Raw genomic sequence first — 57671 nt, 5'->3', positions numbered from 1 at the left:
GCATTCGGAGTTTAATTGCATTCAGTACCCCTAGGTGGGGCCATCATACATTTAGTGCTCTACCTCCAACTTGCTAACCTCGACGCTAGCCCTAAAGCTATATCGGGGAGAACCAGCTATCTCCAGGTTCGATTGGAATTTCACCCCTAGCCACAAGTCATCCGCGGTCTTTTCAACGAACGTCGGTTCGGTCCTCCATTAAGTTTTACCTCAACTTCAACCTGCTCATAGCTAGATCACCTGGTTTCGGGTCTATGACAACATACTAAACGCCCTATTAATGCTCGCTTTCACTACGGCTCCGTATCTTATACTTAACCTTGCATGCTATCATAACTCGCCGGCTCATTCTACAAAAGGCACGCCGTCACCCATTAACGGGCTCCGACTTCTTGTAGGCATATGGTTTCAGGTACTATTTCACTCCCCTCCCGGGGTGCTTTTCACCTTTCCCTCACGGTACTGGTTCACTATCGGTGAATAGGTAGTATTTAGCCTTACGCGGTGGTCCGCGTTGATTCCGACAAGATTTCACGTGTCTCGCCGTACTCAGGATTCCATTTCGAGTCTTGTTCATTTCATATACGGGGCTATCACCCTCTGTGGCATAGTTTCCCAACCATTTCTACTATAAACAAGTTTTGTAACTCTACTCATATGGTCCTACAACCCCAGATAAATCTGGTTTGGGCTGTTCCCCGTTCGCTCGCCGCTACTAAGAGAATCGCATTCGCTTTCTTTTCCTCTAGGTACTGAGATGTTTCAATTCCCTAGGTATACCTTCACTATAACTATGTATTCATTATAGGATGATGAGAGATTAATCTCACCGGGTTCCCCCATTCGGACATGTCCGGATCAAAGCTTACTTCCAGCTCCCCGAACCTTATCGCAGGTAGTCACGTCCTTCATCGTCTCCTATTCCCAAGGCATTCACCATACGCCCTTTGTAACTTCAAAGTTTTATTAATTTAATTATTTGACCTGATTTTAAATCAGTTTTGAGAATCATTTACAAATATAACTGTGAAATTTTAGTTATTTTTTTAAAATAACAGAAATTTTGAATTATTGTTATTTTAATCTTATGATTAAAATAACTAGATGTCTATTATCCAGTTTTCAAAGAACAATTTCAATAACATTTTTCGTGTTATTGTCAGAGAAACTAATCCCCGAAAACTAAACATAACGGTCATTAAAACTAATTAGATTACTATAAAGTAATAACTCCATAGAAAGGAGGTGATCCATCCGCACGTTCTCGTACGGATACCTTGTTACGACTTCACCCTAATCATCAATCCTACCTTGGGCGGCTTCCTCCTTGCGGTTAGAATACCGACTTCTGGTATTATCAACTCTCATGGTGTGACGGGCGGTGTGTACAAGACCCGAGAACGTATTCACCGCGACATTGCTGATTCGCGATTACTAGCGATTCCGGCTTCATGAGGGCGAGTTGCAGCCCTCAATCCGAACTGAGACCGGCTTTTTCAGATTAGCTCCCTCTTGCGAGATCGCAACTGTTTGTACCGGCCATTGTAGCACGTGTGTAGCCCAAGACATAAGGGGCATGATGATTTGACGTCATCCCCACCTTCCTCTAGCTTACACTAGCAGTCCCGTTAGAGTATCTCAACTTAATGGAGTAACTAACGGCAAGGGTTGCGCTCGTTACTGGACTTAACCAAACACCTCACGGCACGAGCTGACGACAACCATGCACCACCTGTCTCAATGTTAACCTCCACTGTATTTCTACAGCTTTGCACTGGATGTCAAGCCTTGGTAAGGTTCTTCGCGTTGCTTCGAATTAAACCACATGCTCCACCGCTTGTGCGGGTCCCCGTCAATTCCTTTGAGTTTCACTCTTGCGAGCATACTACTCAGGCGGAGTACTTAATGCGTTAGCTGCAGCACCGAACTTAGTCCGACACTTAGTACTCATCGTTTACGGCGTAGACTACTAGGGTATCTAATCCTATTTGCTCCCTACGCTTTCGTGCCTAAACGTCAGTGATAGGCCAGTCGACCGCCTTCGCCACTGGTGTTCCTCCATATATCTACGCATTTCACCACTACACATGGAATTCCATCGACCTCTCCTACACTCTAGCTTAACAGTTTTCAAGGCGAACTGGAGTTAAGCTCCATGATTTGACCCCAAACTTGTTAAACCGTCTGCGCACGCTTTACGCCCAATAAATCCGGATAACGCTTGCCACCTATGTATTACCGCGGCTGCTGGCACATAGTTAGCCGTGGCTTTCTGGTAAGGTACCGTCAAATAAGTATCATTTCCTATACTTACTGTTCTTCCCTTACAACAGACCTTTACAATCCGAAGACCGTCTTCAGTCACGCGGCATTGCTCCATCAGGCTTTCGCCCATTGTGAAAAATTCCCTACTGCTGCCTCCCGTAGGAGTTCGGGCCGTGTCTCAGTCCCGATGTGGCCGTTCAACCTCTCAGTTCGGCTACGTATCACTGTCTTGGTAGGCCATTACCCCACCAACTAACTAATACGCCGCACCCTCATCCATTAGTGGTCCAAACGGACCTTTTAACATTCTCTGATGCCAGAAAATGTCGTATGCGGTATTAGCAGTCGTTTCCAACTGTTATCCCCCGCTAATGGGTAGATTAGATACGTGTTACTCACCCGTTCGCCACTGGGTGCAAGCACCCCGTTCGACTTGCATGTATTAGGCATGCCGCCAGCGTTCATCCTGAGCCAGGATCAAACTCTCATTAAAAAATATTGTTTTTGTTCCTAGCTTTAATGACGGATATTCATTAATTAAATGATTATCTTTGTTGTTATGTTTAGTTTTCAAAGATCGTTTTTGTGTCAACAAAACACCTTTCAAATAATACAAAAATTAGTGATTATTGTCAATAACTTTTGACTTTTTTTGTAATAATTTTTTCGATATTGTGCGGAAATATTCATTTTTCATTAATAATAGGTATTACTAACTGACACCTTTATAAGTATATAAAATCCATATTTTTTTGCAAGCGTTTTTACTAAAAATATTAATATTTTTTTCATAAAAAATAACTATTTAATAATAGTTATTTTAATCTTATTTTTTCCGAAAGATGTCTTTAATTTTGTCGAAAACTCTTGATATTTATAAAATATACCTAAAATTAGGTATATTTTTAATATATAGAGGTAAATAAATGATGAAAAAAATAATTACAGAATTAATAAATAGCTTAACAGATGATCAATTTTTAGAATTTTATGAAAAAATAAAACAACAAGCAGACTTAATTAAAAAACAAAAACGTTTAAATGAAATTGATCAAAAATTTAGAGATAAAGGCATTATATGTCCTAATTGCAAATCTTTTCATTGTGTTAAAAATGGTCATAATTCCGAAGGAAAACAAAAATATTTATGTAAAAAATGTCGTGCTAGTTTTGATGCATTTCGTCATCATTTTACTTATTGAAGTCATTTAAATTATGAACAGTGAAATTTATTAATTCAAATTTCATTGTTAGGACAATCTAGTAAAATAATTTCTCGTTTTATTAAAACAACCCCAAAAACCGCTTGATATAATCGACAAAAATTAATGCAATCAAAACAATTAGAAAATACACAGTTAAAATTTAAAAAATTAAATGGTCAAATCCAAATGGATGAAACATTTATTAAAGAAATTCATAAAGGCAATTTTAAAGATAAATTTGATAAACGAAAAACTCATCTCGATCCATTTTCAACTGATACCAAATGCTGTATTCAAATGGCAGTTGATAGCAATAATAATATTTTTGTTCAATCCACCAATACCAAAAGATTACAAAAACAATGGATTATTGAAAATATGAATAAGCAACTAATTAAAGAAAAATCAATAATTATTTCTGATATGCAACCACTATATTTATTAGTAGCAAAACAAACAAATTCTACTCTATATTCCACCAAAACTAGTACAAACCCTGATACTAGTTATCAAAAGTTAAATAAGATTAGTAAATTACAATCCAGTCTTAAAGAAGCCTTAATTCATTATCATGGTTTGGGTTTCACTAATATTCAAAATTATTTAAAGCTCTGAAAATGAAAATACCAACACAAAGGTTTAACACCAAACCAACAATCAACGGTATTATATTTTAACGTTTAAAAAATTTAAAGCAAAATCATAATCTTACACAAAATTAGTTTTCAAATTGTCATATTGATGATTTTTTTTATTTCATCAAGAGTTTTCGACAAAATTAAAGAGGTAAAGTGTGAAAAAATATGAAAGATTAGATATTAATGAAAGAGTAAATTTGGAAAAATTAAAAAACAATGAATTATTTAAAAAGAAAAATGGAACAATTAATATTCGAAAAATTGCTAAGCAAATGAATAGAGATTATAGAACTATTTGGCAAGAATTAAATATGTTTGATAATATTGGTGATTATAATGCTGCAAAAGCACAAAAAATACATGATAAAAACAAAAAACAATGTCGTAAATATTCAATGTTAAATTCACAAGAATTAAGTCATTTTTCTAATGAATATAATAATTTTGGTCGTTCGCCACAAAATATTATTATGTCGTATGAATTACAATATAATGTAAAATTTAGTGTATGTTTTAAAACAATGTATAAATATATTAGATTAGGTTATTTTAATTTATCAAAAAATAATTTGTATTTTAAAAATAAAAAGCGAAAAACTAAAAATGGTGAAAAAAATGATAATCGTGGTGTATTGCTTAATATTAGAGATTATAAGCAATTTTTAAATGATTATGGAGATGATTTAAGTTTTAGTGGAATTTGAGAAATGGATACCCTTGATTGTGGTAATTTTCATTTGTTAGTTTTAGTAAATCGGAAATCTAAAATAGTTTTTTATGATATTTTATTTACTAAAAAAGCAAGTATTGTGTTAATGGTTTTAATGAAAATGATTAGACAAATTGGTATTAATAAATTTAGTTGTATTTTAACAGATAGAGGAAAAGAATTTTATAAATGAAAACTAATAGAAAAATATTTAAAAATAAGAGTTTATTTTTGTGACCCTGGAAAACCAAAACAAAAAGCATTAGTTGAAAGGATAAATAGAGATATAAGGCGTTGGTTTTTACGAAATGAGCCTATAATTAATATTCGCAGTAGATTAAAATCTGTTTTAGATATATTAAATACTACAATAAGACCTTGTTTAGGGGATTTTACATCAAAACAATATTTTAAAAAAATATTTGTTCATTAATTAGTTAATGTATATAATAAAAATAATAAAATCTATTAATTATTTTTGTGTTTAACAAATTTTTTTCAGCATTTTAATAATATAATTAGATTTTAGCTTTAATTTTGTCGAAAACTCTTGATGAAATAAAAAAAATCATCAATATGACAATTTGAAAACTAATTTTGTGTAAGATTATGATTTTGCTTTAAATTTTTTAAACGTTAAAATATAATACCGTTGATTGTTGGTTTGGTGTTAAACCTTTGTGTTGGTATTTTCATTTTCAGAGCTTTAAATAATTTTGAATATTAGTGAAACCCAAACCATGATAATGAATTAAGGCTTCTTTAAGACTGGATTGTAATTTACTAATCTTATTTAACTTTTGATAACTAGTATCAGGGTTTGTACTAGTTTTGGTGGAATATAGAGTAGAATTTGTTTGTTTTGCTACTAATAAATATAGTGGTTGCATATCAGAAATAATTATTGATTTTTCTTTAATTAGTTGCTTATTCATATTTTCAATAATCCATTGTTTTTGTAATCTTTTGGTATTGGTGGATTGAACAAAAATATTATTATTGCTATCAACTGCCATTTGAATACAGCATTTGGTATCAGTTGAAAATGGATCGAGATGAGTTTTTCGTTTATCAAATTTATCTTTAAAATTGCCTTTATGAATTTCTTTAATAAATGTTTCATCCATTTGGATTTGACCATTTAATTTTTTAAATTTTAACTGTGTATTTTCTAATTGTTTTGATTGCATTAATTTTTGTCGATTATATCAAGCGGTTTTTGGGGTTGTTTTAATAAAACGAGAAATTATTTTACTAGATTGTCCTAACAATGAAATTTGAATTAATAAATTTCACTGTTCATAATTTAAATGACTTCAATAAGTAAAATGATGACGAAATGCATCAAAACTAGCACGACATTTTTTACATAAATATTTTTGTTTTCCTTCGGAATTATGACCATTTTTAACACAATGAAAAGATTTGCAATTAGGACATATAATGCCTTTATCTCTAAATTTTTGATCAATTTCATTTAAACGTTTTTGTTTTTTAATTAAGTCTGCTTGTTGTTTTATTTTTTCATAAAATTCTAAAAATTGATCATCTGTTAAGCTATTTATTAATTCTGTAATTATTTTTTTCATCATTTATTTACCTCTATATATTAAAAATATACCTAATTTTAGGTATATTTTATAAATATCAAGAGTTTTCGACAAAATTAAAGGATTTTAGTAAAGGAGAAAAAATATATGTATGATAAAAATAACAAAATTATTGTAAAAATAACAAATATTACTCCCTATGGTGCTTTTTGTCGAGCAGAAAAGGCTGATGGTTTAATCCATATTAGTGAAGTTTCAGATTATTTTGTTAAAGATATTAAATATTTTTTTGATATTGGTGATGAAATTGAAGTTGAGGTGCTTGATTTTAATATAGTTAAAAAACATCTTAAATTAAGTTATAAAAATTGTCACCCTGAATTATTAAAAAATGATGATAAAGAAATTCAGGAAATAAAAACAGCATTCCAAAACTTAAATAAAAGACAAAATAAAACAGACAATATTGAAAATATTAGTAAAACAAACGAAAATAAATAAATTAATAAAAATATAAAAAAGTAAAAAATAGTTTTATTACTACTTTTTACTTTTTTACTTTAATTTTGTCGAAAACTCTTGATGAAATAAAAAAAATCATCAATATGACAATTTGAAAACTAATTTTGTGTAAGATTATGATTTTGCTTTAAATTTTTTAAACGTTAAAATATAATACCGTTGATTGTTGGTTTGGTGTTAAACCTTTGTGTTGGTATTTTCATTTTCAGAGCTTTAAATAATTTTGAATATTAGTGAAACCCAAACCATGATAATGAATTAAGGCTTCTTTAAGACTGGATTGTAATTTACTAATCTTATTTAACTTTTGATAACTAGTATCAGGGTTTGTACTAGTTTTGGTGGAATATAGAGTAGAATTTGTTTGTTTTGCTACTAATAAATATAGTGGTTGCATATCAGAAATAATTATTGATTTTTCTTTAATTAGTTGCTTATTCATATTTTCAATAATCCATTGTTTTTGTAATCTTTTGGTATTGGTGGATTGAACAAAAATATTATTATTGCTATCAACTGCCATTTGAATACAGCATTTGGTATCAGTTGAAAATGGATCGAGATGAGTTTTTCGTTTATCAAATTTATCTTTAAAATTGCCTTTATGAATTTCTTTAATAAATGTTTCATCCATTTGGATTTGACCATTTAATTTTTTAAATTTTAACTGTGTATTTTCTAATTGTTTTGATTGCATTAATTTTTGTCGATTATATCAAGCGGTTTTTGGGGTTGTTTTAATAAAACGAGAAATTATTTTACTAGATTGTCCTAACAATGAAATTTGAATTAATAAATTTCACTGTTCATAATTTAAATGACTTCAATAAGTAAAATGATGACGAAATGCATCAAAACTAGCACGACATTTTTTACATAAATATTTTTGTTTTCCTTCGGAATTATGACCATTTTTAACACAATGAAAAGATTTGCAATTAGGACATATAATGCCTTTATCTCTAAATTTTTGATCAATTTCATTTAAACGTTTTTGTTTTTTAATTAAGTCTGCTTGTTGTTTTATTTTTTCATAAAATTCTAAAAATTGATCATCTGTTAAGCTATTTATTAATTCTGTAATTATTTTTTTCATCATTTATTTACCTCCATATATTAAAAATATACCTAATTTTAGGTATATTTTATAAATATCAAGAGTTTTCGACAAAATTAAAGCTTTTTTATTGTATTTCATGATTAATATGTTAATATAATTATAACTTTTTATGATTTAGTTTTACAGTATACAGGGCGTTGAATCTTTAGTAAAAATTTCATTAGTTTTCGTTCTGCTTCTTTTTTATCATAAATAATTTCATAAGTTCCTTCTACTTGCCCAACCAACATCACTTGATTCATTTTTTGATCATCCTTTCTAAAAACACCAATATAACTCAATACTAAAAGAATTATAAGAAAATTTTTTTAAAAACAAGAAAAAAATTCACAAAGTGCATTGTTAATCTTGTTCTAAGAAATCTGCTCCTTTTTGAATTTCAACTTTTGATAATCCAGGATAATCTAACTGGCGCATTACTTCATAGCCAACAATCCCAACCGTATTCGCAATATTTAAACTACGAACATGTTCAGACATTGGAATCCGAAAAGTTCGGTTTAAATTTGCCTTTAAAATTGTGGTTGGAATGCCCGTTGACTCACGACCAAATAAAATAAAAAGATTTTCATCTTTCGTAAAATCAAAAGCACTATGTGGTTGTTTTGCATAACGAGTTGCACAATATAAATTTACAGTTGGATTTAATTGTAAAAAATGGTTTCAATCGTTATATAACTCATAGTCAGCATACTCAATATAATTTGCACTACTACGAGCAATAAAACGTTCATCAAAAATAAACCCAAGTGGTTCAATTAAATGAAGTTTTGCATTAATTGCTACACAAGTTCGCATAATAGCGCCAACATTTTGAGCAATTTCTGGTTCATATAAAACAATGTTAATTTTTTTAGTTGTTTTCATCTTACTCTCCTAATCATCATTTTTTAAAAGCATGAAATGCTTTTGCCCGATGAGAATATTTGTTTTTTTCCATTAAAGTTAATTCAGCATAAGTACGATTGAGTTCTGGTAATAAAAAAATTGTATCATAACCAAAGGCATTCTCTCCGACTGTCTCAGTAGTAATAACTCCTGTTGTAACACCCCGGAAGGACATTGTTATTTTTTTAATTGGATCAATATAACATAACACACAAACCGCTTGCGCATCACGGTGCTCTAATAATTTACATTTCTCAATTAATAAATCATTAATAATTTTATTGTCAGTAATTGGATGTGCTCATCGTCGCGTATTAACCCCCGGAAAATGATCCAACCCAATAATTTCTAAACCTGAATCATCAGCCAAGACTGGTTTATTAATCATTTGACTTAAAAAATCCGCCTTGCAAAAAGCATTTTCTTCAAAGGTAGTTCCCGTTTCTGGAATATCAGGAATCGGATTTTCTAAATCTAATAATGATTTAACTGTTATGTTAACATCGTGAAACATCGCCTTAAATTCTCGAACTTTGTTTTTATTACTAGTTGCAATTCAAATCTCTGTCATTCCTTATTTCCTCGCTTTTCTTAATTATATCTATTGTATAATAAAATTAAGAAATCACAGAATGGAAGTTAGATAAATGATGAAATACAACATTAAAACAAAACTAAATTTAGGAATAACTAATCAAAATTACCAAACCGTTGATAATCTTTTTATTCGCTATAGTGACCCTTTTACCAATTTATTTATTGACCATCAAAATGAAATTTTTGTTTTAGAAAAAATTAAAAATACTAAATTAACCCTTCCAATTGTTGATTATGGTTATGATAATGACCATTTCTTCCTCGTAACACCATACTATCAAACATTACAACCAGTTAGTGCGATAAAACTTACAAAGGAAGTCCTTAAAGATATTGCAGCAATAATTAAACAATTATGACAAATTAAACTTACCGCAAATGATCAAATTAAGACTTTTCAACCACAACAATTTTTAGAAACTTTTAAAACTGCTTTGAAAAAGCCATTAGTAGCCTTACAACCATATGAAGCTAAGCTTGATTATATTAAATTGCAAACAAATAATCTTGTTTTATGCCACAATGATTTAAATGGTGGAAATTTAGTTGTTGTTGAAAAAAAACTTTATTTAATTGATTTTGAATATGCAATGCAAAATAATAAGTTTTTTGATATTGCTTCTTTTGCTTCAGAAACGTTAACAACAAAAGCAGAACAAACATATTGGTTTAGTCTTTTCAACCTAACAGTACAACAGCAGCAAAAAGTTAACGCTTGAATGTATTATCAAAACATTGTTTGAATTGCTTGAGCTAACTATATGTATGAACAAACAAACAATAATATTTTCTTAGAAATTATTAATTTAAAATTACTTAATTTGCAAAATAATGATTAGGGATCAAGTGTTGATGATGGTGGATTTTGCTCGTCATCCGCTGTCGTTGTTTCTTGTTCGTTAGCTTCGAGTTCTTGAAAATTAGTTTTTTTCATTTGTAAATAACCACGTAAATTACGCATTCATACGGCCATAAAAGTACCAAAAAAAACAGCAAGTAATAAAAACACTAGGGCAACTAAACAACGATATAAAATTTTATCTCACCCTCATCAATAACCAGTTAAATAAATGCCATATAAAGTTCAAGATAAAGTAATTGTATAAGTAAACTGATCATCTTGATGAAACTTTAACCAAAAACCAGCACAAGTTAATAAAAAGACTCCTAAAATCATTGCTAATCCAAAACCAATTCCAGCACCAACATCATAATGATAAGCAAAACTTAAATCTGGGGAAGTTAACAAAAACAACAACAAAAATGGCCCTGCTGCTTCAATGATCAAAAATAAAAAACTTTTTCAAAAAACAGTTCGTGAAGCATGAAACGCTAAATCATTTTGTACTTCTACGGGTAAATGTTCTCAATTATTATCAGTAACGTCTTTTTTGTTATCCTTTTTAATTACTTTCATATTAATTAATTACTCCTCTTAAGATGCTTGTATTCCTATTTTAACATAAAAAAATTGTTAAACTAACAACTTATAGTAATGGAGCGGGTGAAGGGAATCGAACCCTCACAGTCAGCTTGGAAGGCTGAAGTTCTACCATTAAACTACACCCGCATTTTTAATTTTTATAACTTATAACAATAATATATATACCACTGTCTTAATTTGATGTCAATTGTTTTTAAATAAAATGGTACCCGAGACCGGACTTGAACCGGTACAGTTGTAAAACCGACGGATTTTAAGTCCGTTGCGTCTACCTATTCCGCCACTCGGGCATATATATCTAATAAATGGTCTCCTGTAAAGGACTTGAACCTTTGACCCACTGGTTAAAAGCCAGATGCTCTACCTACTGAGCTAACAGGAGACTTAAATGGCAGGGCTAGCTGGGATTGAACCAGCGCATGAAGGAGTCAAAGTCCTTTGCCTTACCACTTGGCTATAGCCCTGTGTCTCAATAAAAATGGTGGAGGGGGAGGGATTCGAACCCCCGAACCCGAAGGAGCTGAGTTACAGTCAGATGTGTTTGGCCACTTCACTACCCCTCCAAGAATGGTGCTGGCTAGAAGAATCGAACTCCCAACCTACTGATTACAAGTCAGTTGCTCTACCAGTTGAGCTAAGCCAGCACAAACATTAAATGGTTGGGTGTAACGAAATTAAACCGCTGATCGCTCACTTGTAAGGTAGGTACTTTCCAGTCTAATAACACCCGATTACACAATTAGTTATTGTGTTAAAACCTTTATAATTTTATATAAAACAATAATTTTTGTCAATTAAAATAATTATTAATTAATTATTTCACCCTATCAATTAAATTTTTTAAAAAACAACAAAACTGTATTAAAAAAGAAATAAAAAATAAAATTTTAAAATGTAGTATATAGATATTATTGAGGGGTCAATAATAATTATTGTTATACTATAAATGGTTATAAAATAAAAACCAACCATTTTCAATGCTATTTATTTAAACATCCCAGTTTCAAATATTAAAAGGTTTTTGTTTTATTGCTAAAATAAGCAGAAAATTAATATCATAAGTTGCAATATGGTGGTTATCACTTTTAAGATTAATAAAAGCTTCAAATATGAGGCTCATCCTTTTTAAAAAATAACAGTAACTAAAACTATTATAAAAAATCAAAAAATGTTTCTTAAAATGACATTACAATAATTAACATAATTAATTCCAAAATATTACAAATTCCTCAAGACCTACCATTCCAACCACCTAACTACTTATTTGTAAAGTAAGGAATGGTTATAAAAGATAGAATGTATTTCATAAATACATTCTTTTTCTTTATTATTCATAAATTTAAATTTAATTGACGGGAATGTTTTTTATTTTAACGAAAAATGGATTTTATTAATTAATAAAATCCATTTTTTAAAGTTCAACTAATATTGACGTTGTGCACGATCTTCGGTTTTATATTGTGGAATATTAATCATATACCCATCTTCACGACGTCACAATCCTTTAATTACTTTTGTTATTAAGTAAACCATAAAGATTGTTCCAATTAAGGTTGACGTAAAGTTTAAGATGTTGGCAAAAATTGATAAACCATCTTGTCCTTTTTGAAACAGACGGCCAAATGCTTCAATTAGTTTTAGTAATGCGGTAATAATTTGAATTATTAACATCATTGTTACGATAACAGTATAAACGGTTGACACAAAGCGTAATCATTTTCCAAAAGAAGTTTCTGCCATCATATTTGCAATAGCACGACTATTGTAGAATCCAGGAACCAAAATTAAGCTTATGACACTAACGGCAGCTAATACCCCCATCATAATCGCAAAATTTCGTTGTGAGTCGCCTACTCAAACTTTAGTTGTTGCTTTGTTATAAAAAATCATAATAGCAGCAATACTAACAAGACCCGATACTAATCAGGCAGTTCCTAAATAGCGGACAATTACAACACGAGCATTTTTTGTTGCTTTAACATCAGTATCTGGTAGTCATGTTAAGGCAAACGGTGCCAAAAACCCACCAAGTGATAATGATAAAACCGCTAAACTTCATTTATTGGCACATAATTTGGCATCATTACTGCCGATTGCATAACGGATTAACCCAATATTACAGATAATTGTTGTAAATAAAGAGAAAATTACGACTAGTAAAATTACTACTTTATAACTTGCTAAATCTGCATATGAATTCATTAACCAACTATTGGCTGTGTTGATATCGCCATTAAAAGTACCATTGTTATATTGGCCTAATAAATAAAAATAAGCCCCTGCTGCAATGGTAATTCCAACAATCCCAACAATACTTGACAATACAATTCAAAAACGAGTAAATCCAAAATTTCTTGTCATCATTAATATAATCCCTGTTCCTTTCTTGAATTATGTAAATAATTATATGCCTTTCTAACCCTCATTACAAGATATTTTTCTAAACATTTTAAAAATAAAACTGCCCTTTTTCCCTTGTTTTTATGATACATTTAAATAGTGAGGTGAAATAGATAGTGAAAGCATTTGATTATGAAGACATTCAATTGATTCCATAATTATGTGTTGTTGATTCGCGAAAAGAATGTGATACAACCGTTAAATTAGGTAAACATACTTTTAATTTACCTGTTGTCCCATCAAATATGGCAACAGTCGTTAATGAAGAATTATGTAAAAAATTAGCCGAAAAAAACTATTTTTATATTATGCATCGTTTTAATGTTGATCAAGTTAAATTTATTAAACATATGAAAAGTAAAAACTTAATTACTTCAATTTCTGTTGGCGTTAAACCAAATGATTTTGAATTAATTGAAACATTAAAGAAAGAACAGTTAGTTCCAGACTATATTACAATTGATATTGCCCATGGCCATGCCTTTATTGTTAAAAAAATGATTGAACATATTCGTACTAATTTAGGTGAAGAAACCTTTATTATTGCCGGAAATGTTGGAACACCAAAAGCCGTTCGTGATTTAGAACATTGAGGGGCAGATGCAACCAAAGTTGGAATTGGGCCAGGAAAAGTATGTATTACCAAATTAAAAACAGGATTTGGAAATGGTGGCTGACAATTATCAGCTGTGAAATAATGTAGTAAAGGAAGTTCAAAACCAATTATTGCTGATGGTGGATTGCGAGTTAATGGTGACATTGCAAAATCAATCCGAATGGGGGCCACAATGTGTATGGTTGGTAGTTTATTTGCTGCCCACCAAGAATCACCGGGAAAACAAGTTGAAATTGATGGTGTTAAATATAAAGAATACTTTGGATCAGCTAGTGAGTAAAATAAGGGTGAAAAACTCTATGTGGAAGGAAAAAAAGAATTAATTGAAATTCGTGGAAGCATCTTTGAAACTCTTCGAGAAATGACAGAAGATTTACAATCATCAATTTCTTATGCTGGTGGTAAAGATTTGGACGCAATTAAAAAAGTTGATTATGTTATTTTAAAAGATAGTAATTTTTAAAAAAAATAAAAAATCCCAGTTATGGGATTTTTTTAACGAAAACTACGAGATTGCTCTTGTTTATAGCGTCTTTTTTCCTTTTTGCTCATTCAATGCTCTCGTTTACGGGCTTCTTTTCGTTTTACCGAAGAAACCTTGTTAAAACGCTTTAAAGCTTTGTCTAGCGGTTCTCCTGCTTTGACAACAACAGTAGCCATAATATTTCAACTCCTAAAACTATATAAATTAACAATATCATATTATCATATTTTTTGAGACAAAACAAATTTTTATTATTTATCTCTAAATTAATCATCTTTTTCTTTAATTACCCCCCTTTATATTATTTAAATGTTTGATAAAAGTTTATAATTGCTATTACCAACAGTTGATTCCTCTTTTGTTAATGCTATAATTTTTTGTTTTAACTGAATAAAACCACGCATTACTTGCTCATATTCTGTTAAAACAACATCTTTGAAAGCTCCTTTAGTAAGACAAATACCTTGTAAATTTCATGTTGTTCATCTTTCTTGACAAAGGGTTGGCATTATTGCAATTAATTCGGTTGGATCTAACATAATATTAAAAGTTCGAGCAAGATAAGACTGAATTGATTCTTGTAAATTAATTAGTCCATAATCTAATTTAAAAACATCTTTGGTATTACGTTGATAAATAATTGTTTTACTTGTCTTAACATCAACATAGAAATGATTAGCTCTTGTCATTAATCCGTAATGTTGTTTAATTGTTACTCATTTAAGTTTTGGAAAATTTGTCTGAATTACAAGACGTTCTTCTTCAGTACAAGTAAAATTATGAACAAGATAAAACTGATTTTTAGAAAAATCTAATTCTAAATTGTTAAAATACATTAATAAACTTTTTAAATTAACTAACTTATCTTGTTCTAATAAACTGGTTCTAACAATGTTTAAAGTTCCCATCATTTGTTCTTTGGCATGATTTCCCATTCATAAATAATATCCTGTATCAAGATCATAAATAATTAGATTTTGATTATTAAATAAACATTTATTACGATGAAAAATTTTAACAGTATAAGTTCCTAATTCAATTCGTAAATTAGCTATGTAAATCTTTCCACTTTGCTTGAGCCAGTTCGTTTAATGCTGTATAAGGATAATGTTGTTTTAAAAAATCATAAATCCCTTGTTTTAACTTAATTAAAGCATAATAATTTGTCAAAAAATGAACAATTGCTTTTTCAAATGGTAAAGATGGAATTACTTTATTTGCTACCAAATAAATAAATAATAAGGCACTACTTTGACTACCGCCATCATAACAAGCAAGATATGTTGTTTCAGTTTTTACTTTTTCATTTAAAAACTTTAAACCAGCAATAATTGTTATTTTTGGAATATTTTCAATGTTATAATAATCAAATTCTTTCAAAATAACTTGATGCTCTCATAATAAATAGCCTTTTTTCCGAGCAATAGCTGTTCGATCATAACATAACAAGTTAAAATAAACATTACTAATAATAATCTTATTTTCAATATCAACGGGAATTAAAAACTGATTACCAATAACCAACTTATCAATTGCTAATTTCCGTGGCACAAAATCCCTGCCCTTCTAAAAAACCTCCATTATCTTTTTTGTTATTTTATTATATTAATTCATAGTTCTTTTCACTTTAATCATAACAAAAAAAATGAGAAAAATTATGCTCATTTTTTACTTTTCACGATCTTGATTTCATTTTTTTCTAATTCGACGTGAGTTTGCTTTTCTAGAAGAAAATAGTTGTATTAATCTAAAACGGTCAATTAAACGATTTCATCAGTTTTGAAAGAAATAGTCTTGCAGTTTTGGAAAGAAAATAAAAAAGGTTAATAACATAATTAAGAAATAAAACACTTATGCTCCTTTTAAAAATCAGTAATATGCTGTTAACATTGCAATCCCAAAACTATTACTTGTTCAAAATAATGCCCATAATAAATTAATTGAAAATGGTAACAACACCAGTAATGTTTGATAATACAACTTATAAATAATTACTGTTTGAACAAAACGTAAATTAATGTTCTTTTCATCATTTGTCAAAGTTGTTAGCAATGTTTTACTTTGGTTATGATATGTTAATAAATCAACTCAAGTCTTTTGATAAAATAGATACTTATACTGGTGATTAGCCATATTATTAATTTGTTCAAATTTAATATTAAGATTATAAATTACTGTTAGATTTATCATAAACTGACAATACATTGTTTTAAAACTAGCTAACACTACTAAAATCATGAATCAAACCACAGCTAAACAATAACTAAGAAAATATAAACTTAAATTAGTTAACATTTCAGTGTGGTGAAATAATAAGAATGAAATAAAATTATAATTACTTGGTATTATCAATAATTATAAAACAAAAGCGGTAACGGTTTGTATTATTACGGTCAAAAGAAAAACAATAAGGGGTTTAAGTTGTAGAACTAGCAAAATAATAAAGATAAAAAAAGCACTTAAATTAATTAGTAATGATCTTTCGTTAAAATTAATTGTTGGACTAAACAAAGCATAACTATCATTTCCTAAAACAAAAAATAAAATTAAACTAACGATAAATGTTAAAAAAAAAATTTTAAAATTACCACGAAAAATTTGCTTAATAAAGACTTGTTTCATTTCTTGTTTCCTAAAATTATAGTTAAGATAATAAACAATAGTATTTCCTAAAATAATGCCCCCAAGAATAGCACCTAAAGCTAAATAAGTTTTACTATGATTTATATAAATGAATGGATAAAGTAATACTGGTACACCAAAAGTAACGACATACCCAAGGTCTTTTAATAAGAATGTTAATATTATGGCAGACAGAAAAACTAAACCTACAAGACAAACTGGGGATAAAACTTTAAATAAGGAATTATGTAAAATGAAGTGCAACAAATCTTATTAGTTAAATAATACAATAAAAATCATAAAAAATCAATTATAAATTTTTAAAAATCAAAATATTTATAGTTTTTATTTTATTTTAAGGAAAATTAAGCACACTAAAAAATAATTTATTAAATTACTTCAAATAAACCTATTTAAAATTATCTGAAAATACCTCTTTTGCTGTTTTTCAATTAAGAACAGGCCTTAATTTATCATTTATAACATTAACTACTCAATTTATTTTTTGTTGACTAACATTATTAAAATCAGTTCCCTTAGGAAATCATTGTCTAAGTTCAGAATTCATATATTCAATTAATGGTTTTTGTTGTGGTTTACCAGGGTCACAAAAATAAACTTGTGTTTCAGCAAATATTTCTAATTCTCTTCATTTACTAAATTCTTTTCCTCTATCAGTTATTATTCCTTTAATTTTCCCAAATAAATTATTACTTATAACAATATCTTTAAACTTTTCCACAACTTCATTAGCAGTATGATTTTTTAATTTCATAACAAAATATGGATTTTCTGTTGTACATGCAAACATAATTAAATGCCCATTTTCTAAGTATTGTAATAAAATATCTTGGCGGTCTTTATTCATCCGGTGAACTTCTTCAACAATAATAATAAAACGCTCAACATTTTGTGCTTTTTTAATAATGTTTTCTAAATCTTGTTTTTTATCAATTTCTGCATTAAAAACAGCATATTCTAATTGTAAGTCATTTGCTAAAGCACGATCAATACTACTTTTCCCAACCCCAGGATCACCATAAAAAATTAATGAACTAGCATAGTTATATTTCAACATTCGTGAAATAAGACCATTTTGATCATTAATAATATGACTTTGTCCAATAATCTCCGCAATTGTTGTTGGGCGTAACAAGAACGCTAATGGTTGTTGCATTAATATTCACTATTATTTTTTAAATCATAACATAAAAAAACTGATAATAAATCAGTTTTATTGAATCCCAATTGCTTGAAAAGCAACAGTTAAGGTCTAATGAATTTTTTGACAAGATTTATTAAATTGTTCTTGTTCTTCATTATTAATATGTAATTTAATAATTCGTTCTCACCCACAGTTGCTCACTACGGCTGGAACACCAGTATAAATTCCATTTTGACCATATTCACCGCTTAAATATGCACCAATTAAGATTGCTTGGTTCTCACCACGGATAATAATCCGCGCAATGTGAGCTAAAACAACACCAATGCCATAGAACTTTGATTTTTTCTTTTCAATAATTTTGTATGCCATATTAATAGCATCAGTTTGACAAGTTTTTAAATCCTCAATCGTCAAGCGCCCTTCTTCAATATAGTCACTAATTCGTTTCCCTAAAATTGAAGCACAACTTCACGCTGTCATTGCTGAATCCCCGTGTTCACCCATAATATAGGCGTGCACCGAACTAGGATGTACATTTAACTTCTTCCCAATCAAACGACGTAAACGCGCAGAATCCAAACCAGTTCCTGACCCTAAAATTGTATGCGGATCAAAACCAGTTACTTTTTGATATACAGTAGTTAAAATATCTACTGGGTTAGATGCAATTAATGAAATGCCTTTAAAACCAGAAGCTTTAATTGCTAAAGCAATTTCTTGCATAATTCTAGCATTATCAGCAACAATTTCTAATCTTGTTTCACCCTCTTTTTGCGGACGCCCAGCAGTTACAAAAACCATATCAGCATCAACACAATCTTGATAAGTTCCGGCATTAACACTATAAAATGGTCGTTCTAAGACAGCATTACAATCATCGAGATCCAAGGCATGTCCTTCTGCTCATTCATAATTAATATCAATTAAAACATATTCTTGAGCTAAACCTTGGTTAATTGCAGCATAAAGAAATGTTGTCCCTACTGAACCACAACCAACTAAAACAATTTTACGACTCTTCACCGTTAAATGTTAGCCACTAACAATTAATAATCTAATTCTTTTGTTTTTTGGTGCTCTTGACGAATAATGTCATAAATATCTGATTCGAATTTTTTTGTTCCATTAATAACCGCTAATAAAGGTTGTTCCCCAATTTTAGCTGGTAATTGTAAGGTTTCTTCAAAGTAATGATCAATTCCTTTGATTAAACCACCACCACCACAAATGGTAATTCCATTTCGGAAGATATCCCCCGCTAATTCTGGTGGTGTTTCTTCTAAGACTTGGACGGCTAAATCAATAATCCGTGAAACCGGAACCTTTAACACTTCACGAACTTCTTCCGGTGTTAATTCAATTTCACGTGGTAAGCCTGAAACAACATCTCGTCCGTATACTTTCATTTTACGTTCATCACCATGTTTTGCTAATGAACCAATTTCAATTTTAATCATTTCTGCTGTTTTAATTCCAATTTCTAAACCATATTGTGAACGAACATATTTTAAAATTTCATCATTTAAATAGTTTCCAGCAACTTTTACTGATTTTGATAACACAATATCCCCAGAAGCAACAACAGCAATATCAGTGGTTCCTCCACCCATATCAATAACTAGGTTTCCAAAAGGTTTGTAAATATCAACTCCGCCACCTAAAGCAGCCATTTTAACTTCTTCTTCAACAAAAACTTTTGTTGCACCTAAGTTCATTGCAATTTTTTTTAACGCATTTTTTTCTAATTCCGTAATCACTGACGGACAAGCTAATAACATAATTGAATTAGCTAATTGTTTACTAACCCGTAAACGATTAAAAATATATTTTAATTGGGCTTCCGTTGCACGAATGTCCGTAATAACCCCATCAACCATTGGTCGCACAATTCTAATTGTTTTATTTCCTTTTCCAATCATTTTATATGCTTCATTACCAACAGCAACAATTCTATTTTCTTTAATTTTATAAGCCACAATTGATGGTTCATTATAAACAATTCCGCTCCCTGATATATAAACCAAGGTATAAGCTGTTCCTAAATCCATCGATACAAAAGTTGGCTTTTTATTATTAAACATCGCCATATCCAATCCTCCTTAATAGTAATTATATGCTTTTTTTAAAATAAAAACAATAATTAATAATAATATGTTGGAATAAAGTTTTAGGTCCTACCGCTACTTATATATTTTTAATTTATCTTTTCTAAGTTGCGACTTGAAACTACTTTTTTGATTGTTTCCATATTTTTTAGTTCAACCTCTTTATATTCAGTTTCCACGAATTCAAAAATTGATGACATTTTAATTTGTGAAACAAAAGATTCTTCTCTTAGTCAATGGCATCGTGTAAGTTAAGTGCAACAAATCAACTCAGAAAGGAGTTGATTTTTTAATGGAAAGAAAACATTATTTTATTTTACGGTCCTTAGTAACTAAGTATGGAAAAGATAATGTTATTAATACGGTAAATAATATTGTAATTAATAATGAAAAAGAAGATGAATAAATTATCCGCGTAATTTATTAGCGGTAATTTATTCAATATAGTTTATTTTGAGCGTAGCGAACACGCGAAGCGTGCCGCGAAAATTAGATTTTTAGGAGTAATAAGTTATGCCAGTTTGATTAACGACAATTTTTAGTGTTGTTATTATATTAGGTATTTTTGTGTGAATTGGTTTATCAATTTATCAGAAAATTCGCCAAATTAAAGCAAATAAGAAAAAAGAACAAGAAAAATTAGATAAGGAGGATAAAAAATAATGTTAGGTATGTATTTAACAACAGCAATTAATTTTTTAGCAGTTGGTGATAAACCTGCCATTTCAGATGGAATGGGTTCTATTTGAAGTGGTTTAGGACAAGCAATGATGAAAGTTAAAGAAGCAATTTATGCTGTATTACCACAATTAATGACCTTTTTAGGTGATGCGTGAATTATTTTAATTCCATTTGGTATTTTTGTTATTGTTAAGATATTAAACTTTTTCCGTGTTATGGTTAAAGGATTTTAATATTTATTATTACTGATCATATATCTTAGCTATGGTACACTAGCTTTTATGTGAGTTGATTAAATAATTTTGTTGTTTATTTTTGTATTACACACTGTCTATAAGTTATTATTGAAATTATTAGTAATGAAATAATTGTTTTAAAGTAGGATTTAATAAAAATAAGAATATTTTTATTACGGGTCATATTAATAGTAGTTTTGGAATATAAATTTTTATAATATTCTTTATAAATATATCTACTTTTTTTTAAAATTTGTAGGCAGTATGTAGTGCAAAAATATCAATTTAATTATAAATGATTAATTTTATATTTTAATAACTATTATCTTTAATTTTGTCGAAAACTCTTGATATTTATAAAATATACCTAAAATTAGGTATATTTTTAATATATAGAGGTAAATAAATGATGAAAAAAATAATTACAGAATTAATAAATAGCTTAACAGATGATCAATTTTTAGAATTTTATGAAAAAATAAAACAACAAGCAGACTTAATTAAAAAACAAAAACGTTTAAATGAAATTGATCAAAAATTTAGAGATAAAGGCATTATATGTCCTAATTGCAAATCTTTTCATTGTGTTAAAAATGGTCATAATTCCGAAGGAAAACAAAAATATTTATGTAAAAAATGTCGTGCTAGTTTTGATGCATTTCGTCATCATTTTACTTATTGAAGTCATTTAAATTATGAACAGTGAAATTTATTAATTCAAATTTCATTGTTAGGACAATCTAGTAAAATAATTTCTCGTTTTATTAAAACAACCCCAAAAACCGCTTGATATAATCGACAAAAATTAATGCAATCAAAACAATTAGAAAATACACAGTTAAAATTTAAAAAATTAAATGGTCAAATCCAAATGGATGAAACATTTATTAAAGAAATTCATAAAGGCAATTTTAAAGATAAATTTGATAAACGAAAAACTCATCTCGATCCATTTTCAACTGATACCAAATGCTGTATTCAAATGGCAGTTGATAGCAATAATAATATTTTTGTTCAATCCACCAATACCAAAAGATTACAAAAACAATGGATTATTGAAAATATGAATAAGCAACTAATTAAAGAAAAATCAATAATTATTTCTGATATGCAACCACTATATTTATTAGTAGCAAAACAAACAAATTCTACTCTATATTCCACCAAAACTAGTACAAACCCTGATACTAGTTATCAAAAGTTAAATAAGATTAGTAAATTACAATCCAGTCTTAAAGAAGCCTTAATTCATTATCATGGTTTGGGTTTCACTAATATTCAAAATTATTTAAAGCTCTGAAAATGAAAATACCAACACAAAGGTTTAACACCAAACCAACAATCAACGGTATTATATTTTAACGTTTAAAAAATTTAAAGCAAAATCATAATCTTACACAAAATTAGTTTTCAAATTGTCATATTGATGATTTTTTTTATTTCATCAAGAGTTTTCGACAAAATTAAAGAATAAAATTAATAAAAAATAAAATAACAAATAAAAAAAATGTATCAAAACTGATACATTTTACATTTTAGTTTGTGCCAAAAACATTATTGAAGACTTCATCATAAGTTGCTACCGGAATAATTTTTAATGTTTCTTGAACTTCTTTTGGAATATCTTCAATATCTTTAATATTTTTATTTGGAATTAAAATTGTTTTTAAACCACTTCGATTAGCTGAGATTGATTTTTCACGGAGTCCTCCAATTGGTAAGACTTGTCCCCGTAATGTAATTTCTCCCGTCATTCCAATATCTTTTGAAACCGGACGATTACTTAACGCACTAATAATTGCTGTTGTTAAAGTAATCCCTGCTGATGGACCATCTTTTGGCACCGCTCCTTCCGGAACATGAATATGAATATCGTGAGTTTCAAAGAATTTTGCACTAATACCAAATTTATCTGAATTTGCTTTAACATAATCTAACGCAATTGACGCTGATTCTTTCATTACATCACCTAGTTTTCCCGTTAAGACTAATGAGCCTTTTCCTAAAAAACTATTAACTTCAATTGGCAGAATATCACCCCCAAATTGGGTATATGCTAAACCAGTGACAACCCCAACTTGTGATTCTTTTTCTTTTTCAGTATGTTCAAAACGACGTTTTCCTAATAACTCATTCACAATTTTATCTGTTACAGTTAAATTCGTCATTTCTTTGTTTAAGAATTTAACAATAAATTTCCGAGAAATTGCATTTAAGTCTCGTTCTAATTGACGAACACCAGCTTCACGCGTATAATGCTTAATTACTTCATTAACAGCATCATAAGTAATTGTTAATTGCCCATCTGCTAAACCATTATTACTTAATACTTTTGGAACTAAATAATCTCTTGCAATATGGAATTTTTCTAACTCTGTATATGATGATAATTGAATAATTTCCATACGGTCAATTAATGCTTCTGGAATATTATCATAATAGTTTGCTGTTGCAATAAACATAACATTGCTTAAATCATAACTTTCTTCTAAATAATGATCAGAAAATGTTGCGTTTTGTTCTGGGTCTAACACTTCTAACATTGCACTAGCAGGATCACCACGATAGTCAGACGCCATTTTATCAATTTCGTCTAATAAAAATAATGGATTTGTTGTTTTTGCTCGTTTCATTGATTGAATAATTCGCCCTGGCATTGCTCCAATATATGTTTTACGATGACCACGAATTTCTGATTCATCTTTAACACCACCTAAGGCCATTTTCACAAAATTACGGCCAGTTGCTTCGGCAATTGATTTTGCTAAACTAGTTTTCCCAACCCCCGGCGGCCCAACTAAACAAATAATTTGTCCTTTTAAAGAATTAGTCCTTGTTTTTACTGCTAAGTATTCAATAATCCGTTCTTTAACTTTATCTAATCCAAAATGATATTTATCTAACACTTCTTGAGCAAATTTTAAATCATTTTTCTCTTCGGTTTTTTCTCATCATGGCACTTGCATCATTCAATCAATATAAGTTCGAATAATGTTTGATTCACTTGATGCTTGTGGTAGCGCTTCATAACGAGTAATCTCTTGTTCGATTCGTTCTTTAATATTTTTAGGGAATGATTCTTTTGCTAAACGTTCTTTGTATGTTTTCATTTCATCAGCCGCATCGTCAAATTCACCTAATTCGTCTTTAATAGCTTTTAATTTTTCACGTAAATAATATTCTCGTTGTTGTTCATCAACTCGTTCTTTAATTTTCTTACTAATTTTATTATCAATATCATTTGCTTGTTGTTTATTAACTAAATGATCAAAAATAATTTGTAATCTTTTTTCAACATCTAATTGTTCTAAGATATCTTGTTTTTTTGCCACTGGAATAAATGGTAAAAATTGTGCAATTGTATCAACAACTTCATTACCATCAACTGAATCACCAATTTGATCTAATAAATCTTCTGGTAAAATGTCTTGTAATTCCATTAGTTCTTTAATATTAGCGGTAATTTTTTCAGCAATTTTATCCTCTGATTTTACAATATCAATGTCAGCAGCATAAAATTCACCTTCTCGTAAATCTAAAATTTTTACCCGATCAACTGCTTTAAAGTTAACAGTTAAACTACCATCTTCTCATACTTTACGAATTTTTAATTCCGCCAAAATTCCAATGCGATAAATTTCAGATAATTTTGGGTCATCTTCTAGTGGTTTTTTTTGACTAACTAAAACAATATGATTATCAAAATCCTTGTTTGCTGTATTCACTGCTAAAATTGATTTATCTCGTCCTACTTCTAATACTTGTTCAAAGCCTGGAAAAATATAACTACCCCGTGTTACTAAAACTGGTACATTTTTTAATTGCGTTGTTTTTGAATCCATCTTCAAAACACCTCCTGTTTCTTTCCTTCACTTTATATTGACAATATCTTATCACATTTCAACGAATATCGTAATATAATTTGAACTACAAAAGAATTATAACAAAAAAATTAGCACTTGCAATAGATAAGTGCTAATTTTTGTAAATTATTACTTTAATTTTGTCGAAAACTCTTGATATTTATAAAATATACCTAAAATTAGGTATATTTTTAATATATAGAGGTAAATAAATGATGAAAAAAATAATTACAGAATTAATAAATAGCTTAACAGATGATCAATTTTTAGAATTTTATGAAAAAATAAAACAACAAGCAGACTTAATTAAAAAACAAAAACGTTTAAATGAAATTGATCAAAAATTTAGAGATAAAGGCATTATATGTCCTAATTGCAAATCTTTTCATTGTGTTAAAAATGGTCATAATTCCGAAGGAAAACAAAAATATTTATGTAAAAAATGTCGTGCTAGTTTTGATGCATTTCGTCATCATTTTACTTATTGAAGTCATTTAAATTATGAACAGTGAAATTTATTAATTCAAATTTCATTGTTAGGACAATCTAGTAAAATAATTTCTCGTTTTATTAAAACAACCCCAAAAACCGCTTGATATAATCGACAAAAATTAATGCAATCAAAACAATTAGAAAATACACAGTTAAAATTTAAAAAATTAAATGGTCAAATCCAAATGGATGAAACATTTATTAAAGAAATTCATAAAGGCAATTTTAAAGATAAATTTGATAAACGAAAAACTCATCTCGATCCATTTTCAACTGATACCAAATGCTGTATTCAAATTGCAGTTGATAGCAATAATAATATTTTTGTTCAATCCACCAATACCAAAAGATTACAAAAACAATGGATTATTGAAAATATGAATAAGCAACTAATTAAAGAAAAATCAATAATTATTTCTGATATGCAACCACTATATTTATTAGTAGCAAAACAAACAAATTCTACTCTATATTCCACCAAAACTAGTACAAACCCTGATACTAGTTATCAAAAGTTAAATAAGATTAGTAAATTACAATCCAGTCTTAAAGAAGCCTTAATTCATTATCATGGTTTGGGTTTCACTAATATTCAAAATTATTTAAAGCTCTGAAAATGAAAATACCAACACAAAGGTTTAACACCAAACCAACAATCAACGGTATTATATTTTAACGTTTAAAAAATTTAAAGCAAAATCATAATCTTACACAAAATTAGTTTTCAAATTGTCATATTGATGATTTTTTTTATTTCATCAAGAGTTTTCGACAAAATTAAAGAATTATTATGCTTTTTTATTATATGGAATTATGTAAAATGAAGTGCAACAAATCTTATTAGTCAAATAATACAATAAAAATCATAAAAAATCAATTATAAATTTTTAAAAATCAAAATATTTATAGTTTTTATTTTATTTTAAGGAAAATTAAGCACACTAAAAAATAATTTATTAAATTACTTCAAATAAACCTATTTAAAATTATCTGAAAATACCTCTTTTGCTGTTTTTCAATTAAGAACAGGCCTTAATTTATCATTTATAACATTAACTACTCAATTTATTTTTTGTTGACTAACATTATTAAAATCAGTTCCCTTAGGAAATCATTGTCTAAGTTCAGAATTCATATATTCAATTAATGGTTTTTGTTGTGGTTTACCAGGGTCACAAAAATAAACTTGTGTTTCAGCAAATATTTCTAATTCTCTTCATTTACTAAATTCTTTTCCTCTATCAGTTATTATTCCTTTAATTTTCCCAAATAAATTATTACTTATAACAATATCTTTAAACTTTTCCACAACTTCATTAGCAGTATGATTTTTTAATTTCATAACAAAATAACTTTTACTATTTTGTTCAACTAAAACCAAATTACTAGATTGATGCTCTTTTCCAACTATGGTATCCATTTCAAATCAACCAACATCAGTCTCTTTATTCTCAATATCTCATATTGATTTAAAATTAATTAATTTACCACGATTATCAAATTTTCCTTTTGTTTTATATTTTTTACCACGATGACGTAAATTCTGTTTTAAAAAACCATAAAAACCCAAACGAATTCATTTATACAATGTTTTAACACAAACAGGAAATTTAATACCAAACTTTAGAAAATAACGATGAATAAGTTGTGATGGAGAATCACGATAAACATTAAATCTTATATTAATAAAATTTAATTGTTCTTCTGTAAACTTATATCTTTTATTATTCTTTTTTCTTTTCTCATAATACATTTTATCTGACTTATAAGCACTATATTCATCAATAGTTTTAAAACGCTTAATTTCTCGCAAAATAGTACTACGATTTCTGTTCAAACATTTAGCAATTTGTGCAATATTTATTTCACCATTCTTTTTTAAAAATAATTTTGATAATAATAATTTTTCCAATTTAACCCTATCAATAAAACTTAAATGACTATACATAACATTTATATACCTTTCATTAATTTATAAATTTAATATTAAAATTATTTAATGCATTATTGATATATGATAAAATCAATTATAGAATTCAAGTAATTTTAATAAAGGAGAAGTAAAATATGAAAAAGTTACTAAGTATTTTAATAGCAATCGGATTAACTACAACAAGTACAACAACATTAATTAGTTGTGAAAAACCAAATAATAATGAAAACGGGGGGGTAATAAACCTACACCAGAACCACAACAACTACCAGAAAATAGCAAATGAACTAATATTCCTAGAACACAGGCGCCTAATAAAGAGTTTTTAACTGCTACTAATAAATGATATTTTTATATAAATAAATATGAAAATAATTATATAACGACAAAATTTTATTTTGATAATAATTTTATTAAAAATAAAAACACTTGATGACAACACTTAAAAAATGATTCAGATTTTATCTTTAATTTTGTCGAAAACTCTTGATGAAATAAAAAAAATCATCAATATGACAATTTGAAAACTAATTTTGTGTAAGATTATGATTTTGCTTTAAATTTTTTAAACGTTAAAATATAATACCGTTGATTGTTGGTTTGGTGTTAAACCTTTGTGTTGGTATTTTCATTTTCAGAGCTTTAAATAATTTTGAATATTAGTGAAACCCAAACCATGATAATGAATTAAGGCTTCTTTAAGACTGGATTGTAATTTACTAATCTTATTTAACTTTTGATAACTAGTATCAGGGTTTGTACTAGTTTTGGTGGAATATAGAGTAGAATTTGTTTGTTTTGCTACTAATAAATATAGTGGTTGCATATCAGAAATAATTATTGATTTTTCTTTAATTAGTTGCTTATTCATATTTTCAATAATCCATTGTTTTTGTAATCTTTTGGTATTGGTGGATTGAACAAAAATATTATTATTGCTATCAACCGCCATTTGAATACAGCATTTGGTATCAGTTGAAAATGGATCGAGATGAGTTTTTCGTTTATCAAATTTATCTTTAAAATTGCCTTTATGAATTTCTTTAATAAATGTTTCATCCATTTGGATTTGACCATTTAATTTTTTAAATTTTAACTGTGTATTTTCTAATTGTTTTGATTGCATTAATTTTTGTCGATTATATCAAGCGGTTTTTGGGGTTGTTTTAATAAAACGAGAAATTATTTTACTAGATTGTCCTAACAATGAAATTTGAATTAATAAATTTCACTGTTCATAATTTAAATGACTTCAATAAGTAAAATGATGACGAAATGCATCAAAACTAGCACGACATTTTTTACATAAATATTTTTGTTTTCCTTCGGAATTATGACCATTTTTAACACAATGAAAAGATTTGCAATTAGGACATATAATGCCTTTATCTCTAAATTTTTGATCAATTTCATTTAAACGTTTTTGTTTTTTAATTAAGTCTGCTTGTTGTTTTATTTTTTCATAAAATTCTAAAAATTGATCATCTGTTAAGCTATTTATTAATTCTGTAATTATTTTTTTCATCATTTATTTACCTCTATATATTAAAAATATACCTAATTTTAGGTATATTTTATAAATATCAAGAGTTTTCGACAAAATTAAAGGATTTTATTTGAAACTATAATTTAGTATATCGTTGAAATAAAAACAATGAACCACAAATACCAGAAATTAATAAAGACACAGGACTAATAATTGATTGAAAAGAATAAAAGGACTAACAAGTCCTTTTTTAAATTAATCGAACAAACTTCATAAAGATAATTAATAGGAATATATTTGTTATTGTATTATATAATGCTGGACTAAATTTTCATACCTCAAATGTTTGACTAAAAAAACTATATATTGTTTGAAATATTTTACCAACACCGCTTGCTAATTCGTTTACTTGTTTAACACCGGGAATATTATTTACAATTCAAATTGCAGCATTTTTTATATGACACGCTAAATTATATCAACTACAACTTTCATATTGGGCTTGTCATCATTGTCCATCAGGAAACAACCCGCCATTATTTATTTCTTGTCAGTTATAAATTCCAAAATTAAAATCATAATAACGGTACATATCATTTTCTTTTTGGGCTTGTAATTCAAAAACATTATAACCGATTTTTTGTTCTTCAATTTTTTTGTATTTTAAACCGTATTTATCTTTTAAAGCACCTTCAAAAAAATAACCTTCATTTTGATTAATATTATAATTATTTGCAACTGAAAAATCATAATTAAATACATTACCATAATTAGTATTATAAAAACGATTTTTAAATGCTGAATACAATTTAATGTCTAATTGATTGTATTTATCAGAAAAATAAAAATAACGGGGATAAATTTTAAAACCATTATTTGCTAATAAACCATATTTTTTATTATATCCTTGTACATAAGTATCATTTTCTAAATCAAAAATGGTACGTAAATAATCTTTATAAAAATTTTGGGAAACCGTAAACATACTATTTAATAGTTTTTCAAATTGATTTTTATTAGTATTAGTTTCATCAATTAAAATATCTCTAAAATTAATCAATTTTAAACCAAAAAAATTAATTAAAACAGTATCATACTGTAAATTATCAATATAACCACTTTCAATAAAATTACTGCGATTTTGAAATACGGGTACCAAAGCATGGGTAAAAAAGGCTTTTAAAAATTTATTAATATCAATTTGACCTTTCATCTGTTCAAAAACCATTTTACCAATATTAGGAGAATTACCTTGATAATAATTATAAGTTTCAGCACTAAAATTAAAAGTATCTTCTTTTTCTTTTATGAAAGAAAATAAAAAACCTAAATCATCAGTATACCAATAACTATTTGCATTATTACCATCCCAATATTGTTTAAAATGTGTTAATTCTAAACTACCAGCAATAATATTTTTATTTTCATCAATTGTTAAAATCATCCGATAAATTGATTTTCTAGTTAAAATAACATCAGGTTTTCAATCTAATTTTTCCATATTATTAATAATTTCAAAATCAAAAATTATTCTTTCACTACCCAAATTTGGGTCATCATAGTTTGGATTACCACCTTGCTGAATTCGGATATTTTCTTGTACAATAACATCAATATATTTAAGCAAAAAAGAACGAACATTTTGATAATATTCAGTATATCATTTTAATTTGCCATCATTATCAACAACGGGTAATTCTGGTTCACCGTTTCCATCTCAACGATATACTAAATTATAGTTTCAAATAAAATCTGAATCATTTTTTAAGTGTTGTCATCAAGTGTTTTGATTTTTAATAAAATTATTATCAAAATAAAATTTTGTAAGCAAATATTGACCATTTCTTTTTTCTCCATAAAAATATCATTTATTAGTAGCAGTTAAAATTCTTTATTAGGTGCCTGTGTTCTAGGAATTTGTATTCAAAACTCATTAATCATTTTAACTAATTGTAAATTATCAATACCTCTTTCTAATTTATTAATAACTTCCACAGTATTAAAATACTTAGCAAAAGAATAAGAAAAATTAGTTAATTCTTTTAAAAATTGTTTTTTATCAACATCATAGAATTTATCAATATTATATTGTTTAGCATAAGTATCTCAATTTTTATATAAATCCATAAACTCATCACTAGGCTTATCAAATGAAATTCCCGTTGAATAACTATCCTTTAAAAAGTCTAAATATCATTTATCATTATAAGTTAATGTTTGTGATGTTTTTAGAGTTGGATTAATAAAGTAATTTGTTTCAGACCAGTTTTCAAAAAAACTACTGCGTAAAAACATTGTATTAATAAAATCAGTTTCATTCATTCCCATTGTTTGTTAATTAACAGTATAATTCTGCTGATTTAAGGGTTAAATGCTGTTAAAGTAATAAATGGAATAATTAAACCTAAAATACCTAAAATAGATATGGCAAATAAAGATAATGATTTTTTCATATTTATAATTCAACCCCTAACTATACAATGTTTTTGAAACAATAAACCCAACAATATATAAACTTGATATTGTTAACATTAATGGATGACTAAACAAAATTGCCATTTTACCAAACAAAGAAAGTAAAAAAGTATCTGAGTTATATAAATCCATAATGATATTTTTTGCTGATGTTAATTGATTTATAATCACCGTAATAAAACTAGTACCAAAAATAGCAATTGCAGCAACTAATAAAACTAATCTAATCATTAATCTGTTTCCTTTCACCGACCATTTTTATTAGCCTTATGTGCTTTTTTAACACCACGTACTGTTGAAGCATACAATTTTGATGTATTGTTTTTAACAGTTGAACCTAATTCATTATATTGTGTTCTTGTTCCGTGAATTGCATAAATTGATAACTTAACAACCATAAAAAAGATAATAAAATAAGCAATAGTTGTATTTGTCATTGGTAATTTAGTATTTCAAATTACATCAAAAATAAACAAAAATACATCAAAAATAAAACTAAAAATCTTATCTCAATTATTACTTTCTGATAATAAATTAATCATCTTTATCACTTCCTTTTTCTTTTTTAGGTTTTAAATTTTTTTTCAAAATATCAATATCAAACAATGCTAAACGCTCTTTAACACTTAATTTAGTAATTTCTGACCAATAATATTCTTTATAATTAACTATTTCATCATTTTTTAAATCACGAACAAACTTTAATCATTTACTATCATATTTCTGTGCAAATTCTAATGGAATAATTATTTTAAAAAACTGAATTCCTAACCCAACATCCGACTTATGTTTTTCTCGTTTACCTTCGGCTGTTCGTTCTACTGATTTTGTTTTTCAAATTTCATAATCTGTAATATCTTGAAAAATACCAATTCGCATAATAAAGAAACGATTAAAAAAATTAAATCATTTTTTAGCAATAGGTTTTTTCAATGAAATTGGAATAATAATACCACTTGCTAATTGTCGAATATTATTTCAAATCATACCCTCACGCTGAGCAGTAAATAAAGCACGATTACCAAAATGTCTTGCTAATACAATTCACGGAATTTTACCACTATGAACTTTTTTAACTTCGTGGGGACTAGTTCCATCAATATATAAATAACTTTCATCAAATAAAATAACACTATCATCTGGGGGAACTGGTTTTGTTCTATCTGTAAAATCTAAATTTTTAAATGTTAAAACTTTAACTTTATCATCTTCTAACGGATAATTACTATAAATCTTATCTTTAATTTTGTCGAAAACTCTTGATGAAATAAAAAAAAATCATCAATATGACAATTTGAAAACTAATTTTGTGTAAGATTATGATTTTGCTTTAAATTTTTTAAACGTTAAAATATAATACCGTTGATTGTTGGTTTGGTGTTAAACCTTTGTGTTGGTATTTTCATTTTCAGAGCTTTAAATAATTTTGAATATTAGTGAAACCCAAACCATGATAATGAATTAAGGCTTCTTTAAGACTGGATTGTAATTTACTAATCTTATTTAACTTTTGATAACTAGTATCAGGGTTTGTACTAGTTTTGGTGGAATATAGAGTAGAATTTGTTTGTTTTGCTACTAATAAATATAGTGGTTGCATATCAGAAATAATTATTGATTTTTCTTTAATTAGTTGCTTATTCATATTTTCAATAATCCATTGTTTTTGTAATCTTTTGGTATTGGTGGATTGAACAAAAATATTATTATTGCTATCAACTGCCATTTGAATACAGCATTTGGTATCAGTTGAAAATGGATCGAGATGAGTTTTTCGTTTATCAAATTTATCTTTAAAATTGCCTTTATGAATTTCTTTAATAAATGTTTCATCCATTTGGATTTGACCATTTAATTTTTTAAATTTTAACTGTGTATTTTCTAATTGTTTTGATTGCATTAATTTTTGTCGATTATATCAAGCGGTTTTTGGGGTTGTTTTAATAAAACGAGAAATTATTTTACTAGATTGTCCTAACAATGAAATTTGAATTAATAAATTTCACTGTTCATAATTTAAATGACTTCAATAAGTAAAATGATGACGAAATGCATCAAAACTAGCACGACATTTTTTACATAAATATTTTTGTTTTCCTTCGGAATTATGACCATTTTTAACACAATGAAAAGATTTGCAATTAGGACATATAATGCCTTTATCTCTAAATTTTTGATCAATTTCATTTAAACGTTTTTGTTTTTTAATTAAGTCTGCTTGTTGTTTTATTTTTTCATAAAATTCTAAAAATTGATCATCTGTTAAGCTATTTATTAATTCTGTAATTATTTTTTTCATCATTTATTTACCTCCATATATTAAAAATATACCTAATTTTAGGTATATTTTATAAATATCAAGAGTTTTCGACAAAATTAAAGAATCTTATCTGTTAATAGTTTCATAGTTTGTGATAAATAAGTTAAAAGTAAAGTTTTTCCCGTCCCTAACTTACCAATAATTACTGATAACGGATTATCTCAAACAAAATTAACTAAACGAAAAGCACTCAACTGATAAAATATGTTTTTTCAAACTCATCATACAAAATAAACACATTGCAAAGCAAACAATAATCAAAATACTAAACCAGTATAATTTAATGAAATTATTAAAAGTAATAAATCAATTAAACTAAACAAAATCATTGAACCACTAATATAACAATAATTTTTTAAGAAAAATATAAATTTTTTCATTACTTAAAATACCCAACTATTTTAAAAACCATTCACAATAAAAACCACGTTAAAAATAAAATCACAATTCAAATACCAATCATAAGAGTTAAATATTCATTTTGAGTTAAATTTCAAGTTGTAATAATTTCAACATTCGTTTTATCTATAAACAAAAATACATAAATAAAAAACTATTTTAATTTTTCTCAATCATTTTGCATATTTAAAAACTCCACATTTTCTGAATAAGTTTAAAAAACATCCCCAAAAATAAAACGATAAATAATACAAATGATATGACATATAAAAATTCAGGAGCATTTGAACCAATAATATAACTAACAAATTGAACTCAATAATCATATAAACCCATTAATTTAAGTCCTTCAAGTCATTAATTAATTTATCTACTTTTTCATCACTTCAATTTGTTAAATTATTGTTAGTTGTTTTTACTTTTTGAGGTTCACCAGGAAATATTGCTTTTTTCATTTGTGTAAAATAATTTTATTTGTATTGATTATACAAATTGATTAGTTCTGCTCCAGTTAAATATTTTCACATATGACGTTTTAAATTTTCATCATATTTTACAATAGGATAAGAATTATCATAAATCAAACCGATTGCTACTTGTTCTGAGTGTTTTTCACTCGGATAAATAAATTTATTACTCAACCAAAAACCAATATGACGATTATGATTAGGTAAATTTATAAAACTTGCTTTTTCTGTTTCAAAAACTATCAACTCTTTACGAATAAAATAATTTTCTATATTTTGATTTTTCTTAACAAAATTACTCAATTTTATCAACTCCTAACTAAATATTTATTTAATAAACAATGTTATATTTAATGTTTATATATTGTTTACTTATTGATAAAAACACTGATTATTAACAATGTTATACATAATGCTATATATTTTTTATTTAATGTTTAATAAACAATGTTATTAACAATGTTAAATATATAAAATAATAAAAATTGACACACTGAAAAATACTATTTAATTTTTAATAATAGTCTTTAATTTTGTCGAAAACTCTTGATATTTATAAAATATACCTAAAATTAGGTATATTTTTAATATATAGAGGTAAATAAATGATGAAAAAAATAATTACAGAATTAATAAATAGCTTAACAGATGATCAATTTTTAGAATTTTATGAAAAAATAAAACAACAAGCAGACTTAATTAAAAAACAAAAACGTTTAAATGAAATTGATCAAAAATTTAGAGATAAAGGCATTATATGTCCTAATTGCAAATCTTTTCATTGTGTTAAAAATGGTCATAATTCCGAAGGAAAACAAAAATATTTATGTAAAAAATGTCGTGCTAGTTTTGATGCATTTCGTCATCATTTTACTTATTGAAGTCATTTAAATTATGAACAGTGAAATTTATTAATTCAAATTTCATTGTTAGGACAATCTAGTAAAATAATTTCTCGTTTTATTAAAACAACCCCAAAAACCGCTTGATATAATCGACAAAAATTAATGCAATCAAAACAATTAGAAAATACACAGTTAAAATTTAAAAAATTAAATGGTCAAATCCAAATGGATGAAACATTTATTAAAGAAATTCATAAAGGCAATTTTAAAGATAAATTTGATAAACGAAAAACTCATCTCGATCCATTTTCAACTGATACCAAATGCTGTATTCAAATGGCAGTTGATAGCAATAATAATATTTTTGTTCAATCCACCAATACCAAAAGATTACAAAAACAATGGATTATTGAAAATATGAATAAGCAACTAATTAAAGAAAAATCAATAATTATTTCTGATATGCAACCACTATATTTATTAGTAGCAAAACAAACAAATTCTACTCTATATTCCACCAAAACTAGTACAAACCCTGATACTAGTTATCAAAAGTTAAATAAGATTAGTAAATTACAATCCAGTCTTAAAGAAGCCTTAATTCATTATCATGGTTTGGGTTTCACTAATATTCAAAATTATTTAAAGCTCTGAAAATGAAAATACCAACACAAAGGTTTAACACCAAACCAACAATCAACGGTATTATATTTTAACGTTTAAAAAATTTAAAGCAAAATCATAATCTTACACAAAATTAGTTTTCAAATTGTCATATTGATGATTTTTTTTATTTCATCAAGAGTTTTCGACAAAATTAAAGATAATAGTTATTAAAATATAAAATTAATCATTTATAATTAAATTGATATTTTTGCACTACACACTGCCTACAAATTTTAAAAAGAAAGTAGATATATTTATAAAGAATATTATAAAAATTTATATTCCAAAACTACTATTAATATGACCCTTAATAAAAATATTCTTATTTTTATTAAATCCTACTTTAAAACAATTATTTCATTACTAATAATTTCAATAATAACTTATAGACAGTGTGTAATACAAAAATAAACAACAAAATTATTTAATCAACTCACATAAAAGCTAGTGTGCCATAGCTAAGATATATGATCAATAATAATAAATATTAAAATCCTTTAACCATAACACGGAAAAAGTTTAAAATCTTAATGATAACAAAAATACCAAATGGAATTAAAATAATTCACGCATCACCTAAAAAGGTCATTAATTGTGGTAATACAGCATAAATTGCTTCTTTAACTTTCATCATTGCTTGCCCTAAACCACTTCAAATAGAACCCATTACATCTGAAATAGTAGGTTTATCACCAACTGCTAAAAAATTAATTGCTGTTGTTAAATACATACCTAACATTATTTTTTATCCTCCTTATTTTCAATTTCTTTTTTATCTTTTTTCTTTCCTCGAATTTGGCGAATTTTTTGATAAATTGATAAACCAATTCACGCAAAAATACCTAATATAATAACAACACTAAAAATTGTCGTTAATCAAACTGGCATAACTTATTCCTCCTAAAAATCTAATTTTCGCGGCACGCTTCGCGTGTTCGCTACGCTCAAAATAAACTATATTGAATAAATTACCGCTAATAAATTATGCGGATAATTTATTCATCTTCTTTTTCATTATTAATTACAATATTATTTACCGTATTAATAACATTATCTTTTCAACACTTAGTTACTAAGGACCGTAAAATAAAATAATGTTTTCTTTCCATTAAAAAATCAACTCCTTTCTGAGTTGATTTGTTGCACTTCACTTACACGATGCCTATCCTTAAAAAGATTAAAGTTTTAAGCTTTTATTTTTTATAATGATAAGATTATTCTAATCAAAGAAAGAAGGATTACCATGAAAAAACCTTGAACAACCTTAAACATTACTGATTTAACACCATTAGAATATGAAGTAACGCAAGAAAATGCGACCGAACCACCTTTTCAAAATAAATACTGAAATAATCACGAAAAAGGGATTTATGTTGATATTCTGTCAGGAGAACCCTTATTTGTTTCTTCTAATCAATATGGTGCTGGCTGTGGTTGACCCAGTTTTACCAAACCAATTGATAAAACTTTACTCCAAGAAAAAGTAGATCATTCCTTCGGAATGACACAAACAGAAGTTCGTACTAACAAAACAAAGATTCATTTAGGGCATCGTTTTAATGACGGTCCGCAAGCTGATGGTGAGTTCCGTTATTGTATTAACTCTGCTGCATTACGTTTTATTCCCTTATCAGAGATGACAAATGCTGGTTATGAAGCATATATCCCTTTAATAAAATAAAACTAACAAATGTTAGTTTTATTTTATTCACCGTTATTATCATATAAAAAAGCAAATACTTTATCATGAATTACTTGGTCTTTTACTTGTTGTTCTGATACTAATTTTGTTTCTTTTAATGTTTTTGCATCAATCCCAAATTGTTTACCTAATTTTTCATATTGTGTTTCACATTCTTCGGTGGTTGCAACAATTTTTTCCGCTTGGACAACGGCGTCAACAATAACCCCATTTTCTAAACGATTTTTAGCATCTTTAAATAATTCTTCAAAAATATCTTCTTCAGACATTCCTGTTCGTTTTTTGTAAGTTTTCATATCCATTTGTTGTGCTTGTAGCTTTTGTTCAAACTCATGTTTCAATTGATTAGCTTCTTTCCGGATGATTGATTCTGGTAATGCAATTTCTGAATCTTCAGCAATTAAACGGAATAAGTGCCCAATAAAATGATCATATTCTTGTTTTACTAATTGTTCTTTAATATTATTTTTAACATATTCTTCTAATTTAGCTAAAGTATCAATTCCCTTTAAATTAATATCTTTTGCTAATTCATCATTTAATTCTGGTAACTCTTTTGCTTTTATTTCTTTAATATTTAACTTAAAAACTGCAGGAGCTGATCTCAATTCTTCAACTTGATAATCGGCAGGAAAAGTAACATTAATATCTTTTTGATCTCCTGTTTTTAACCCAATCATTGCTTCTTCAAAACCTGGAATAAATTGATTACTACCAATTTCCAAGGTAAAATCAGTCGCTTTTCCTCCTTTAAATGGTTTATCATCAACAAATCCTTCAAAATCAAAAATAACAGTATCTCCTGTTGTAATTGAAGTTGTTTTTGGTTTAAAAATTGCAAAACGGTTACGTAATTGATCAATGTTATTTTCAATCTCTTCTTTTTTAACTTCAATCTCTTCTTTTTTTAAGTGGTCATGTTTAAACCCAGTATATTTATTAATTTTAACTTCTGGTTTCAAATCAAATTCTAATTCTAAAATGTATTCTGTTCAAGTAATTTTTTTAACACTTGGTGTTGGTGAAGAAAATGGTTCAATCTCTGATTTTTCGTCAAAAGCAAACTGATAAGCTTTATTAACAACCATATGATGCGCGGCATCTAAAATCTTTGCTTCTGTTAAATGTTTTTTTAATAAATCAGCTGGAACTTTTCCTTTTCGAAAACCAGGAATTTCTAACTCATTTGCTGCTTTCGTTTCTGCTTTTTTAACATAATCTGTTCATTCTGTTCCATCAATCGTTACATATCATTTTCCGATTCCTTTATCTTGAATTTTTTCTGCTTTAAATTTCATATTTTACTCCTTACCTAACTATTTTTCACATAAATCATTATAACAAAAAGAATGATTTAAAATAGTTTTTTTATTATTTTTCTTTTATTTTTAGTTGTTTTGTTGCGATATTTAGCCTATAAAGTCTTATTATTTAAGGATAATAAATATTTTTGGACAATTGGTAATGCAACATCAAATTGTTCTGCTAATACTTTAATGGTAATTTTTTCATTATACATTACTTGGCCCTGATAAATAATCGCAACCGCTAACGCTTCAATTTCATTGTTAACAATAAAGTGCGGATATAAATCATAATAATATGTTTCTAATAAATATAAACAAGTATGATATAAACTAGGATTATCGTTATAAACTCATTGGTCTAATAATTGTAGCACTAACTTAACTTGCTCTTCTTCTTGATATGGGGTCATTTCCTGCGGATTTAATTTAAAAAACCCATTTGTTTTTTGAACCTGAAAAACTTTGTTGATTTCTTGTTCTTTTAATAAATATAATAAATAAATTTTAGCAAAATTAGAAACCTTTTTATTAACAAGGTATTTACGAATTACTGGTAAAATTTTACGCAAATTTTGATCCTTCAAATAATGAAAGGCTAATAATTGAGTTTCTTCATCCGTTGGATTTGTTAAAATTTCACTAATTTTTGCAAGGGTTCAAACGGAATTAGGATTTGGTTGTTGTTCAAGCATTTTAGCATTAACTTCTTTTAATAATGTTTCTAACTTCTTTTCGATATTTTGAGGAATATAGGGCATTGTTAACTCGGTTTTAAGCTTTGTTAGTGCGTCATTATAATTACTATTATCAATTAATTCTTCAATTTCATTAATTAATTCATCGTAATAATTTAATGATGTTGACATTTAATAACTCCTCCTCATATTGTTAATTATTTTGTAATATCATTATAACAATTTTAGAAAAAATAAAACCTTATTTAAATTATTAAATAAGGTATTTTTTATTGCAAATTAAATGGCGCCCACGGAGAGATTCGAACTCACGACCCTACGCTTAGAAGGCGCATGCTCTATCCTACTGAGCTACGTGGGCATACCATAGAAATCATAACATACATTAAAGATTATTTTCCTTTAATTTTGCTTTAATTTTGTCGAAAACTCTTGATATTTATAAAATATACCTAAAATTAGGTATATTTTTAATATATGGAGGTAAATAAATGATGAAAAAAATAATTACAGAATTAATAAATAGCTTAACAGATGATCAATTTTTAGAATTTTATGAAAAAATAAAACAACAAGCAGACTTAATTAAAAAACAAAAACGTTTAAATGAAATTGATCAAAAATTTAGAGATAAAGGCATTATATGTCCTAATTGCAAATCTTTTCATTGTGTTAAAAATGGTCATAATTCCGAAGGAAAACAAAAATATTTATGTAAAAAATGTCGTGCTAGTTTTGATGCATTTCGTCATCATTTTACTTATTGAAGTCATTTAAATTATGAACAGTGAAATTTATTAATTCAAATTTCATTGTTAGGACAATCTAGTAAAATAATTTCTCGTTTTATTAAAACAACCCCAAAAACCGCTTGATATAATCGACAAAAATTAATGCAATCAAAACAATTAGAAAATACACAGTTAAAATTTAAAAAATTAAATGGTCAAATCCAAATGGATGAAACATTTATTAAAGAAATTCATAAAGGCAATTTTAAAGATAAATTTGATAAACGAAAAACTCATCTCGATCCATTTTCAACTGATACCAAATGCTGTATTCAAATGGCAGTTGATAGCAATAATAATATTTTTGTTCAATCCACCAATACCAAAAGATTACAAAAACAATGGATTATTGAAAATATGAATAAGCAACTAATTAAAGAAAAATCAATAATTATTTCTGATATGCAACCACTATATTTATTAGTAGCAAAACAAACAAATTCTACTCTATATTCCACCAAAACTAGTACAAACCCTGATACTAGTTATCAAAAGTTAAATAAGATTAGTAAATTACAATCCAGTCTTAAAGAAGCCTTAATTCATTATCGTGGTTTGGGTTTCACTAATATTCAAAATTATTTAAAGCTCTGAAAATGAAAATACCAACACAAAGGTTTAACACCAAACCAACAATCAACGGTATTATATTTTAACGTTTAAAAAATTTAAAGCAAAATCATAATCTTACACAAAATTAGTTTTCAAATTGTCATATTGATGATTTTTTTTATTTCATCAAGAGTTTTCGACAAAATTAAAGTTATTTTCAATAAAATAAGTTTGCTTTTTAAAAATAAATTTCATCAAAAATATCAAAATCATAGAGTGGTTCTTTTTGCTTTGAACTTATGTTTACAATACCAAATTGTTTTTCTAAATGAATAATAACACGATAAATTGCAATAAAAATTGCCCCATTAATTGTAAATTTCAATAAATTAAATGAAATTATCACCGGAACTAAAATACTTTTAAATCATTGAATTGCTTCTGGCGTATAATTTAAAAAGCGCGCATACATATCATAAATAAACAATCAATTAAACAAAGTCATTAAAAATGAAACAGCTATAATTGCTAAAATAACGTTGCTTGTTGTGATTAAATATTCTGTCTTTTTTGAAGTTTTGTTTTTAATTAAACGATTAATTCCTTTTCGAAGAAAAACATCGCCTAATCAAAACACAATTAAAAAAATTAAATCAGCTAACATTAAAGCAAAAACATCAATTGGCCCGTCACCTAAATAAGCTATTCGTAATCAACTAACACTAATTGTTAAAAGACTGGCATAAATAATTCCAACTAACCGTACAGCCCATAACATCAAAAAATCAGTTAATTCTATTTTTAAAAACGGCGCAACAGGAAAAACTGCTAAGTTTAATATTTTACTTAGTCATGATAACAGAACATATAGGGCAATAATAATTGCCGTTGCTGCCACTTTTTTTGTATCTAAACAGAATAATCTTTTTGCTTTGGTTTGCATTTTATCACCCTTTATAATTATAAATTATTTTTAAAAATATACCAAATTTTAAAATAAAAATGGTGTAAAACTAATTTTACACCATTTAATTTAATAATTTTATTATGCTTGTATTTATAAAATTAAATAACCATAATTTTAAATTTAAATTTTGTTTGTGTTTTAGTTCATCCTAAAAAAGTTGGATTAAAAGCAGTAGCCTTCGCTCTAAGTTTAGCATTAATTGTATTATTAATAAATTTAAAATCTAAAAATAATTCACCATATGCAGTAGCATATGTTTTTTTATCATTAGTATATCAAGTGCCACCTATATTTTTATTATTTAATTCCTTTAATTTTGTCGAAAACTCTTGATGAAATAAAAAAAATCATCAATATGACAATTTGAAAACTAATTTTGTGTAAGATTATGATTTTGCTTTAAATTTTTTAAACGTTAAAATATAATACCGTTGATTGTTGGTTTGGTGTTAAACCTTTGTGTTGGTATTTTCATTTTCAGAGCTTTAAATAATTTTGAATATTAGTGAAACCCAAACCATGATAATGAATTAAGGCTTCTTTAAGACTGGATTGTAATTTACTAATCTTATTTAACTTTTGATAACTAGTATCAGGGTTTGTACTAGTTTTGGTGGAATATAGAGTAGAATTTGTTTGTTTTGCTACTAATAAATATAGTGGTTGCATATCAGAAATAATTATTGATTTTTCTTTAATTAGTTGCTTATTCATATTTTCAATAATCCATTGTTTTTGTAATCTTTTGGTATTGGTGGATTGAACAAAAATATTATTATTGCTATCAACTGCCATTTGAATACAGCATTTGGTATCAGTTGAAAATGGATCGAGATGAGTTTTTCGTTTATCAAATTTATCTTTAAAATTGCCTTTATGAATTTCTTTAATAAATGTTTCATCCATTTGGATTTGACCATTTAATTTTTTAAATTTTAACTGTGTATTTTCTAATTGTTTTGATTGCATTAATTTTTGTCGATTATATCAAGCGGTTTTTGGTGTTGTTTTAATAAAACGAGAAATTATTTTACTAGATTGTCCTAACAATGAAATTTGAATTAATAAATTTCACTGTTCATAATTTAAATGACTTCAATAAGTAAAATGATGACGAAATGCATCAAAACTAGCACGACATTTTTTACATAAATATTTTTGTTTTCCTTCGGAATTATGACCATTTTTAACACAATGAAAAGATTTGCAATTAGGACATATAATGCCTTTATCTCTAAATTTTTGATCAATTTCATTTAAACGTTTTTGTTTTTTAATTAAGTCTGCTTGTTGTTTTATTTTTTCATAAAATTCTAAAAATTGATCATCTGTTAAGCTATTTATTAATTCTGTAATTATTTTTTTCATCATTTATTTACCTCCATATATTAAAAATATACCTAATTTTAGGTATATTTTATAAATATCAAGAGTTTTCGACAAAATTAAAGAAAAAAAATGTTTATTAAGGAGTTGATAAAATTGAGTAATTTTGTTAAGAAAAATCAAAATATAGAGAATTATTTTATTCGTAAAGAATTCATAGTTTTTCAGACTGATAAAGCTTCATTTATAAATTTACCTAATCATAATCGCCATATTGGTTTTTGATTAAGTAATAAATTTATTTATCCGAGTGAAAAACATTCAGAACAAGTAGCAATCGGTTTGATTTATGATAATTCTTATCGTATTGTAAAATATGATGAAAATTTAAAACAACATGATTGAAAATTTTTAACTGGAACAGAAATAATTGATTTGTATAATCAATATAAACAAAACTATTTTACGCGTATGCATAAAACATTATTTCAAAATGAACCTAAAAAAGTAAAAACAAATAACAATAATAATTTAATAAATTGAAATGATGAAAAAGTAGAACAATTAATTCGCGATTTAGAAGAATTAGATAATGAGTTTATATAATTATTGAGTTCAATTTGTTAGTTATATTATTGGCTCAAATGCCCCTGAATTTTTATATGTTATATCGTTTGTGTTATTTATCATTTTATTTTTTGGAATGTTTTTTAAACTTATTCAGAAAATGTGGAGTTTTTAAATATGCAAAATGATTGAGAAAAATTAAAAGAGTTTTTTATTCATGTCTTTTTGTTTATAAATAAAACAAATGTTGAAAGTATTACAACTTGGACTTTGACACAGAATGAATATTTAACTTTGATGGTTGGTGTTTGAATTGTTATTTTATTTTTAACTTGGTTCTTATTGTGAATGATTTTTAAAATAATTGGGTATTTTAAGTAATGAAAAAGTTTGCATTTTTTTTAATAAAATTTTGTTATATTAGTGGTTCAATGGTTTTGTTTAGTCTAATTGATTTATTACTTTGGATAGTTTCTTTAAATTTTACTGGTTTAGTATTTTGATTATTATTTGCTTTGCAATGTGTTTATTTTGTATGATGAGTTTGAAAAAATATATTTTATCAGTTAAATGTTTTTCGTTTAGTTTACTTTATTTGAGATAATCCGTTATCAGTAATTATTGGTAAGTTAGGGACGGGAAAAACATTACTTTTAACTTTTTTATCACAAGTTATGAAACTTTTAACGAAGAAAATTTATAGTAATTTTCCAATTGAAGATGATGCAATAAAACTTTTAACTTTTAATAATTTAGATTTTACTGATAGAACCAAATTAGTACCACCAGATGATATTTTAATTTTATTTGATGAGAGTTTTTTATATATTGATGGAACTAGTCCCCACGAAGTTAAAAAAGTTCATAGTGGTAAAATTCCGTGAATTGTATTAGCAAGACATTTTGGTAATCGTGCTTTATTTACAGCTCAGCGTGAGGGTATGATTTGAAATAATATCCGACAATTAGCAAGCGGTATTATTATTCCAATTTCATTGAAAAAACCTATTGCTAAAAAGGATTTAATTTTTTTAATCGTTTCTTTATTATGCGAATTGGTATTTTTCAAGATATTACGGATTATGAAATTTGAAAAACAAAATCAGTAGAACGAACAGCCGAAGGTAAACGAGCAAAACATAAGTCGGATGTTGGGTTAGGAATTCGGTTTTTTAAAATAATTATTCCATTAGAATTTGCACAGAAATATGATAGTCATTGATTAAGTTTTGTTCGTGATTTAAAAAATGATGAAGTTATTAATAAAAAAGAATACTTTTGAAAAGATATATCAAAATTAAACAATAAACAACGCTTAGAATTGTTTGATATTGATATTTTGAAAGAAAATTTAAAAGCAAAAAAAGGGAAAGGAAAGATAAAAAATGAGTAATTTATTAAGTGAAAGCGTTAATAACGATAATTGAAATAAGATTTTTAGTTTTATTTTTGATACTTTTTTATTTGTTTTTGATGTTATTTGAAATACTAAATTACCAATGACAAATATAACGATTGCTTATTTTTTAATCTTTTTTATGGTTATTAAATTATCAATTTATGCGATTCACGGAACAAGAACGCAATATAACGAATTAGGTTCAATAGTACAAACGGGGGTATCAAATATTTATTCTGCGACTGCTCGTGGAGTTTCAGATACTAAACAAGGTATGCAAAAACATATTACAGAGCGTAAACAGTTTAAAATTAATCGTAATAAACAACAATTATCAAGTTTAGCAAAACAAGCAAAAACAAGAGAACAAGGATATCGGAGAGTGCATAAATAATGATTAGACTAGTTTTATTGGTTGCGGCAATTGCTATATTTGGTACTTGTTTTATTACAGTTATTATTAATCAATTAACATCAGCAAAAAATATTATTATGGATTTATATAACTCAGATACTTTTTTACTTTCTTTATTTGGTAAGATGGCAATTTTGTTTAGTCATCCGTTAATGTTAACAATATCAAGTTTATATATTGTTGGGTTTATTGTTTCAAAAACATTATATAGTTAGGAGTTATTTATGAAAAAATTATTTTCTTTATTTTCAATAGGACTTTTAGGGCTTTTAGGTTTAATTATTCCTTTTATTACTTTAACACAGCATTTAAACCGTTAAATCAACAAAATTATACTGTTAATCAACAAACAACAGGAATGAATGAAACTGATTTTATTAATACAATGTTTTTACGCAGTAGTTTTTTTGAAAATTGGTCTGAAACCAATTATTTTATTAATCCAACTTTAAAAACATCGCAATCATTAACTTATAATGATAAATGATATTTAGATTTTTTAAAGGATAGTTATTCAACGGGGATTTCATTTGATAAACCCAGTAATGAATTTATGGATTTATACAAAAATTGAGATAGTTATGTTAAACAATATAACATTGATAAATTTTATGATGTTGATAAAAAACAATTTCTAAAAGAATTAACAAATTTTTCTTATTCTTTTGCTAAGTATTTTAATACTGTTGAAATAATTAATAAATTAGAAAAAAGTATTGACAATTTGCAACAAGTTAATTTAAAATTTCAGAATTGAAAATGATATTCAGGAGATGAATTGAACCATGGACCAACTAATAAATGATATATATTAATATCTAAATCAACTAATTCAACTGATGCAGTATATGCAATAGATTTAATTCATTTTACAACAAGTACAAGTATTAAAACAACATATCCATTTTTAAAGTCAATATACAGATGAGAAAATACAAGTATTCCAACTGATAAACAAGTTCCTGAAATAGATAATCAAGGTAATCTTCTTTTTTATACTGATAATGATTATCAAAAGGTTCGTTCTTTTTTATTAAAGTATATTGATGTAATTGTTCAAGAAAATATTAGAATACAGCAAGGTGGTAATCCAAACTATGATGACCCAAATTTGGGTAGTGAAAGAATAATTTTTGATTTTGAAATTATTAATAATATGGAAAAATTAGATTGAAAACCTGATGTTATTTTAACTAGAAAATCAATTTATCGGATGATTTTAACAATTGATGAAAATAAAAATATTATTGCTGGTAGTTTAGAATTAACACATTTTAAACAATATTGGGATGGTAATAATGCAAATAGTTATTGGTATACTGATGATTTAGGTTTTTTGTTTACTTTTATGAAAGGAATTATGTAAAATGAAGTGCAACAAATCTTATTAGTCAAATAATACAATAAAAATCATAAAAAATCAATTATAAATTTTTAAAAATCAAAATATTTATAGTTTTTATTTTATTTTAAGGAAAATTAAGCACACTAAAAAATAATTTATTAAATTACTTCAAATAAACCTATTTAAAATTATCTGAAAATACCTCTTTTGCTTTTTCTAAGTCTGTTTTAAGCTTATCATTCTCTGCAGTTTTTTCAGCAAATTTATTTGCTAAGTCTGTTTTTTCTTGCGTAGTTGAATCCAACTTATTTTTAAGCTCTGTTTTTTCTTGTTATAGTTTATTTTTTTCTTGTTCCAAAGCCGCTAATTTTTTATTTAACGCTTCTAATTCTTGATTTGCTGCAGATGATTTTATGTCATTTGCTTTAAGTGCCAGAATAAAATTATCTAATTCAGTTTTCACTAATTTAACACTGTGACTAGTTGATTTTTGTCTTATTAATTGATTTTGTCATATCCCGGTGCGGTTTGGTTCAGCAGATCACATACTAATTGAATAGTTTTCTTTATAAGGTATTCCATCTTCTAACTTATTTCGTTTAATAATAGTTTTCATACTGTCCATACCATTAATATAAATCTGTTTAACCATTTTATTTTTTTCATCTTTAATATTAATTACTTTATAAGTTATGTGGTTTCGACTTAATCGTTTTCCATTATAATAGACATGAAAAGGAACATCATTTCCCAAAAAGATGATTTTTTTGTTTAAAATATCAATTCCAATTTCTCCTTTATATTATGTATCCCCAGCTAAGCCCTTTTGACCTAATCCTCATAATTTAATTTGTTTAAGATATTATTCCTTTAGTATTTGGATTATTAGTAGTAGTATTAGTATTATTTTGTAAAATATTATTTTGTTGTAAATGATTATAATTAATAGAATCATTCGTAGTTTCATTTGGTGTCATTCCAACTAATGTTGTCATTGAACTAGTACTAATCGTTAGTATAGTTAATAAACTTAGTAGTTTTTTCATTTTCATTTCACCTTTCTTTTCTTAGCTTAAACTAAGATGATGATATTATATAATGAAAAAAAGAAAATCATTTTCTTTTTAAAATTATTTATAATATTTTAATAAAAATAGTTATTTATTTAATAATTCAAGTAATTATTAAAACAATTTTTCATAATTATTGGTCAATTAAAAGCCATGCATTTCAAAGATGATTAGATGCTTGCCCATTATTAGCGCCATATGCCCCATAGAAAATTGAATCCATTCTTGTTATTCCAAAAGAAAATGCTAAACATAATGAACCATTAGAAACATCAAAAATAATTTTGCCTTTCGTATAACCACTAGTTCCAACCCTTGTTGAAGTATTGTCAATTAAATTATAAATATTAAATAAGTTAAGGTCAACTAATCCCTTCCCTGTGCTATTTCACTTTTCTTAAAATTAGCTAATAATTTTTTCAAGATTTTATTTTTACTACTAATGTTATCTTTTAAATCCGATAATACATCTTTGACATGAAAAACACTAGAATTGCTAATTACATTGTTCCAAGTGTTTTCACATTTTCGTTTCCGAATATCAATATTATAATAATTATGAAAAGCAACAATAATTTTTCCAAAATTAGTTAATTTTGTTGTTAATCCTTGACTACTAATTAAAATATTACTTTCATAAATTTGATTATTAATCATTAATGCTCCTGATAATGGTAAACCATAAACACTAATATAATTTAAATTGACATTTAATTTTGCTAACATCATATTTTCTTTATCGACATTGAAAACTGGTAAACTTTCTTTGTAAGCTTTAACAAAATTTTCAGTTGTTAATCCACCGGGATTAACCCTTCTCCCGCTCATAATGCTGACTGATAATTTCCTAAATCAAGATTTTTTGGAATTTGTCCAGAATTTTCAGCTGTAATTGTTGAGGATACTACTTTCATTAATCGTTTATAACAAGTATCATCAAAAGCAATTCCTTCTTTTAATTGTAGGGAAATTGTTTTATCATCTCTAATGTTCTGACGTAATTTAGTCACAAAAATATCATCTAACGATTTAACATCCCCAACATAATTTACTTGAAAATTATCATAAATTGATTTAAATTCATTAGTTTTATCAACAACAACATTCACATAATTTTTAAAATAATTAACTAAAACTTTTGTAACTTCTTCAATGGTACTGTGCTGGCAATTTTAGTTAAAATTGCCATATCGTTTTGCATACTACCGTTTGCATCATTACTATTGTCATTTGGTTTTACCGTACAACTAACAATATTAACCGTTCCAATAGTAGTTAATGTTAAACTTCCTAAAATAGTTAATAATTTTTTCATTTATTTTTTCCTCCGAAAAATAATATATTTTTCATATTTATTATAAAAAAAGCAAGTAAAAAAGAAAATAATAACATTATTATTTTTTCTATGTTATATTAATAATTAGGAAATTAATGAAAGGAAGAAAACAATGAGTAAAAATAATGTTTTACCAATTATAGTTGAAATTCCAAAAGGAAGTAGTAATAAATATGAATACGACCTTAAAACTGGTCGTATTATCTTAGATCGTGTTTTATATGGTGCTAATTTTTATCCTGGTGAATATGGTTTTATTGAAAATACTTTAGATTGAGATGGTGATCCCCTAGATGTTATTTCACTAATTTCATATCCAACAATGCCCGGGTGTCAAATTAATGTTCGCGTTTTAGGAACAATTAATATGATTGATAATGGTGAAATTGATACTAAATTAATGGCAGTTGCTGCTGATGATCCTCGTTTTAATCATATTCAAAAATTAGAAGATGTTCCACAACATCTTCGTGATGAAATTGAAAACTTCTTCTTACAATATAAAGCATTGCAAAAAAAAGAAGTTAAAATTAACGGATGAAGTGGTTTAGACCAAGCTTTAAAAGAAATTAAAGAATGTCAAGAACGTTATATTGAATATAAAGACCTTTTAGAAACAAAAGGAAAAGATGCTGTAATGCAAATTTGAAAAGAAAAATGATTAGGACAAGCCTAATAAAAAATACTATTGTTAACAATAGTATTTTTTTATTATTGGATTAGTCAGTTAACTTCTCTGAAATTATTGCTACAATTTCTTCTGGTGTTTTATCGTTTGCATCAATTACTAAAAAATTAAACTTATCTTTTACCCGTTCATATCATTCTTCATATTTACGGTTCAACAAAATTCAATAAGCATTGCCAACGTTTTGTTCACTAGCTCGTCCCCTTTTAATAATTCGTTCCATTGCTATTTCAGGATCAACTCGTAGATAAACCACTAATTCTGGTTTAATATTTTCATCTAAGTATAGACTTTGTAAAACAACAACATCATAAAATTCTTTATAAACTTTATAATCCGTATTATTCATGTATCCCAATTCATATAAAACATCAACAAAAATTGGATCTTCAAGGATGCTTCGATCAAAAATAATATTTGATGTTATTTTTGCTTGTTTTAATTGCTTGCTTCGCGCCATTATCATATACACTTGCATTTTAAAAGCCATATCCTTAGGGTCGGCATAATATTGATCTAAATATGGATTTTCTTCAACTGGTTCATCCATCACCATATATTGATGTTTTTCTCCTAGCATTTTACTAACAGTTGATTTCCCAACTCCAACAACTCCAGCTAATGTAATTCGCATTGTGTTTTCTCTCCTTTATTTTGTTTTTAATTGTGATGCTATCCCAAAAAAACGTTTAATTTCCTTCGGTTTTAAAAAGCGCCACTCGCCCGGTTTTAAAGCTTCATCTAATTCTAAAAAACCAATTGCAATTCGTTTTAATTTAAGAACTTCATGGCCAACTGCTTGAATCATTTTTTTAACTTGATGTTTTCTTCCTTCATGAATTGTTAATAACAAAATAGAAACATCTTTATCTTCTTGGTATTTTACTAATTTTGCCTGTGCAGAACTTGTAACAATACCTGGTTCAATTTCTACCCATGTTGCTAATTGGTGCAACTGGTGTTTTACAAGACAACCAGAAACTAAAACACGATAGGTCTTATTAATAATATGACTTGGGTGTGTAATAATATTAGTAAATTCACCATCATTAGTCAATAGTAATAAACCACTCGTATCATAGTCTAAGCGACCAACTGGATAAATTCGTTGTGGAACACCTTTAACATAATTTAAAACCGTTTTACGGTGTTGGGGATCATACATTGTTGAAACACAATTTCGTGGTTTATTTAACATTAAATAAACTTTTTCATTATTTTTATCAATAAGAAGTTTACTATCAATATAAATTTGATCATCCTTACCAACTTTTGTTCCTAACGTTGTCACAACAATATTGTTAACCTTTACTCGTCCCTGAACAATTAACTCTTCTGCTTTACGCCGAGAACAATAACCCCGTGCAGCAATAACTTTTTGTAATCGCTCCATTATTTAAATAATTCCTGATCATTATCAACAGTTGCTTCTTTAATTTGTGGGAGATCTGCTAATGAAGTTAAATTAAAAACTTTTAAAAACTCATTTGTAATTTGATAAGTCATTGGTTTTCCAGGCAGTTCACTTTTCCCAGCTTCTTCAATTAACTCCCGTGCTCGTAATTTTTGAATTACATTGTCAGAATTAACTCCCCGTAATTCTTCAATTTCTGGCTTACTAATTGGACCCCGATAAGCAATAATTGCTAATGTTTCTAATGCTGCTTGTGATAACCGTGCTTCAATTTTATTGTTTGCTAATTTTAAATAGAAACTATGGTATTCTTTTTTGGTTGTTAACCGATATTTATCAGCAAATGTTGTAATTGTTAATCCCCGCATCTTATTTGTTTGATATTCTGTTTTTAATTTTAGTAACAATTCATTACTCTCTACTTCTGAAATTTCAAGAATATGGGCAATTTCTTTTAAACTAATTCCTTCATCACCACTAATAAATAGTAAACCCTCCAATAAGGCTATTTTTTCATCTAACTTCATTTAGTTTAATTCCCTTCTTTTTTCATATATTTTCGAATATAAATTGCTTCTAAATGTTGATATTGTTCAATCTCAATTTTTTGATGACGAGCTAAATCTAATAAAGCAATAAAACAAGCAACAAAAACTTGTAATGATAGATCAAAATTACTTAATAAATCTTCTAATAATCACTCTTTGTCTTCATTTAATAAGAAAAACATAATTCGATCTGCCATTTCCTCTGGTGAAATTTCAGTAATAACAACATTTGATTCTAATGGTTTTGTTGCATTAATTCGTTCTAACATCTTTAAAAAACTATTTGTTAATTTATCAATATTAATTTTTGATGACAATGGTAATTCTTCTTCTCTAACGACATCACCCTTAATAATTGTTCGTGGTTTTGATAAATATTGAATTCCTTCTTGATGTTGGTCTTTAAAATATTGGCTAACTTCCTTAATTTTTTTGTATTCTAACAAACGATTAATTAATTCATCACGTGAATCTTTTTCATAGTTATCGTCAATCTCAACTTCTTCTTTTGGCAAGACTAACTTTGTTTTTGTTTCAACTAAATAACTTGCCATAGTTAAATATTCTGATGCAATTTCAATGTTTAATTGTTCCATTTCCCGAATATAAGCTAAAAACTGATCAGTAATTTCTGTTAGTTTAATATCAAAAAGATCAATTTCCTTTTCCTTTACTAAGTGTAAAAGTAAATCTAATGGTCCTGAAAAATTATCAAGTTTTACTTCATAACGCGACAAATTTAGCATTCTCTTTCTCCTGTTTTTTATACTCTTAATTAATAATAACGATATTTTAAAAAAATTAAAGATGTTATAAGTAAAAAAGTGATTTTAAATGAATCACTTTTTTACTGAATTATTTCATAAATTAATTCTTGTTCACGTGGTTTTGTACTAGTAATTTTAAAAGTTTGTTTTACTCATTCATAAACTGGTTCAGTAACATAACGATTAGTATATAAAGTCATTACCACATCACCAACAGCAACTTTTTCACCTGTTTTTTTATTAAGATAAATTCCAGTATGATAATCAATCACTTCATCTTTTGTTGTTCGGCCTGCTCCCAAGCGAACAGCTAATAAGCCTAATTCATTTGTATCAGTAATTTCCATATATCCAGCTTGCTCTGCTTTAATTTCAATAATATTTTTTACCTTTAAAATATCTTTTAGCGGTAAATTATTATCAATAAAACTTAAATCGCCACCTTGAGCCTTGATAAAAGCACGGAAATAGCTTAAAGGTTCTTCCGTTTGTAATTTTTCTTGACAAGCAACAACAGCTGATGCTAAATCGGTAAATAAACCAGCTTGGAATAAACTTAACGCTGCTGATTCAGCCACAATATAGTTTAAATCATCTGGTCCTGTTCCTTTTAATGTTTGCAAAACTTCATAAATTTCAATTACATTACCAATTGCACGTCCTAATGGTTGGGACATATTAGTAATTTCCGCCGCAATTTTCTTATTAAATTTAATTCCTAATTCAACCATAATTTGAGCTAATTTTCGTGCTTCTGAAATTGTTTTCATAAAAGCACCACTTCCGCACTTAACATCTAAAACAATGCCATCACTTCCTGTTGCAATTTTTTTACACATAATACTGGCAGCAACTAATGGTAAAGAATCAACAGTTGCTGTTACATCTCGTAACGCATAGATTTTCTTATCAGCTGGAACAATATTATTCGATTGTGACATAATTGATAAATTTGTTTGATTAATAATTTTAACAAATTCAGAAAAGGGAATTTCAACTTTAAATCCAGGAATGCTCTCTAATTTATCAATTGTACCACCCGTTTGCCCTAAACCACGGCCAGACATTTTTGCAACTTTCAAACCAAAAGCAGCAACTAATGGTGCATAAATTAAACTAACCTTATCCCCAATTCCGCCAGAAGAATGTTTATCAACTTTAAATCCGGGAATTGATGATAAATCATAAATTTCACCTGAATTAATCATCGCTTCGGTTAAAAATGAAATTTCAGAAATAGACATTGCTTGAAAATAAATTGCCATTAAAAAGGCTGACATTTGATAATCGGGAATTAACCCCGTTGTGTAACCTTCCACAATAAAATTAATTTCTTCACGAGTTAATTCTTGACCATATTTCTTTTTATCAATTAAAGCTAAAATATTCATAGTTACTAGTTCCTTTTACGTTATGTGTTTTTTTTCTTTAATGAAGCTTTATATTCTAAATAAGCTTTTTTGTGATCGACATCATGGTATTGTTCGATTCCCTTTTGAATAATTTGTTTAACATTATTCGCAATTAACTCTGTTGGTTTTGTCATAAAGGTATCTGGTTTAATTGGTTTATGGAAAACAATATGAACATATTTTTTTCCCTTTTTTTTATATTCCTTATTAAAGATTGGATAAGAATTAATTATTGAAACTGGAATAATTGGCGCATGTGCTTTCTGAGCAATTTTAAAACTACCGGCATGAAATTCCCCCATTTCTTGATTACGACTACGAGTTCCTTCCGGAAAAACAACCATTGTTCTTGGCACTCGAATTAAATCATTAGCTTCTTTCATTAACTCTAAAGCTTGACGAGGATTATCACGGTCTAAAAATAAAACATCAATTAATGTTAAAAAATTTTTAAATGTTTTATCATTTGCTAATTCTTTTTTAGCAATAAAAGCACACGGTGCTGTTTTGTTAAAATCATTTAAAACAAATAATAAAGCTGAATCAACATTTGATTGATGATTAGCCACCATTAAGCAACCTTTATCAACTCAATTGTCACGATCATGAACAATTATTTTAACATCATACACCCACAACATATAACGTGTCCGTTTTTGCAATCAATGGTAACGATATTCTTCAGAAATAATATTGGGATCACGCTTAATTTTTTTACTAATACTTTTTGCCTTCGTAATTGTTCGTAAAAACCGTGGCCATGTAAGGATAATTTTTCAAATATTTAACATACTAACTTTGTTCCTTTCTCTTATAATATTTTATTACAAATTGCTCTGATTCAACGGTTTTAATTAAAATAAATTGTGCTAAATCAAATGTTGGAAAATAAGTGTCTCCTTCATATTTGCCTTTAATATAACTAATAATTAATTCATCAGCATACGGTAAGGTTGCTTCATAAATTTTTTTCCCACCACAAATGTAAATATCATCTGTTGGATTGTACTGATAAATATTGATAATATCATTCAAATTTGTTACTACTTTAACATCAGGATGATTAATAACATAATTTTGATTAGTTGTTAAAACTAATGTTTTTCGATTTGGTAATGGTCCACCAATTCCTTCGTAAGTTAAACGACCAAGCAATATTGTTTGCCCAACTGTTGTTCTTTTAAAATGTTGTAACTCTTCTTTTAAATGTCATGGTAAATGATTATTTTTTCCAATTAAATTATTTTCATCCATTGCTCATAATAACTTAATCATTAAACAGCAACATCTCCTTTAATTAATGAATCTGGATTATAATTTTCAAGGGTAATATCTTCATAACAAAAATCAAATAAAGAATTAATTGTTGGGTTTAATTTCAATGTCGGTAATTTGTGTGGTGTTCTTGTTAACTGCACATTAATTTGCGCAAGATGATTTTTGTAAATATGGCAATCTCCCAACGTATAAACAAAATCACCAACTTCTAATCCTGAAACTTGTGCAATTAAATGCGTTAACAATGAATAACTTGCAATATTAAAAGGAACACCTAAAAACACATCAGCACTACGTTGATATAATTGACAACTTAATTTATTATCTTTTGAAACATAAAATTGCATTAAAGTATGACATGGCGGTAACGCCATTTCCTCAACCTCGGCTGGATTTCAAGCACTAATAATATGGCGACGTGAATATGGATTTGTTTTTAAATTATCTAGCAAAGTCACTAACTGATCAACACCATTAAAGTTTCGTCATTGTTTTCCATATACCGGTCCTAAATCACCAAAAGCAGTTGCAAAAGCAGCATCGGTTTTAATCTTTTCCACAAATTCAGGTAATGACTCATTCTGATATTGTGATGATGCTTTATATTTTTCATATGGTCACTCATTTCAAATTCGAACATTGTTATCAACTAAATACTTAATATTCGTATCACCTTTAATAAACCATAATAATTCATAGACAACTGATTTAAAATGAACCTTTTTTGTTGTTAATAACGGAAAACCTTTTTGTAAATTAAAACGCATTTGATAACCAAAATAAGAAATTGTACCAGTATTTGTTCGATCATCTTTGTCTTGACCGTGATCTAAAATAAACCGTGCCATCTTAAGATATTGTTCCATTAATTTTCACCTTGTTTTCTATTTTTCCATACTTAAATCTTACCTTATTTCAAAATAAAATCATCAGAAAAAATAAAAAAAATATTAACAATATTATTTTTTTATGTTATCATATGAATAATCATAAGAGGTGAATAGCAATGAATAAATTTTTAAAACATATCATTAAAAAATTAAGTTTTCATTAAGTTTATTTATTCCTGGAACTTTTAATCCTCTTCGTAGTAAATATGAAAATAAAACAGAATTTGATTATGCTTATATTTTAACTAATTCAATTCATCAAGAAAATGTTATTAATGAAACAGAAGTTACTTTAATCAACGAAGAAAATAATTGCCAATATAATAAACAAATTATTCGCAAAATTAATCGGTTTTCAAAACCAAATCAAAATGTTCTATTAGTATGCTTAGGTTTTGTCGTTTGATTTTTTAAAGTTAAAAACTTTAATTTTGTCGAAAACTCTTGATATTTATAAAATATACCTAAAATTAGGTATATTTTTAATATATAGAGGTAAATAAATGATGAAAAAAATAATTACAGAATTAATAAATAGCTTAACAGATGATCAATTTTTAGAATTTTATGAAAAAATAAAACAACAAGCAGACTTAATTAAAAAACAAAAACGTTTAAATGAAATTGATCAAAAATTTAGAGATAAAGGCATTATATGTCCTAATTGCAAATCTTTTCATTGTGTTAAAAATGGTCATAATTCCGAAGGAAAACAAAAATATTTATGTAAAAAATGTCGTGCTAGTTTTGATGCATTTCGTCATCATTTTACTTATTGAAGTCATTTAAATTATGAACAGTGAAATTTATTAATTCAAATTTCATTGTTAGGACAATCTAGTAAAATAATTTCTCGTTTTATTAAAACAACCCCAAAAACCGCTTGATATAATCGACAAAAATTAATGCAATCAAAACAATTAGAAAATACACAGTTAAAATTTAAAAAATTAAATGGTCAAATCCAAATGGATGAAACATTTATTAAAGAAATTCATAAAGGCAA

Annotated in this window: 60 protein-coding genes, 7 tRNA genes, 2 rRNA genes and 10 pseudogenes (2 of these 79 cut by a window edge); 21 read left to right on the top strand and 58 right to left on the bottom strand. The window is 26.9% G+C overall.

Annotated elements, in window-relative coordinates; genetic code table 4:
* A 23S ribosomal RNA gene (locus AACK91_RS08320) occupies positions 1–960 on the bottom strand; it reaches 1953 nt to the left of the window's first position.
* A 278-nt stretch (positions 961–1238) separates the two neighbouring features.
* Positions 1239–2758: ribosomal RNA gene (locus tag AACK91_RS08315) — 16S ribosomal RNA — on the bottom strand.
* The 16S and 23S rRNA genes sit together here, the layout of an rRNA operon.
* A gap of 433 nt (positions 2759–3191) precedes the next feature.
* Here AACK91_RS08315 and AACK91_RS08310 point away from each other — a divergent pair.
* Positions 3192–4154, top strand: coding sequence for an IS1/IS1595 family N-terminal zinc-binding domain-containing protein (locus AACK91_RS08310; RefSeq protein ID WP_338963247.1), 963 nt, complete (start codon positions 3192–3194; stop codon positions 4152–4154).
* Between the two features lie 109 nt (positions 4155–4263).
* On the top strand, positions 4264–5250 hold the full coding sequence (locus tag AACK91_RS08305) for an IS30 family transposase (protein WP_338965371.1): 987 nt from the start codon (positions 4264–4266) through the stop codon (positions 5248–5250).
* A gap of 196 nt (positions 5251–5446) precedes the next feature.
* Here AACK91_RS08305 and AACK91_RS08300 read toward each other — a convergent pair whose 3' ends face one another.
* On the bottom strand, positions 5447–6409 hold the full coding sequence (locus AACK91_RS08300) for an IS1/IS1595 family N-terminal zinc-binding domain-containing protein (protein ID WP_338963247.1): 963 nt from the start codon (positions 6407–6409) through the stop codon (positions 5447–5449).
* 105 nt (positions 6410–6514) lie between these two features.
* Here AACK91_RS08300 and AACK91_RS08295 point away from each other — a divergent pair, with 105 nt between their 5' ends.
* Positions 6515–6868 carry a S1 RNA-binding domain-containing protein gene (locus AACK91_RS08295; protein ID WP_338964901.1) on the top strand — a complete coding sequence of 118 codons (354 nt, stop codon included), beginning with the start codon at positions 6515–6517 and terminating at the stop codon, positions 6866–6868.
* A 157-nt stretch (positions 6869–7025) separates the two neighbouring features.
* Here the strand turns inward: AACK91_RS08295 and AACK91_RS08290 are convergent, their stop codons facing one another.
* The 4 genes from AACK91_RS08290 to rdgB form a co-directional block, all read right to left on the bottom strand.
* A complete protein-coding gene (locus AACK91_RS08290; RefSeq protein ID WP_338963247.1) occupies positions 7026–7988 on the bottom strand; it encodes an IS1/IS1595 family N-terminal zinc-binding domain-containing protein in 963 nt (320 codons plus the stop codon).
* A gap of 128 nt (positions 7989–8116) precedes the next feature.
* The gene (locus tag AACK91_RS08285; protein WP_338965821.1) at positions 8117–8251 is read right to left on the bottom strand and encodes a hypothetical protein; all 135 of its coding nucleotides are present in this window, start codon (positions 8249–8251) and stop codon (positions 8117–8119) included.
* Positions 8252–8351: 100 nt separating this feature from the next.
* Positions 8352–8876 carry a tRNA (cytidine(34)-2'-O)-methyltransferase gene (locus AACK91_RS08280; protein WP_338965818.1) on the bottom strand — a complete coding sequence of 175 codons (525 nt, stop codon included), beginning with the start codon at positions 8874–8876 and terminating at the stop codon, positions 8352–8354.
* 1 nt (position 8877) lies between these two features.
* A complete protein-coding gene (gene rdgB, locus AACK91_RS08275; protein ID WP_338965815.1) occupies positions 8878–9468 on the bottom strand; it encodes an RdgB/HAM1 family non-canonical purine NTP pyrophosphatase in 591 nt (196 codons plus the stop codon).
* A 76-nt stretch (positions 9469–9544) separates the two neighbouring features.
* Between rdgB and AACK91_RS08270 the strand changes: the two genes are divergently transcribed.
* A complete protein-coding gene (locus AACK91_RS08270; RefSeq protein ID WP_338965812.1) occupies positions 9545–10333 on the top strand; it encodes a phosphotransferase in 789 nt (262 codons plus the stop codon).
* On the opposite strand, the gene AACK91_RS08265 is transcribed toward AACK91_RS08270, so the two are convergent.
* The 8 genes from AACK91_RS08265 to AACK91_RS08230 form a co-directional block, all read right to left on the bottom strand.
* Positions 10330–10911 carry a DxFTY motif-containing membrane protein gene (locus AACK91_RS08265; protein ID WP_338965809.1) on the bottom strand — a complete coding sequence of 194 codons (582 nt, stop codon included), beginning with the start codon at positions 10909–10911 and terminating at the stop codon, positions 10330–10332. The two genes, AACK91_RS08270 and AACK91_RS08265, sit on opposite strands and share 4 nt — an antisense overlap.
* 79 nt (positions 10912–10990) lie before the next feature.
* Positions 10991–11064, bottom strand: a tRNA-Gly gene (locus tag AACK91_RS08260).
* 77 nt (positions 11065–11141) lie between these two features.
* Positions 11142–11228: transfer RNA gene (locus AACK91_RS08255), tRNA-Leu, on the bottom strand.
* A 16-nt stretch (positions 11229–11244) separates the two neighbouring features.
* Positions 11245–11320, bottom strand: a tRNA-Lys gene (locus AACK91_RS08250).
* A gap of 7 nt (positions 11321–11327) precedes the next feature.
* A tRNA-Gln gene (locus tag AACK91_RS08245) sits at positions 11328–11402 on the bottom strand.
* Positions 11403–11417: 15 nt separating this feature from the next.
* A tRNA-Tyr gene (locus AACK91_RS08240) sits at positions 11418–11501 on the bottom strand.
* 5 nt (positions 11502–11506) lie between these two features.
* Positions 11507–11582: transfer RNA gene (locus AACK91_RS08235), tRNA-Thr, on the bottom strand.
* Positions 11583–12360: 778 nt separating this feature from the next.
* Positions 12361–13140 (bottom strand): hypothetical protein, encoded by a 780-nt coding sequence (locus tag AACK91_RS08230; RefSeq protein WP_338965806.1) that lies wholly within the window; start codon positions 13138–13140, stop codon positions 12361–12363.
* A gap of 356 nt (positions 13141–13496) precedes the next feature.
* On the opposite strand from AACK91_RS08230, the pseudogene AACK91_RS08225 reads away from it, so the two are divergent.
* Positions 13497–14417, top strand: a pseudogene (locus tag AACK91_RS08225) (GMP reductase).
* A 32-nt stretch (positions 14418–14449) separates the two neighbouring features.
* Here AACK91_RS08225 and rpsU read toward each other — a convergent pair.
* The 9 genes and pseudogenes from rpsU to AACK91_RS08175 all read right to left on the bottom strand — a co-directional run bounded on the left by rpsU (position 14450) and on the right by AACK91_RS08175 (position 20315).
* Positions 14450–14614, bottom strand: a complete 165-nt coding sequence (gene rpsU, locus AACK91_RS08215; RefSeq protein WP_004028656.1) for a 30S ribosomal protein S21 — start codon at positions 14612–14614, stop codon at positions 14450–14452.
* Between the two features lie 129 nt (positions 14615–14743).
* On the bottom strand, positions 14744–15373 hold the full coding sequence (locus AACK91_RS08210; protein WP_338965789.1) for a hypothetical protein: 630 nt from the start codon (positions 15371–15373) through the stop codon (positions 14744–14746).
* Positions 15374–15485: 112 nt separating this feature from the next.
* The gene (locus AACK91_RS08205) at positions 15486–15989 is read right to left on the bottom strand and encodes a hypothetical protein (protein ID WP_338965786.1); all 504 of its coding nucleotides are present in this window, start codon (positions 15987–15989) and stop codon (positions 15486–15488) included.
* Between the two features lie 300 nt (positions 15990–16289).
* Positions 16290–16676, bottom strand: a complete 387-nt coding sequence (locus AACK91_RS08200) for a hypothetical protein (RefSeq protein WP_338965784.1) — start codon at positions 16674–16676, stop codon at positions 16290–16292.
* Positions 16677–16793: 117 nt separating this feature from the next.
* Entirely contained in the window at positions 16794–17324 is a 531-nt protein-coding gene (locus AACK91_RS08195; RefSeq protein WP_338965781.1) for a hypothetical protein, read from the bottom strand.
* 145 nt (positions 17325–17469) lie between these two features.
* Positions 17470–17844, bottom strand: a pseudogene (locus AACK91_RS08190) (IS30 family transposase); the annotation flags it as partial.
* Positions 17845–17856: 12 nt separating this feature from the next.
* Positions 17857–18237: pseudogene (locus tag AACK91_RS08185) on the bottom strand (AAA family ATPase); the annotation flags it as partial.
* Positions 18238–18333: 96 nt separating this feature from the next.
* Complete coding sequence (locus AACK91_RS08180; RefSeq protein ID WP_419335389.1) at positions 18334–19257, bottom strand: L-lactate dehydrogenase; 924 nt, start codon at positions 19255–19257, stop codon at positions 18334–18336.
* 17 nt (positions 19258–19274) lie between these two features.
* Positions 19275–20315, bottom strand: coding sequence for a rod shape-determining protein (locus tag AACK91_RS08175; RefSeq protein ID WP_338965775.1), 1041 nt, complete (start codon positions 20313–20315; stop codon positions 19275–19277).
* 531 nt (positions 20316–20846) lie between these two features.
* On the opposite strand from AACK91_RS08175, the gene AACK91_RS08170 reads away from it, so the two are divergent.
* The 3 genes from AACK91_RS08170 (at position 20847) to AACK91_RS08160 (ending at position 22619) form a co-directional block, all read left to right on the top strand.
* Entirely contained in the window at positions 20847–20996 is a 150-nt protein-coding gene (locus AACK91_RS08170; RefSeq protein WP_338965772.1) for a hypothetical protein, read from the top strand.
* The gene (locus tag AACK91_RS08165; RefSeq protein ID WP_338965769.1) at positions 20996–21247 is read left to right on the top strand and encodes a hypothetical protein; all 252 of its coding nucleotides are present in this window, start codon (positions 20996–20998) and stop codon (positions 21245–21247) included. Before AACK91_RS08170 ends, AACK91_RS08165 begins: the two co-directional genes overlap by 1 nt.
* 409 nt (positions 21248–21656) lie before the next feature.
* Positions 21657–22619, top strand: coding sequence for an IS1/IS1595 family N-terminal zinc-binding domain-containing protein (locus AACK91_RS08160; RefSeq protein ID WP_338963247.1), 963 nt, complete (start codon positions 21657–21659; stop codon positions 22617–22619).
* A 166-nt stretch (positions 22620–22785) separates the two neighbouring features.
* Here the strand turns inward: AACK91_RS08160 and lon are convergent, their stop codons facing one another.
* Positions 22786–25092, bottom strand: coding sequence for an endopeptidase La (lon, locus tag AACK91_RS08155; protein WP_338965766.1), 2307 nt, complete (start codon positions 25090–25092; stop codon positions 22786–22788).
* A gap of 233 nt (positions 25093–25325) precedes the next feature.
* On the opposite strand from lon, the gene AACK91_RS08150 reads away from it, so the two are divergent.
* A complete protein-coding gene (locus AACK91_RS08150) occupies positions 25326–26288 on the top strand; it encodes an IS1/IS1595 family N-terminal zinc-binding domain-containing protein (protein ID WP_338965764.1) in 963 nt (320 codons plus the stop codon).
* Positions 26289–26581: 293 nt separating this feature from the next.
* Here the strand turns inward: AACK91_RS08150 and AACK91_RS08145 are convergent, their stop codons facing one another.
* Positions 26582–27553, bottom strand: a complete 972-nt coding sequence (locus AACK91_RS08145) for an IS30 family transposase (RefSeq protein ID WP_338965762.1) — start codon at positions 27551–27553, stop codon at positions 26582–26584.
* A gap of 119 nt (positions 27554–27672) precedes the next feature.
* Between AACK91_RS08145 and AACK91_RS08140 the strand changes: the two genes are divergently transcribed.
* Positions 27673–27867, top strand: coding sequence for a lipoprotein (locus AACK91_RS08140; protein WP_338965760.1), 195 nt, complete (start codon positions 27673–27675; stop codon positions 27865–27867).
* A 236-nt stretch (positions 27868–28103) separates the two neighbouring features.
* Here the strand turns inward: AACK91_RS08140 and AACK91_RS08135 are convergent, their stop codons facing one another.
* From AACK91_RS08135 to AACK91_RS08095, 9 genes and pseudogenes are all read right to left on the bottom strand, one after another.
* Positions 28104–29066, bottom strand: a complete 963-nt coding sequence (locus AACK91_RS08135) for an IS1/IS1595 family N-terminal zinc-binding domain-containing protein (protein ID WP_338963247.1) — start codon at positions 29064–29066, stop codon at positions 28104–28106.
* Between the two features lie 208 nt (positions 29067–29274).
* Positions 29275–31477: pseudogene (locus AACK91_RS08130) on the bottom strand (spiroplasma phage ORF1-like family protein).
* A 16-nt stretch (positions 31478–31493) separates the two neighbouring features.
* Positions 31494–31730 carry a hypothetical protein gene (locus tag AACK91_RS08125; protein ID WP_338963583.1) on the bottom strand — a complete coding sequence of 79 codons (237 nt, stop codon included), beginning with the start codon at positions 31728–31730 and terminating at the stop codon, positions 31494–31496.
* Positions 31731–31780: 50 nt separating this feature from the next.
* A pseudogene (locus AACK91_RS08120) lies at positions 31781–32041 on the bottom strand (hypothetical protein); the annotation flags it as partial.
* A pseudogene (locus AACK91_RS08115) lies at positions 32034–32738 on the bottom strand (hypothetical protein); the annotation flags it as partial. The pseudogenes AACK91_RS08120 and AACK91_RS08115, both read right to left, overlap by 8 nt.
* 100 nt (positions 32739–32838) lie before the next feature.
* The gene (locus AACK91_RS08110; protein WP_338963247.1) at positions 32839–33801 is read right to left on the bottom strand and encodes an IS1/IS1595 family N-terminal zinc-binding domain-containing protein; all 963 of its coding nucleotides are present in this window, start codon (positions 33799–33801) and stop codon (positions 32839–32841) included.
* Between the two features lie 80 nt (positions 33802–33881).
* A pseudogene (locus AACK91_RS08105) lies at positions 33882–34199 on the bottom strand (hypothetical protein); the annotation flags it as partial.
* Entirely contained in the window at positions 34199–34366 is a 168-nt protein-coding gene (locus AACK91_RS08100) for a DUF2649 family protein (protein ID WP_338966596.1), read from the bottom strand. The pseudogene AACK91_RS08105 and the gene AACK91_RS08100, both read right to left, overlap by 1 nt.
* A gap of 187 nt (positions 34367–34553) precedes the next feature.
* A pseudogene (locus AACK91_RS08095) lies at positions 34554–34988 on the bottom strand (DUF3627 domain-containing protein).
* A gap of 302 nt (positions 34989–35290) precedes the next feature.
* Between AACK91_RS08095 and AACK91_RS08090 the strand changes: the two are divergent.
* Positions 35291–36253: an IS1/IS1595 family N-terminal zinc-binding domain-containing protein gene (locus AACK91_RS08090; protein ID WP_338963247.1), complete on the top strand. Its 963-nt coding sequence runs from the start codon at positions 35291–35293 to the stop codon at positions 36251–36253.
* Between the two features lie 430 nt (positions 36254–36683).
* Here AACK91_RS08090 and AACK91_RS08085 read toward each other — a convergent pair whose 3' ends face one another.
* From AACK91_RS08085 to AACK91_RS08075, 3 genes are all read right to left on the bottom strand, one after another.
* On the bottom strand, positions 36684–36935 hold the full coding sequence (locus AACK91_RS08085; protein WP_338965757.1) for a hypothetical protein: 252 nt from the start codon (positions 36933–36935) through the stop codon (positions 36684–36686).
* On the bottom strand, positions 36935–37084 hold the full coding sequence (locus AACK91_RS08080) for a hypothetical protein (RefSeq protein ID WP_004027793.1): 150 nt from the start codon (positions 37082–37084) through the stop codon (positions 36935–36937). Before AACK91_RS08080 ends, AACK91_RS08085 begins: the two co-directional genes overlap by 1 nt.
* A gap of 107 nt (positions 37085–37191) precedes the next feature.
* Positions 37192–37347 carry a hypothetical protein gene (locus AACK91_RS08075; RefSeq protein ID WP_338966616.1) on the bottom strand — a complete coding sequence of 52 codons (156 nt, stop codon included), beginning with the start codon at positions 37345–37347 and terminating at the stop codon, positions 37192–37194.
* Between the two features lie 92 nt (positions 37348–37439).
* Between AACK91_RS08075 and msrB the strand changes: the two genes are divergently transcribed.
* A complete protein-coding gene (gene msrB / locus AACK91_RS08070) occupies positions 37440–37877 on the top strand; it encodes a peptide-methionine (R)-S-oxide reductase MsrB (protein WP_338965755.1) in 438 nt (145 codons plus the stop codon).
* A gap of 23 nt (positions 37878–37900) precedes the next feature.
* Here msrB and tig read toward each other — a convergent pair whose 3' ends face one another.
* The 3 genes from tig to AACK91_RS08055 all read right to left on the bottom strand — a co-directional run bounded on the left by tig (position 37901) and on the right by AACK91_RS08055 (position 40261).
* Complete coding sequence (gene tig / locus AACK91_RS08065; protein ID WP_338965753.1) at positions 37901–39196, bottom strand: trigger factor; 1296 nt, start codon at positions 39194–39196, stop codon at positions 37901–37903.
* A 116-nt stretch (positions 39197–39312) separates the two neighbouring features.
* Complete coding sequence (locus AACK91_RS08060) at positions 39313–40071, bottom strand: DUF3196 family protein (protein WP_338965750.1); 759 nt, start codon at positions 40069–40071, stop codon at positions 39313–39315.
* 113 nt (positions 40072–40184) lie between these two features.
* Positions 40185–40261, bottom strand: a tRNA-Arg gene (locus AACK91_RS08055).
* 130 nt (positions 40262–40391) lie between these two features.
* Here AACK91_RS08055 and AACK91_RS08050 point away from each other — a divergent pair.
* Entirely contained in the window at positions 40392–41354 is a 963-nt protein-coding gene (locus tag AACK91_RS08050; RefSeq protein WP_338965748.1) for an IS1/IS1595 family N-terminal zinc-binding domain-containing protein, read from the top strand.
* A gap of 127 nt (positions 41355–41481) precedes the next feature.
* Here the strand turns inward: AACK91_RS08050 and AACK91_RS08045 are convergent, their stop codons facing one another.
* The 3 genes from AACK91_RS08045 to AACK91_RS08035 form a co-directional block, all read right to left on the bottom strand.
* On the bottom strand, positions 41482–42186 hold the full coding sequence (locus AACK91_RS08045; RefSeq protein ID WP_338965746.1) for an ECF transporter S component: 705 nt from the start codon (positions 42184–42186) through the stop codon (positions 41482–41484).
* A gap of 122 nt (positions 42187–42308) precedes the next feature.
* Entirely contained in the window at positions 42309–42572 is a 264-nt protein-coding gene (locus AACK91_RS08040; RefSeq protein WP_338965745.1) for a hypothetical protein, read from the bottom strand.
* 46 nt (positions 42573–42618) lie between these two features.
* Positions 42619–43581, bottom strand: a complete 963-nt coding sequence (locus AACK91_RS08035; RefSeq protein WP_338963247.1) for an IS1/IS1595 family N-terminal zinc-binding domain-containing protein — start codon at positions 43579–43581, stop codon at positions 42619–42621.
* A 111-nt stretch (positions 43582–43692) separates the two neighbouring features.
* Here AACK91_RS08035 and AACK91_RS08030 point away from each other — a divergent pair, with 111 nt between their 5' ends.
* The 6 genes and pseudogenes from AACK91_RS08030 to AACK91_RS08005 all read left to right on the top strand — a co-directional run.
* Positions 43693–44142, top strand: coding sequence for a DUF3627 domain-containing protein (locus AACK91_RS08030; RefSeq protein ID WP_338965743.1), 450 nt, complete (start codon positions 43693–43695; stop codon positions 44140–44142).
* A 138-nt stretch (positions 44143–44280) separates the two neighbouring features.
* The gene (locus AACK91_RS08025) at positions 44281–44484 is read left to right on the top strand and encodes a DUF2649 family protein (RefSeq protein ID WP_338965741.1); all 204 of its coding nucleotides are present in this window, start codon (positions 44281–44283) and stop codon (positions 44482–44484) included.
* Positions 44484–45496 (top strand): annotated as a pseudogene (locus tag AACK91_RS08020) (hypothetical protein). Before AACK91_RS08025 ends, AACK91_RS08020 begins: the two are co-directional and overlap by 1 nt.
* Positions 45489–45896, top strand: coding sequence for a hypothetical protein (locus tag AACK91_RS08015; protein ID WP_338965739.1), 408 nt, complete (start codon positions 45489–45491; stop codon positions 45894–45896). The pseudogene AACK91_RS08020 and the gene AACK91_RS08015 overlap by 8 nt, the downstream one beginning before the upstream one ends.
* Positions 45896–46132: a hypothetical protein gene (locus tag AACK91_RS08010; RefSeq protein ID WP_338965737.1), complete on the top strand. Its 237-nt coding sequence runs from the start codon at positions 45896–45898 to the stop codon at positions 46130–46132. The genes AACK91_RS08015 and AACK91_RS08010 overlap by 1 nt, the downstream gene beginning before the upstream one ends.
* A 9-nt stretch (positions 46133–46141) precedes the next feature.
* A pseudogene (locus AACK91_RS08005) lies at positions 46142–47271 on the top strand (spiroplasma phage ORF1-like family protein); the annotation flags it as partial.
* A gap of 169 nt (positions 47272–47440) precedes the next feature.
* Here the strand turns inward: AACK91_RS08005 and AACK91_RS08000 are convergent.
* The 6 genes from AACK91_RS08000 to AACK91_RS07975 all read right to left on the bottom strand — a co-directional run bounded on the left by AACK91_RS08000 (position 47441) and on the right by AACK91_RS07975 (position 49647).
* Complete coding sequence (locus AACK91_RS08000) at positions 47441–47566, bottom strand: hypothetical protein (protein ID WP_338965734.1); 126 nt, start codon at positions 47564–47566, stop codon at positions 47441–47443.
* Between the two features lie 27 nt (positions 47567–47593).
* A complete protein-coding gene (locus AACK91_RS07995) occupies positions 47594–48016 on the bottom strand; it encodes a hypothetical protein (RefSeq protein ID WP_338965731.1) in 423 nt (140 codons plus the stop codon).
* Between the two features lie 100 nt (positions 48017–48116).
* Positions 48117–48308: a hypothetical protein gene (locus AACK91_RS07990; protein WP_338965728.1), complete on the bottom strand. Its 192-nt coding sequence runs from the start codon at positions 48306–48308 to the stop codon at positions 48117–48119.
* 390 nt (positions 48309–48698) lie between these two features.
* Entirely contained in the window at positions 48699–49160 is a 462-nt protein-coding gene (locus tag AACK91_RS07985; protein WP_338965726.1) for a hypothetical protein, read from the bottom strand.
* Positions 49127–49441, bottom strand: a complete 315-nt coding sequence (locus AACK91_RS07980; RefSeq protein WP_338965723.1) for a hypothetical protein — start codon at positions 49439–49441, stop codon at positions 49127–49129. Before AACK91_RS07980 ends, AACK91_RS07985 begins: the two co-directional genes overlap by 34 nt.
* A 20-nt stretch (positions 49442–49461) precedes the next feature.
* Positions 49462–49647, bottom strand: coding sequence for a lipoprotein (locus AACK91_RS07975; protein WP_338965720.1), 186 nt, complete (start codon positions 49645–49647; stop codon positions 49462–49464).
* Positions 49648–49780: 133 nt separating this feature from the next.
* Here AACK91_RS07975 and AACK91_RS07970 point away from each other — a divergent pair, with 133 nt between their 5' ends.
* Positions 49781–50344 (top strand): inorganic diphosphatase, encoded by a 564-nt coding sequence (locus tag AACK91_RS07970; RefSeq protein ID WP_127092690.1) that lies wholly within the window; start codon positions 49781–49783, stop codon positions 50342–50344.
* A 43-nt stretch (positions 50345–50387) separates the two neighbouring features.
* On the opposite strand, the gene AACK91_RS07965 is transcribed toward AACK91_RS07970, so the two are convergent.
* The 8 genes from AACK91_RS07965 to thyA all read right to left on the bottom strand — a co-directional run bounded on the left by AACK91_RS07965 (position 50388) and on the right by thyA (position 56641).
* Positions 50388–50990, bottom strand: a complete 603-nt coding sequence (locus AACK91_RS07965) for a deoxynucleoside kinase (RefSeq protein ID WP_040093117.1) — start codon at positions 50988–50990, stop codon at positions 50388–50390.
* 15 nt (positions 50991–51005) lie between these two features.
* The gene (locus AACK91_RS07960) at positions 51006–51749 is read right to left on the bottom strand and encodes a pseudouridine synthase (RefSeq protein ID WP_338965717.1); all 744 of its coding nucleotides are present in this window, start codon (positions 51747–51749) and stop codon (positions 51006–51008) included.
* Entirely contained in the window at positions 51749–52297 is a 549-nt protein-coding gene (gene scpB / locus AACK91_RS07955; protein ID WP_338965714.1) for an SMC-Scp complex subunit ScpB, read from the bottom strand. Before scpB ends, AACK91_RS07960 begins: the two co-directional genes overlap by 1 nt.
* Positions 52298–52302: 5 nt before the next feature.
* Complete coding sequence (locus AACK91_RS07950) at positions 52303–53064, bottom strand: segregation/condensation protein A (protein WP_338965712.1); 762 nt, start codon at positions 53062–53064, stop codon at positions 52303–52305.
* Between the two features lie 101 nt (positions 53065–53165).
* Entirely contained in the window at positions 53166–54476 is a 1311-nt protein-coding gene (locus AACK91_RS07945) for a thymidine phosphorylase (protein WP_338965710.1), read from the bottom strand.
* A gap of 20 nt (positions 54477–54496) precedes the next feature.
* On the bottom strand, positions 54497–55288 hold the full coding sequence (locus AACK91_RS07940; RefSeq protein ID WP_338965707.1) for a lysophospholipid acyltransferase family protein: 792 nt from the start codon (positions 55286–55288) through the stop codon (positions 54497–54499).
* Position 55289: 1 nt separating this feature from the next.
* Entirely contained in the window at positions 55290–55772 is a 483-nt protein-coding gene (locus tag AACK91_RS07935) for a dihydrofolate reductase (protein WP_338965705.1), read from the bottom strand.
* A complete protein-coding gene (gene thyA, locus AACK91_RS07930; RefSeq protein WP_338965702.1) occupies positions 55772–56641 on the bottom strand; it encodes a thymidylate synthase in 870 nt (289 codons plus the stop codon). Before thyA ends, AACK91_RS07935 begins: the two co-directional genes overlap by 1 nt.
* A 527-nt stretch (positions 56642–57168) precedes the next feature.
* Here thyA and AACK91_RS07925 point away from each other — a divergent pair.
* Positions 57169–57671, top strand: partial view of an IS1/IS1595 family N-terminal zinc-binding domain-containing protein gene (locus AACK91_RS07925; protein WP_338963247.1) — the 5' portion only. The gene runs 460 nt beyond the window's last position; the window shows 503 of its 963 coding nt (coding positions 1–503); the start codon lies at positions 57169–57171; the stop codon falls past the right edge of the window.

The sequence above is a fragment of the Spiroplasma endosymbiont of Sarcophaga carnaria genome, from assembly GCF_964019595.1.
GTDB classification, from domain to species: Bacteria; Bacillota_I; Bacilli_A; order Mycoplasmatales; family Mycoplasmataceae; genus Spiroplasma; species Spiroplasma poulsonii.
This window is presented reverse-complemented; position numbering and strand designations above follow the sequence as displayed.